Origin of the sequence: Micromonospora sp. NPDC048063, assembly GCF_043202855.1 — a bacterium.
GTDB lineage: Bacteria > Actinomycetota > Actinomycetes > Mycobacteriales > Micromonosporaceae > Micromonospora.
In genome coordinates this window covers 57,672-113,447 of sequence record NZ_JBIDBG010000019.1, presented here as the reverse complement: position 1 = coordinate 113,447, position 55,776 = coordinate 57,672, and the positions used below count along the sequence as shown (strand labels likewise).

36 protein-coding genes and 2 pseudogenes are annotated in these 55,776 nt (G+C 71.2%); 28 read left to right on the top strand and 10 right to left on the bottom strand.

What is annotated here, in order from left to right:
• Positions 1–299: hypothetical protein (locus tag ACGFZ2_RS29735; RefSeq protein ID WP_393459273.1), on the bottom strand; the 299-nt coding region annotated here is incomplete at its 3' end.
• Between the two features lie 57 nt (positions 300–356).
• Between ACGFZ2_RS29735 and ACGFZ2_RS29730 the strand changes: the two genes are divergently transcribed.
• Positions 357–6,950, top strand: a complete 6,594-nt coding sequence (locus ACGFZ2_RS29730; RefSeq protein ID WP_393459270.1) for a hypothetical protein — start codon at positions 357–359, stop codon at positions 6,948–6,950.
• Between the two features lie 66 nt (positions 6,951–7,016).
• Positions 7,017–7,100, top strand: a pseudogene (locus ACGFZ2_RS29725) (IS5/IS1182 family transposase); the annotation flags it as partial.
• Positions 7,101–7,189: 89 nt separating this feature from the next.
• Here ACGFZ2_RS29725 and ACGFZ2_RS29720 read toward each other — a convergent pair.
• A complete protein-coding gene (locus tag ACGFZ2_RS29720) occupies positions 7,190–7,414 on the bottom strand; it encodes a hypothetical protein (RefSeq protein WP_393459267.1) in 225 nt (74 codons plus the stop codon).
• Between the two features lie 208 nt (positions 7,415–7,622).
• On the opposite strand from ACGFZ2_RS29720, the gene ACGFZ2_RS29715 reads away from it, so the two are divergent.
• From ACGFZ2_RS29715 to ACGFZ2_RS29685, 7 genes and pseudogenes are all read left to right on the top strand, one after another.
• A complete protein-coding gene (locus ACGFZ2_RS29715; RefSeq protein WP_393459264.1) occupies positions 7,623–10,430 on the top strand; it encodes an ATP-binding protein in 2,808 nt (935 codons plus the stop codon).
• Between the two features lie 677 nt (positions 10,431–11,107).
• Positions 11,108–11,464 carry a DDE-type integrase/transposase/recombinase gene (locus tag ACGFZ2_RS29710; protein ID WP_393459261.1) on the top strand — a complete coding sequence of 119 codons (357 nt, stop codon included), beginning with the start codon at positions 11,108–11,110 and terminating at the stop codon, positions 11,462–11,464.
• Positions 11,465–11,583: 119 nt separating this feature from the next.
• On the top strand, positions 11,584–11,922 hold the full coding sequence (locus ACGFZ2_RS29705; RefSeq protein WP_350710012.1) for a WhiB family transcriptional regulator: 339 nt from the start codon (positions 11,584–11,586) through the stop codon (positions 11,920–11,922).
• On the top strand, positions 11,919–12,533 hold the full coding sequence (locus tag ACGFZ2_RS29700) for a GNAT family N-acetyltransferase (protein ID WP_393459276.1): 615 nt from the start codon (positions 11,919–11,921) through the stop codon (positions 12,531–12,533). Before ACGFZ2_RS29705 ends, ACGFZ2_RS29700 begins: the two co-directional genes overlap by 4 nt.
• Positions 12,527–12,847, top strand: coding sequence for a hypothetical protein (locus ACGFZ2_RS29695; protein ID WP_393459258.1), 321 nt, complete (start codon positions 12,527–12,529; stop codon positions 12,845–12,847). Before ACGFZ2_RS29700 ends, ACGFZ2_RS29695 begins: the two co-directional genes overlap by 7 nt.
• Before the next feature lie 98 nt (positions 12,848–12,945).
• Positions 12,946–14,412 (top strand): cell wall anchor protein, encoded by a 1,467-nt coding sequence (locus tag ACGFZ2_RS29690; RefSeq protein WP_393459255.1) that lies wholly within the window; start codon positions 12,946–12,948, stop codon positions 14,410–14,412.
• Between the two features lie 529 nt (positions 14,413–14,941).
• Positions 14,942–15,226, top strand: a pseudogene (locus tag ACGFZ2_RS29685) (transposase); the annotation flags it as partial.
• A gap of 26 nt (positions 15,227–15,252) precedes the next feature.
• Here the strand turns inward: ACGFZ2_RS29685 and ACGFZ2_RS29680 are convergent.
• Complete coding sequence (locus ACGFZ2_RS29680; protein ID WP_393271208.1) at positions 15,253–16,362, bottom strand: uroporphyrinogen-III synthase; 1,110 nt, start codon at positions 16,360–16,362, stop codon at positions 15,253–15,255.
• Between the two features lie 572 nt (positions 16,363–16,934).
• Between ACGFZ2_RS29680 and ACGFZ2_RS29675 the strand changes: the two genes are divergently transcribed.
• From ACGFZ2_RS29675 to ACGFZ2_RS29615, 13 genes are all read left to right on the top strand, one after another.
• Positions 16,935–18,236, top strand: coding sequence for an ABC transporter substrate-binding protein (locus tag ACGFZ2_RS29675; RefSeq protein ID WP_393271206.1), 1,302 nt, complete (start codon positions 16,935–16,937; stop codon positions 18,234–18,236).
• Positions 18,236–19,687 carry an ABC transporter permease subunit gene (locus ACGFZ2_RS29670; protein WP_393459252.1) on the top strand — a complete coding sequence of 484 codons (1,452 nt, stop codon included), beginning with the start codon at positions 18,236–18,238 and terminating at the stop codon, positions 19,685–19,687. The genes ACGFZ2_RS29675 and ACGFZ2_RS29670 overlap by 1 nt, the downstream gene beginning before the upstream one ends.
• The gene (locus tag ACGFZ2_RS29665; RefSeq protein WP_393271203.1) at positions 19,687–20,607 is read left to right on the top strand and encodes a carbohydrate ABC transporter permease; all 921 of its coding nucleotides are present in this window, start codon (positions 19,687–19,689) and stop codon (positions 20,605–20,607) included. Before ACGFZ2_RS29670 ends, ACGFZ2_RS29665 begins: the two co-directional genes overlap by 1 nt.
• 273 nt (positions 20,608–20,880) lie before the next feature.
• On the top strand, positions 20,881–21,132 hold the full coding sequence (locus ACGFZ2_RS29660) for a hypothetical protein (RefSeq protein WP_357702224.1): 252 nt from the start codon (positions 20,881–20,883) through the stop codon (positions 21,130–21,132).
• Between the two features lie 247 nt (positions 21,133–21,379).
• Positions 21,380–22,348: a winged helix-turn-helix domain-containing protein gene (locus ACGFZ2_RS29655; RefSeq protein ID WP_393459249.1), complete on the top strand. Its 969-nt coding sequence runs from the start codon at positions 21,380–21,382 to the stop codon at positions 22,346–22,348.
• A 41-nt stretch (positions 22,349–22,389) separates the two neighbouring features.
• A complete protein-coding gene (locus ACGFZ2_RS29650; RefSeq protein WP_393459246.1) occupies positions 22,390–23,634 on the top strand; it encodes a hypothetical protein in 1,245 nt (414 codons plus the stop codon).
• A 428-nt stretch (positions 23,635–24,062) separates the two neighbouring features.
• Entirely contained in the window at positions 24,063–25,700 is a 1,638-nt protein-coding gene (gene abc-f, locus ACGFZ2_RS29645; RefSeq protein WP_393459243.1) for a ribosomal protection-like ABC-F family protein, read from the top strand.
• A 75-nt stretch (positions 25,701–25,775) separates the two neighbouring features.
• Positions 25,776–27,389 carry an ABC-F family ATP-binding cassette domain-containing protein gene (locus tag ACGFZ2_RS29640; RefSeq protein WP_393459240.1) on the top strand — a complete coding sequence of 538 codons (1,614 nt, stop codon included), beginning with the start codon at positions 25,776–25,778 and terminating at the stop codon, positions 27,387–27,389.
• A 141-nt stretch (positions 27,390–27,530) separates the two neighbouring features.
• The gene (locus ACGFZ2_RS29635) at positions 27,531–28,418 is read left to right on the top strand and encodes an ABC transporter substrate-binding protein (protein ID WP_393459237.1); all 888 of its coding nucleotides are present in this window, start codon (positions 27,531–27,533) and stop codon (positions 28,416–28,418) included.
• Complete coding sequence (locus ACGFZ2_RS29630; protein WP_393459234.1) at positions 28,415–29,365, top strand: amino acid ABC transporter permease; 951 nt, start codon at positions 28,415–28,417, stop codon at positions 29,363–29,365. Before ACGFZ2_RS29635 ends, ACGFZ2_RS29630 begins: the two co-directional genes overlap by 4 nt.
• The gene (locus ACGFZ2_RS29625) at positions 29,362–30,126 is read left to right on the top strand and encodes an amino acid ABC transporter ATP-binding protein (RefSeq protein ID WP_393459232.1); all 765 of its coding nucleotides are present in this window, start codon (positions 29,362–29,364) and stop codon (positions 30,124–30,126) included. Before ACGFZ2_RS29630 ends, ACGFZ2_RS29625 begins: the two co-directional genes overlap by 4 nt.
• Entirely contained in the window at positions 30,126–31,748 is a 1,623-nt protein-coding gene (locus tag ACGFZ2_RS29620) for an amidohydrolase family protein (protein WP_393269072.1), read from the top strand. The genes ACGFZ2_RS29625 and ACGFZ2_RS29620 overlap by 1 nt, the downstream gene beginning before the upstream one ends.
• The gene (locus ACGFZ2_RS29615) at positions 31,745–32,527 is read left to right on the top strand and encodes a serine hydrolase (protein WP_393459229.1); all 783 of its coding nucleotides are present in this window, start codon (positions 31,745–31,747) and stop codon (positions 32,525–32,527) included. Before ACGFZ2_RS29620 ends, ACGFZ2_RS29615 begins: the two co-directional genes overlap by 4 nt.
• Here ACGFZ2_RS29615 and ACGFZ2_RS29610 read toward each other — a convergent pair.
• Positions 32,410–33,423 (bottom strand): LysR family transcriptional regulator, encoded by a 1,014-nt coding sequence (locus ACGFZ2_RS29610; RefSeq protein ID WP_393269078.1) that lies wholly within the window; start codon positions 33,421–33,423, stop codon positions 32,410–32,412. The two genes, ACGFZ2_RS29615 and ACGFZ2_RS29610, sit on opposite strands and share 118 nt — an antisense overlap.
• Before the next feature lie 450 nt (positions 33,424–33,873).
• On the opposite strand from ACGFZ2_RS29610, the gene ACGFZ2_RS29605 reads away from it, so the two are divergent.
• The 3 genes from ACGFZ2_RS29605 to ACGFZ2_RS29595 all read left to right on the top strand — a co-directional run bounded on the left by ACGFZ2_RS29605 (position 33,874) and on the right by ACGFZ2_RS29595 (position 38,764).
• On the top strand, positions 33,874–34,518 hold the full coding sequence (locus tag ACGFZ2_RS29605; RefSeq protein WP_393459226.1) for a hypothetical protein: 645 nt from the start codon (positions 33,874–33,876) through the stop codon (positions 34,516–34,518).
• A 264-nt stretch (positions 34,519–34,782) separates the two neighbouring features.
• The gene (locus tag ACGFZ2_RS29600) at positions 34,783–36,507 is read left to right on the top strand and encodes a class I adenylate-forming enzyme family protein (protein WP_393459223.1); all 1,725 of its coding nucleotides are present in this window, start codon (positions 34,783–34,785) and stop codon (positions 36,505–36,507) included.
• Positions 36,508–36,610: 103 nt separating this feature from the next.
• Positions 36,611–38,764, top strand: a complete 2,154-nt coding sequence (locus tag ACGFZ2_RS29595; RefSeq protein WP_393459220.1) for an MMPL family transporter — start codon at positions 36,611–36,613, stop codon at positions 38,762–38,764.
• 95 nt (positions 38,765–38,859) lie between these two features.
• Here ACGFZ2_RS29595 and ACGFZ2_RS29590 read toward each other — a convergent pair whose 3' ends face one another.
• Both ACGFZ2_RS29590 and ACGFZ2_RS29585 read right to left on the bottom strand, forming a co-directional pair.
• On the bottom strand, positions 38,860–41,238 hold the full coding sequence (locus ACGFZ2_RS29590) for a hypothetical protein (protein ID WP_393459217.1): 2,379 nt from the start codon (positions 41,236–41,238) through the stop codon (positions 38,860–38,862).
• A 23-nt stretch (positions 41,239–41,261) separates the two neighbouring features.
• A complete protein-coding gene (locus tag ACGFZ2_RS29585) occupies positions 41,262–42,905 on the bottom strand; it encodes a fatty acyl-AMP ligase (RefSeq protein ID WP_393459214.1) in 1,644 nt (547 codons plus the stop codon).
• 177 nt (positions 42,906–43,082) lie between these two features.
• Here ACGFZ2_RS29585 and ACGFZ2_RS29580 point away from each other — a divergent pair, with 177 nt between their 5' ends.
• The gene (locus ACGFZ2_RS29580; RefSeq protein WP_393459211.1) at positions 43,083–48,725 is read left to right on the top strand and encodes an SDR family NAD(P)-dependent oxidoreductase; all 5,643 of its coding nucleotides are present in this window, start codon (positions 43,083–43,085) and stop codon (positions 48,723–48,725) included.
• A 75-nt stretch (positions 48,726–48,800) separates the two neighbouring features.
• Here the strand turns inward: ACGFZ2_RS29580 and ACGFZ2_RS29575 are convergent, their stop codons facing one another.
• Genes ACGFZ2_RS29575 through ACGFZ2_RS29565 form a run of 3 tightly spaced genes read right to left on the bottom strand, consistent with a single transcriptional unit; the run spans position 48,801 to position 51,569 of the window.
• On the bottom strand, positions 48,801–49,271 hold the full coding sequence (locus ACGFZ2_RS29575) for a type II toxin-antitoxin system RatA family toxin (protein ID WP_393269103.1): 471 nt from the start codon (positions 49,269–49,271) through the stop codon (positions 48,801–48,803).
• A gap of 31 nt (positions 49,272–49,302) precedes the next feature.
• A complete protein-coding gene (locus ACGFZ2_RS29570; RefSeq protein ID WP_393459208.1) occupies positions 49,303–50,328 on the bottom strand; it encodes an SDR family oxidoreductase in 1,026 nt (341 codons plus the stop codon).
• Positions 50,325–51,569, bottom strand: coding sequence for an aspartate aminotransferase family protein (locus ACGFZ2_RS29565; RefSeq protein ID WP_393459205.1), 1,245 nt, complete (start codon positions 51,567–51,569; stop codon positions 50,325–50,327). Before ACGFZ2_RS29565 ends, ACGFZ2_RS29570 begins: the two co-directional genes overlap by 4 nt.
• A 121-nt stretch (positions 51,570–51,690) precedes the next feature.
• Here ACGFZ2_RS29565 and ACGFZ2_RS29560 point away from each other — a divergent pair, with 121 nt between their 5' ends.
• Together ACGFZ2_RS29560 and ACGFZ2_RS29555 are read left to right on the top strand one after the other, a co-directional pair.
• Positions 51,691–52,524, top strand: a complete 834-nt coding sequence (locus tag ACGFZ2_RS29560; RefSeq protein ID WP_393459202.1) for an enoyl-CoA hydratase-related protein — start codon at positions 51,691–51,693, stop codon at positions 52,522–52,524.
• Positions 52,525–52,540: 16 nt separating this feature from the next.
• Entirely contained in the window at positions 52,541–53,023 is a 483-nt protein-coding gene (locus ACGFZ2_RS29555) for an SRPBCC family protein (RefSeq protein WP_393459199.1), read from the top strand.
• A 184-nt stretch (positions 53,024–53,207) separates the two neighbouring features.
• Here ACGFZ2_RS29555 and ACGFZ2_RS29550 read toward each other — a convergent pair whose 3' ends face one another.
• Positions 53,208–55,409 (bottom strand): MMPL family transporter, encoded by a 2,202-nt coding sequence (locus tag ACGFZ2_RS29550; protein ID WP_393269113.1) that lies wholly within the window; start codon positions 55,407–55,409, stop codon positions 53,208–53,210.
• Positions 55,410–55,776: the final 367 nt, after the last annotated feature.

Below are 55,776 nucleotides of genomic sequence, written 5' to 3'. Positions count from 1 at the left end.
GGGCTGTGGGGGCTGGGGGTGAGCCGCGGGTCGAGGTGGTGTTCGATCCGGTGCCCCACAGGGATGTCCGGACGCGGGTGCGGCTCAGCGGCCGTGAAGGTAGTGCTCTGCAGGAGAGCGAGGATGTGTGGATCAGTGCTGATGAGTCGGCGGGTCGGCACACGCAGGAGCGTTGGTATGAGGGTCTTCCTCCTGACTGGTATGGGCATGAGCTCAAGCATTACGCTGGGATTCCGCACCCTGATTCGCCCAATGCTTCCCTGAAGAGGACCAGGCCGGTCGGTGATGCTCGTCTCCACGCGCCTGGGTTCACGGACTGGGAGATCAGCGAGTTTCTGGCGGTGAAGGAGTCGTTCGTGGCTCCCACGTTGGCGCGGCCGGTTGAGTCGTCCGGCTCGGAGTCGGAGTTTGAGTCTGAGTCTTTGGACCTGTCGCCCGGTTCGTTGCCTGGTCGGCCGGCGGCGATGGAATGGGGCCCCCAAGCCGGCTCCGTGGATGGCCCGGTCGACGCCGTGGATCTGGCCGGTGTGGACGGGGGTAGCGGCCCCGCGTCACCCGCGACGGGCAGCAGCATTGACGGCAAGGGCGGCGACGTGGAGGCGACGCCGGTCGGGAACCCGCCGGAGGTCGAACGGCTGACCCGGGAACTGGCCAGCATCCGGGACACGACCGCTGCCGTCGAGAGTGACCTCGCCGCAGCGCGGAGCGAGCTGTCCACCGCTCGGGAGGCCCTGGCGCGCCAGGTCGACGCCCGCGCGGCCGTGCCACCGGCGCGCGTGACGCAGACCCCGACCAGCGCCGATGAGACCCCGACCAACGGCGGTGAGACGCCTGCCAGCGGTAATGCCGCGCAAGCGGTGGAGCGTGCGGCGTGGGAGCGGCTCACCAGGGCCCAGGACCGGGTCGCTGAGCTGGAACGGCAGCGCGGAACAGTGGAACGGCGCGGGCACCAGTTGCTGGGGCGGGCCGTGCGGGTGGCTGACCGGAGGCGACAGGCGCTGGAGCAGGACGCCGCCACCCGGGAGGCGGACTGGCGGACGGCGGTACAGCAGTGGACGGACGGCCTACAGGGGTTGCGGGCCGGCGGGGCAGCGGCGGCGGACCGCGCGGCGGAGCGGATCCAGCAGCGGGACGCGGCGCGGGAGGCTGCCGAGCAGCTCGCGGCCCAGCGGGCCGATGAGCGGGAGGTGGCCCGGCAGGAGGCAGCTACCCGGGCGGCGCAGCGCCTGGTGGCGAGCCAGGAGGTACGCGAGCGGGCGGCGGCACGCGAACAGGCCCGGAGAGACGAGCAGGAGCGGTGGGACACGTGGCAGGGCGTACAGCGGGCGCTGGCGGTCCGGAAGGCAGTACGCGATGCCGCGCAGGCAGAGGCCGACCGGCAGGAGCAACGGCGCCAGGAGCAGGAGGCGCAGGCCGCGGCGGATGAGGCGCAGCGACAGCTGGCGGACCAGGACCCCGGGCAGCAGCACCTGGCGGCGGAGCGGGAGCAGCAACGGCGCGCGGCCGCCGCGGCAGCGCAATGGCGCGCCCGGGAGCGCGAGCTGGCCGCGGAGGCGGCGAAGGTCCGGCAGGACGAGCAGCGCGCCGACGACCAGTTGGCCGAGCAGGCGCAGCGGCGGTGGGAGGAGGGCCGGCAGGAAGCCGAACTGGCGGAGGCCGAACGGGTACGGGCGGACGAGGACGCGCGGCGGCAGGAGGACGAGCGGCAGCGGGCCGACCTGCGGGCGGTCGAGGAGGAACGCGAGCGCGTCGAGGCGGAGCGGCGGGACGCCGACAACGCGGAGCGGCAGGCGGAGACGTGGCGTCAGGCCGAGCTGGCGGACGCGGTCGACGCGGCGGCGCGTACGGCGGAACGGACCCGGTTGGAGCGGAACGTCGCACGCTCCCAGGGGCGGCTCGACCGCGCCCGGAATGCGGCGTCCGATGCGCGTACGGTCTGGGAGCGTGCGGTCGAGGAGCGGGATCAGGCCAACGCAACTGGGGCGGCGGCCAAGGGGAAGGCCAGGGAGCCCGAGCCGGCAACGCCGTGGTACTTCGCCGACGGTGCCCTCGGTGAGCTGACCGTCTCGGCGGTGCGGCACCTGACGCCGCAGCAGGTGACGGAGACCGTTGCGCAGTTGATGGACGACCTGCCGTCAGGGTGGTCGACCGGGGCAGCCGACGACATCGAGATGGGCACGACCGACCGGCTGGACCTGGGCACCGCCACCCAGGAGGCGGCCATCCGCGCGCGGGTGTCGGCGGCGCTGCACACGCTACTGACGGCACCGGACCAGCGGGACCCCCGTGCCGTCGAGGAACACCGTGAGCGCTGGGAGCAGGCGTTGTTCTCCGGAGAGACGCTCAGTGCGGGCGGCCGGCTGGTGTGGATCCGTCCCGTGCCGCACGATCCGCGACCGGCACCCGCCGGGAATGCCGGGGGCCCGCGGGTGTTCGGAGTCTCCTTCGGTTCGACCAAGGTCGGCAACGGCACGTCCGTGTCCAGCGGACGGAAGTCCGACGGTGGACTGGAGGAAACCTTCGACATCTCGACCGGGCGAGCGTCCAGGTTGATCGCGGGCATCCCCACGCTGTCGATCAAGGGCGATCGCCAACACGCGATGTCCCAGGAGACCCGGGTCATCTGGGGCCGGAAGATGTTCGTGACCGCCTCGACGTCGTTCACCAGCGGGGTGTCGTTCCAGGTCTTCGTGAACGGCGTCGAGTGGGGACGGCCGTCGGTGCCGGCCGAGAACGGCCTCCTCGACATCTCCCTGCCGACCCTGTACGCCAACGGCAGCGCCGCGCCGAACCGGGCAGCCCAGCTCGCGCCGTCGCCACCCGAGCCGCCGACGCGGTCGACGCCGCAGGCCCGCGACGTGCTCAACGCGATCGACCTGACCCCACTCGTGACCGGCTGGCACCAGGTATTGGCGGCCGCCCTGCCGGCCGACACCGCGGCTGGCGTCGCCGCGAAGGTCACCCGCCAACTGCTCAACGAGCGGACGACCCGCAACCGTAGCCGGTGGATGCTGTCGAACGGGGACATGACGGACACGATCGACGAGCGGCTCACGATCGGCAGGTTCCGCGGCTACGTCGCCACGACTGCGGTCATGCGGGAGTTGCAGCTGGTGGAGATCACCGAGGGCGTCACGATACGGGACGACCTCGGGGTGATCGCGACCTCCGGGGAGGAGGTGTCGGGTACGAGCGGCACCGGCCTCGCGGCGGACGCGGCGCTTCTCGGACTGACCCACGCGGCGACCGACCCGAGTGGCCGGGAGGAGGCCGCCGACAGGGTGACCGGCACCTTCTCGTTCGGCTTCGGCGGCGAGTCCGAACGCGAGTCCGCGCTGGAGGTGGGCGGCAAGGTCCTGAACCACACGGTGCTGAACCGTAAGGAAGACCAGGCTCGTTACCGGGTGGTGTTCGACGTCACGTTGACCACGTATGGCGATTCCTCGGTGATACCGGTGACCCGGCAGGTGGCCGGGGAGCTGGGCGTGCCGTTGAGCGAGGCGCAGCAGTTCGAGCGCAGCGTCTTCGGGGCGGTCTTCACCCCTGAATTCGGTGGGCCGGGCACCGGACGACCGCGGGCGCTGATCACGCCGGCCGTCGCGGCCCCCCCACCGGCTCCGGCGCCGGCAGGCAACATCGGCAACTGGTTGTCGCCGCCGCTGCCCTGGGCGCCGCAGGCGCGGCATTCCTACGTGCCCCCCGCTGGCCCGGCCCCCCGGGAGCCGCTGGCGCTGGCCATGCGGCGCGGCCAGGGTCTGGGGATCGCGGCGAACATGCCCGGGGCAGAACAGGTCGCCGACCTGGTGCAGTCGGTGCTGCGACAGAAGTCGGGTCGCGTTGATATCGGCGCCGTGGCGCGCCGCACCATCCTGGCGAAGGTGGGCCGGGCCGCGATGGAGGCCGATCCGACGCGGACGCAGGCCGGAAAGAAGTTCACCGTGCGGGTCGGCCGCGAGCGGTACCAGGTCATGGTGACCGAACACCGGAGGGAACTGCTGGACAGTCCGGAATACCCGATGACGGTCAATGCCCGCGCGTTGACCGGAGCCACCACGTCGGGTTCCCGGTCGACCGAGGGCAGCCTCAGCGGCCGGTGGGGTGGCCGGGTGTCGGGCAGCAGCCAGCAGTCCGACCAGAACGAGCAGGCGCCGGAGAACGGGACGGAACACCAGGGGAGGGTGTTCTTCCCGCGGCTCGGCGTCACGGCGGAGCACGCACGAGCAAGCGAGCACGAGCTCAGCCAGGTGGTACAGGAGTACCGCCGGACCGAGACCGTCGGAGACGTCGTCGACCATCGCTACCGCACGGTGTTCGAGGTCATGATCCGCGAGCAGACAGACAGCGGCTGGGGACCCCGCGAGACCTGGTTGATCGGTGCTGAAAGCGGCGGCGAGGTGGCGACCCACATCGCGGTACCGGTCGAGCATGTGCCGCGTGATCCGCGCACCGGCGAGGAGCGGGCCATTACGCCGGCGCAGCTCGACGGCGCGGGCGTTACCCGCCCGAACCCGCGACCCGAGGCCGCGTGGGCACCGGCTGACCAACCGCCGCACCTGCCGTTGGACGTCCAGGGCAGCGCCGGGTTGTATGCGGCCTTCCGGCACGTACCCGAGCTGCCAGCCACCGCGGCGCGGCTGTACCAGCAGTTGAACGGTCTCTCCAACGAGTGGTTCAACGAGCCGATGAACTGGCCCGACGCGATCTTCGATCTCGGTGCCAGCACGGAACTGGCCGGTGGGTTCCCGGAGGCGGTCGAGGAGCACGGGTGGGAGCTGCAACTGCCCGGCCACGACGGGTACCAGCAGGTCATCCGGATCCGGGAGCGGTTCTTCGCGGCGGGTCTGGCATACCAGTACAGCAGCGACGGCATCGACAGCGCGAACGGTGTCGAACTCGAGCAGTACCGGCAATCGGCGATCAGTCACGCCGCCGGGACGAGCAACGAGCTCAGCTTCGGCGGCAAGGCCGGTGTCGGGGGCCAGTATCTCAACCACGCAACGACCGCGAAGGAGGGCGACTCGGACAGCGGCGACTCGGACAAGGCCCACGAGCGCGGCCGTGTCGGCGGCGGCCTGTACGTCGAGGGTGGGGTTTCGTTCGGCGGCTCGGACGGCAAGGACTACGGCGCCATCGACATCACCCGGGCCACCTACAACGACGTCGTCCACGCCTATCACGGCCGGGTGGTCTTCGAGGTCACCGCCCTGCGCACCAAGGACGGCGAGACCACGGCCACCGCTCCCATCTATCTGGACGTCGACGACGCGGTGGATCTCCTGGCGACCGATCGTGCGGCCGAGGATCTGGGGCTGGACCGTCCCTGGACACCGGCGCCGGACTCGGCGTCCTCGCGCGAGATCATCGAACCTGAGCTGTTGCCCGCCGTGGGGCACCCCGAGCGGTTGCGGGCCAACGCCGTGCTGGACACGATCCTGCAACGGTTGCGGCAGCGTGGCCTGTTCGCCTCCGGCGAGGGTATCCCCGACCACCTGCGGCGCGCGCTGGTGAAGCGGTTCTCCTCCCGCAACCTGGAGCCGCAGTACCTTCCGCTGTCCGGCCAGGGCGTGTACGGCTGGTTCCCGGTGCCCACGCCTTACCACACCACGCAGTACCTGTGGGTGCGGGTCAGCGCCACCCCGTCTGCCGCGCCGTCCAGCGACCGCCCGCGAGAGCAGGTCAGCCTCACCCTGCGTGGCGAGACGCACGACGCCCAGTCCAACACGGACACCTCCGGATGGTCGTGGGGTGGGGAGGTAGCCTTCTCCGGCCGTGGCGCGTGGAACGATCAGGGCAGGGTCCTCGGCGGGCATGGTGACTACGGGCAGGAGACCTCGGAGTCCAGTGAACGCGGCATGCAGTCCGAGTCCAAGGACATCTTCCGGACCGGACCCAAGAAGTCGCATGAGTTCGAGTACCCGTTGGACTTCGCCATCGAGATGACGCTGACCACGGAGCTGCCCCAAGCGGTCACGTTCATGCTTGATTCAGCGCGCAACGTGCTGTTCGGTGGCGCCTGGCTCGCCGGCCTCTGGCAGCCGAACCTGGAACGGTCGGTCCGCGACCTCTGGCACAACCTCCCCGGGATCGGCTGGCAGGAGCAGATTCAGGTCGCTGGGGACGTCCGGCTCATCGTGCCGCGATACCTGACCCGGCCGACGGCCGAACAGCCGGGGAGTTGGCAGGGGCGGGGTCCGGCTCCGGCCCCGGCCCTGACCGGCGCCGGCCGGCCGGTACCTCGATGGGTGGAGTCCGGCCCCACCCCGCCTCGGTTGAACAACGACCTGATCAATGACCGCAACGTCCATCCGTGGCGGCTGAACCGGGCGGCCCGGGAATTCGAACGCTGGGCGGCGCTGACCACCCAACCGCCACGGCTGCGTCAGGGCCTGGACCTGAGCACCGACGGCGCCTGGAGAGTGCCTGGCGTGCACGATGGCAGCGATTTCGACCGCTTGATGGCGCACCACGCGTCCGAGATGATGCTGCGATCCCGCCTCGAGCCGCTGCTCGAACACCGCTACCAGGTTCCGGGCGCCGGCATCACTCTCGGGCTGAACATCCGGCGGGCAGAGATCTATGTCGACAAGGATGGCCGACCGCTGGCCTTCGAGCAGAAGGCCCGGCGATACCAGCAGAACGAGGCGGGCCCGATCAACAAGGGCGACTCGTCCTCGGGCTGGGAGTTCTCGTTCGGCCCGCAGGGGGGCGCTCCCGCCGGCATCAAGAAGCTCGGCTGGAACGGCGACGGCCTCGGTGTCGATCGCGAGGACGGCGAAGCCCACGCGGCCGAGATGAGCGAGGTCAACGAGCGCAACGTGGAGGCGAAGCGGACGTTCCATCAGTACCGCTATGACGTCACGGCTGTCATCTACGGTCCACACGGCATCCTGCTCGTGGACGTGGAGAGGGGCCTCTACGTCATGCGCGAGCAGGCGCCGACGTACCGGTGACCACCACCCGTCGCCCCGGCCGGTCGGGTGGATCCTTTAGAGGGCCTCTTTGATCGCGGCGTGGACGTGCAGCGGCGTGGATATCGGTCGGACTTGTCGGATGAGCGGTGGGCGTTGATCGAGCCGGTGCTGACCGCGTGGCGGGCGGCCCACGGCGCCCGCGTGGGTGTCGATGTGGAGGTGGTGCCCCGCCGCAGCCGCACCGGGTTTCACGTGCTGCATATCTTCCCTATGCAGGATCAGATGCCCTCTTGGGATCTCGTTTGCCCGCCGCAGCTCGGCGACTTCCTTGCGCAGCCGCCGGTTCTCCTCGGCCATCTCGCTGGTGGGCCGGTCGTGACGCTCACCGGCGTCGGGCTCGGCCTGACGGATCCACAGCTCCGCAACGCCTCGTGATGCACGCCCAGCTGCTCGGCCAGGCGCCGGATGACCGGCTTCGGGTCCGAATCGAGGTACAAGCGCACAACGCGCTGGCGTAGCTCATCGGGGTACTTCTTTGGTTGGCTCGGACGACTTCCTCCCCACGGCCATCAGATGATCAAAAAGCTCCATGAAGCGGGGGTGGCTCAGGTTCGGGTACGAACGGTGGCATGTTCGTGTCCGGCCGGATACCGCCTGCAACTGCAATGGTTGCGAACGGCCGCCCATAGCCGCTCTGCGTACGATGCCGTAATGAGTGGCGATGAGGTCATCGGGCGCGGGGCGGAGCTCGATGTTCTGCGCGGTGTTGTCCGTGACGCTGCCGAGGGTCGCGGCGGAGGGGTTTGGATCGAAGGCGAGCCCGGGATCGGCAAATCCGCGGTGCTCAACGCCGGGCTTGCGCATGCACGTTTCCTAGGCATGCGCGTCTTCCACGGGACGGCCGACAGCCTGACCCAGTTGTTTGCGCTGCAGGTGATAGCAGAGTGTCTTGACCTCGGTGGGCACACGGTTGACGAATATCGGTCGGAGATCGCGGAGCTGTTGGCAGGGCGCGGCTCCGGGACAGACGCGGTGCTGGCAGCGAGCGAGCGAGTGCTCGCGTTGATCGACCGTGAGGCCACTCACGCACCGGTGGTGCTGGCCATCGACGATCTCCAGTGGGCTGATGTCGCCAGCCTCGGGGTGTGGCGCAGATTGACGAGCATCGCTAGTCAGGCGCCCCTCGTGCTCATCAGCGCGTGCCGCCCCGTTCCCCGGCGTGAGGAGGTAGACCGCCTACGTGATGTCGTGATCGATCGGCTGGCCGCGCCGTTGATCCGACTCGACGAGCTGGCACCACCTGACGTGACCACGATGGTCACCGCGCTGCTGTCCGCGTCGCCGGGGCCGGAATTGACCGAGGCGCTGGCCAAGGCTGGGGGGAACCCGTTGTACGTGCGGGAGATGCTCAATGCCCTCGTTCGGGACGGGCAGGTGCATGTATCCCGCGATGTCGCTGAGCTCGACTCTCCGAAGGGCGAGCCGCCGGCGTCGGTGGCGGCCGCCATCAGCCGGAGACTGGACTTCCTTCCTCGGCCGACGCGAGCAATCTTGCGCAGCTGTGCCCTACTCGGAACCCATTTCTCGATGAACGACCTCGCGTTGGTGTCGAACCGCTCCGTCCCCGCCCTGGTCGATGCGGTGAGCGAAGCCGTGGAGGCTGGCGTGCTCGCCGACTCCAACGCCGGGCTGTCGTTTCGTCATCCGCTCATAGCCGAGGTGCTGAAGAAGGAAACGCCAGCGGCGGTTCGCGACGGTATGCACGGCCATGCGGCCAAGGTCCTCGCGGAAGCGGGCGCCCCATGGGATCGGGTCGCGAGACACCTCCTGGCCACGTCGGAAAGGCCCGAAGGATGGATGCTGGATTGGCTGGCCGACCTGCCCGCGGCCGCGTTGTACGCGGCACCCCTGATCGCCGCGGATCTCCTCCGGCGAGCGCTGACGGCTGTCCACCCTGGTGACCCGCGGCGTGATGTCTACCTCGCCCGGCTTACCACCGTGCTCCGGTTGCAGCATCGTCTGGACGACCTCGTGGCTCTGGGCACGGAGGCCCTTCGAACCGTGTCGGACCCAGCCCTTGTCGGGGAAGTGGCGTGGAACCTGGCGCGGGGATTCGGTATGTCCGGTCAATCTGAGCGGGACTGGTCCCTCATCTCGGAGGTGCTAGATCGACCTGACCTGGTGCCGCCGTGGCGCAGCCGACTGCGTGCCCTGCTCGCCTCCGATCTTCTCTTCAGCGACAAACGGGAGGACGGGAGGGTCCATGCCCAGTTGGCGATCAGCGAGGGGGAGGCCTGCGACGACCCAGTCTCGGTCGGGTGGGCGTTGGTGGCCCTGATGGTTGACGCGCCTGGCTACAGCGAGGCGCTGGAGCTCGCCGAGCGCGGTCTTTCCGTGGTTGTCGGGGGCGACATGGAGTCGATGGATGTTCGGCTTCTCCTCATGGTCAACCGGGTGGCGCTGCTCACCAACCTCTACCGGTACGGGGAGTTCGCCACGGCGCTGTCGGCCACGTCGGCGCTCGCCGAGAGCGCTGGTGCGACCACACGTCTCCTTCAAACGCAGCTTGTCGCGGCCGAGCAGTTTCTGCACACGGGTGATTGGGACCAGTCGCTCCTGTATGTGGACGCGATGGGCGACGTCGGGCACATTCAGAATCTGCTGCGGGTGCGTGGGGCGGCGGCATTGATCCATGCGCGGCGGGGGCAGCGAGAGGAGGCCGAGGCCTATCTGGCCTCGGTGGCGCACGTCCAGTACACGAGCGGAGTGCTGCGCCTGAACGCCCAGTCGTTGATCGAGGCGCAGGCACTGCTGGTTGAGGCCGACGGTGATCTCCCTGCGGCGGTGGCGCTGATGGCCCCGTGGCTGGAGGAGCAGTACTCCCAGCGCACCCAATACAGTCGTTGGGAGACACTGATGGAGTTCGTGCGGCTGGCCCTGGCCGCCGACCGCACCGATCTCGCCGCAGCGGCTGCCCGGGCCGCCGACCTGGATGCCAAAAGCAGCGAGGCGCCACAGGTTGTGGCGGCAGCAAACGTCTGCCAGGCACTTGTGTCGAATGATCCGCAGCCACTGCTGGCGGCGGCGGAGTATTTCGACAGCATCCATGCGCTGCCACGGGTGGCGTTCGCGCTGCAGGAGGCCGCCGTCCGGTTGGGGCACCGAGGCGACCTGTCGGAAGCCAGGTCCGCGTTCGCTCGGGCCGTGACGATCTACCAGGAGTTGGGCGCCTGGCCGGACCTACGTCGGCTGGAGTCCAGGCTGCGCCAGTTTGGCGTACGCCGGGGATCTCGATCGACTCACCGCAAGGTCACCACGGGTTGGGAGGCGCTGACGCCGGCCGAGCGCGAGGTGGCCCGCCGGCTGGTGCAGGGGTTGTCCAATCCGGAGATCGCCCAGCGGCTGGTGCTGTCGCGGCGCACCGTGGAGACGCACGTCGCCCACATCTTGAGGAAGCTCAACGTCCGCAACCGAGTGGAGATCGCACGCGAGGCCCAAAAGCAGCTCGCTCAGATCTAGTCGATGTTGGCTGTTCCAGACGCCGACAAGATGCAAACCCCAGCACGGCGAGCAACTTGACTCAGACCAGTCCGGATGAGAGGTGTCCGGCCCCAGCGCTGCACCGGTGACCAGCAGGCCACCAGCGCCGACCGGATGAGTGGATGGGCACCCGTGCGGTGGTAATGACGGCACCGATCGATTCGCGGCGCCGCAGCCTTCGGGGACTGAACCAGTCCACGGTCAGCACCGCTCCGATGCCAATACGAATTAGCATGGCGGGTTCGGCGGACTTCGACCGGTGTCTTGGCCGGCGGTGCCGGATGCCGGTGGTCAGCTGGCGTTGGGTGCGGGACGATGACAACGACCAGGCGCAGGCAGGCGCGAATCGGGGCATTTGTTCTCGGCGAATTCGAGGTCGCGGCGTGGGACGGAAGGGCCGCGAGGGAGGAAGGTTGTGCCGGTTGCCTCCGGCACAACCCGCCCGTTCCACCCGCCGCCGCAGCCCCTCTGGCAGTACGTCAACGAGGTTCACGACGTAGCTACGGATGCACCTGACTCCTGGTTCACAACGGGCGCGACGTGCCCTCGACGCGCCATCTCCTGGCCGCTACCACCAGGGATCGCCAATCAGCCGTCGTCGGCCGCCTCGAAGGCCAGGTCGAACAGGTCGTCGACGGGCGGCGGGTTCGTGAGATGTGCAGGCCGATCAGGGGTACGCCTCGGACAAACGCCCTGTCAAGCCGTCCCTGCCCAGGTCTTTCGTCGTCACTCGGTATTACGAGCGGCGATCTTGCGTCAAACACCGCGACCGGGCCGAACCGACTCTGGGTCGCCGATGCCACCGCATCCCGTGCGGTGAAGGCGTGTTCTGGTTGGCCGCGGTCCGCGACGCCTTCTCCCGCCGGATCGTCGGGTGGAAGACCTCCGACCGCTGCGACACCGACCTCATCCTCGCCGCCCTCGAATACGGGATCTGGTCCCGCGATGTCCGCGACGGCCAGTTCATCCACCACAGCGACCGCGGGTCGAACGGATTCAACGGGCCCGTGTGAGTGCGCTTCTGCGCGTCGATGTAGCCCCCGCGCGATGATCACCGCCTCCGTCGAACCCGGGGCGCTTCAAGGATCGATCTGAACTGACCCCCGGGCTGGTCCTGCCCGTATTGGGGAGTATGACGGCACTACAAATCACGAAGCCCCACCAGTCGTGGTGGGAGCAAGCCGAATGCAGGGGGCTGGACCCGTCGTGGTTCGAGTCCCGCCTGATGTGGCAGAAAGCCGTGCAACGCTGCATCGTCTGCCCCGTACGCGATCAATGCCTCGATGACGCCATTCACTTTGGTGACGTCGGCGTGGTCCGTGGCGCGTCCTGGTTCACCGGCAGCAGGCGTGGCCGGCAGGTCCTGTCGCTGGTCTGTGAGGCGTGCGGCAGCCGCCCGGTGGCCTTCACCCGGTCGACGGTCAGCCGCCACTGCCCGACCTGTCGGAGGTACCGGTGCCAGATGCGATGAGGGACGTCCTGGTCATGTGGACGCCTGAGCAGTTCGCCATCCGGGCGGACGAGGCCGTCGATGTTCTTGCCGAGGCGATGGGCTATGGCCCGGCGATGCGGGAAGGCAGCCGTCGGCAGTTGATCGAACACCTGACGATGCCCGGGTTCCGGGCGGTGGCCGTTCTGGGGCCGCTGGCCGACATCGTCGGGTTCGGCTACGGCTATCGGTGTCGGCCCGGCCAGTGGTGGCGGGACTGGGTGGCCGATGCGATGCCGGTCGTCGCCGATCGCAGGCGGTGGCTCGACGACGCCTTCGTCGTGTCGGAGCTTCAGGTCCGCCCGGCCTGCCAGGGCAGAGGGCTGGGTGAGGCAATGCTGCGGGGCATGCTGTCATCGGCCGGGTCGCGGACGGTGGTGCTGTCGACGGCGGAGACGACCGAGGGGCGGTCGCGGGCGTGGCGGCTGTATCGGCGGATGGGATTCCGTGACCTGCGCCGCGGGCTGCGCTATCCCGGCGACCCGCTACCGTACGCCGTCCTCGGCCGCGATCTGCCGTGGCGGGACGGTTCGGTGGGGGCGCACGGGGGATCGCGGTGCGTGGCCGGCAGTGAGGAGGTGACGCAATGCTGAGGTACCGGACCGTGCTGCTCGCCGAAGCTCTGTTCGCGTCGGCGCTACAGCCGTCGCGGCATCCCGATCGCCAGCAGGTGCGCCGGGCAATCGCTGGCGAGCTCGTGCGCCGCCGGGTCGCCGGCTGCGTAGCCGAGGTCGCGTACGAGTTCGGTGAGCATCCGGAAGAAGCCGCAGAGCGCATGCGGTGGGCGCTGCGGACAGTTGCCGACTGCGGTGATTGGGGTTACGCGCGGCTGGCGGTGCTCCGCGGCCGTGTACCGCGCGGTCGATCATCGACAGAAACCCTTCGTATCAATTTCGCCAGCGATTGATCCACGCAGGCTCCTCACGACGTGCAGACAGGGACGTGAAGAGTGCGGCGCCGCCGCCGAGGCGCCGAAACCCCGAAACCATCCCTTCCATCTGTGGAGTGACTGACGTGAACAGACCCCTCCGAAGGCTGCTCTCCCTGGCGGGCAGCATCCTGCTCGGCATGCTCGCGGTGCTGGTGGCGGCGAGCCCCGCCGCAGCGCACCGCACCGGGGTCAGCGGGACGGCGGTGTGCCAGCCGGACGGCACCTATGAGATCACCTGGCAGGTGAACAACGGCAGCTGGGAGAACAGATACGCCAAGATCACCAAGCTCGTCGCGCGACCGCAGACACCGATCGCCGGGATCAAGGTGGGCAACGCGATCAGCGCCGACACCGACGGCAACGGCCCGAAAGGCGTCGTGACCGGTGTGCAGCGGGTGCCGGGCACGACGACGAGTGCCACCCTGACGGTGTCGGCAACCTGGTTCGAGCGCAACGGCGACCGGACCGGCATCTCCAGCACCGACTCCGGCCGCGCCGCCGGCCTCAAGGGGACATGCAGAAAGACACCGCAATGCGTCGACATGGCACAGGCCACGTACACGCACACGTTCGACGGTGCGAAGGGCCGCGCAACGGTCGAGCTCGCCGGTGACCTGCCCCTGTGCCAGGACCAGAAGCAGGAGTTCCTCCTGGTCTCCTACTTCGCGCCGAGCGCCAAGCCGAGTTGGCCGCAATACGCGCACGACCACGACGTCGCGGTGATCGACGCCAGGCATCGTAAGGTTGAGCTGAAGGTCGACGTGCCGAAGTGCTACACCCAAGTCGATCTCGTCTGGGGTGGCAAGAGCGAGCTGATCACGCCGATGGTGGAGAAGGGCAAGCGCTACGGCGACAAGAAACTGGGCAGCAAGGGCAAGCCCGGCAGCCACTCCGCCGGCCCACTCGGCGCCTACAACGGCGGTGCCGCGTCCTGCGCACAACCGAAGGCCACCTTCGCGCCGGCCTGCGACGGGTCCGTCACCGTCCATCTCAGCGGCGGCCGCTATCCCGTGACGTTCCGAGTCACCGCGACCGGTGTGAACCGCGCCGTCAACGTGCCCGCAGGAAAGTCGGTGGAACTGCCGATGCCAGCGGGCGCCGGCCAGATCGTCGTCGCCGAGCGGGGCAAGGAAGTCGCTCGTTATCTCTGGTCGCGGCCCTCGACCTGCGGGCTGCCCACGATGTCCACCGAGTCGACCTGCACCGAACTGAAGGTGACCATCACCCATCCCGGCCAGGGGATGCCACCGATCGAGGCGGTCGCGACCTACGGAACGCAGGAGAAGAAGGTCACGGCCTCCGACGGAGGATCGCAGACGATCGTCTTCGCCTCCGGACGAGAACGCGCCGTCAATGTGCAGTTTCCCGGCTACGACTACAAGCTGATCGGCGAGTACGAGGACCCAGGCACCTGCGAAAAGCTGGCGACAACAGGTGCGATGACCGCCCGGATCAGCCTCATCGGAATCCTGATGATCTCCGTCGGCGCGGCCCTGATCGTCTTCGTGCGTCGCAGAAGGACATCGGCGGACGAGCTCTAGTCAGTACGTGCCCACCACGTCGCCGGGTAGCCGGTGATGGTTGTGGACCATCGCCTTGGGAACGAGCGCCCCCACCGATAACTGGTGAGGTGAGCCTGGCGCGGACCAACTGTTCCTTGAGCCACCCCTGGTGGGCGGCGGAGGCCACGTCGGGACTGGCCGGCACCTACCCCGGTGCCGGCCAGTCCCGACGGTGCGCGATGACCAACCGCCCCCATCCGCGGTCACCCGCCTACGGTGGTAGCCCAACCGATATGTCGGCTGGTACATGGGCCGCTCGCGCAGGTACTCCCGTCGGATCCTCGGCTATGCGATGGGCGCCCACCACACGCCGGTCTGGTCGTCGCAGCGCTGAACATGGCCGCCATCGCCCGAGGCGGCAACGCCGACGGAGTGATCTTCCACAGCGACCGTGGCAGCGAGGGCGGATTCAACTGGTGGTCAGTGGTTGGCCGGGGTGAGCCGGCCCTCGAAGGCGATCTGGAAGGCGTCCGCCACGGCCCGACGCATCCGCGCTCTCGACGCCGAACTCGCCGCCCTTGCCGGCGCATCACCGCTACCGGCCTCATCAGGCAACACCACCCGACACCGACTCGACCGCGGCGGCGACCGACGCCTCAACCGTGCCCTCTACACCGTCGCCCTGGTCCGCATGGGCCACGACCCCCGCACCCGCGCCTACGTCACCCGCCGCACCGTCGAAGGACGCACCAAACGCGCGGTCATGCGCAACCTCAAGCGCTACATCTGCCCGCAACTCTCCAAAACCCTGGCCGGCACACGCCCAGCCACCAGCACCACTTGGCAGTTATAGAAGCGTCTCGGTGTGCCGGTGAGCGCTCAGGCCCCCAGCCGGTAGCCACGCTTCATCACGGTCTGGATCAGGTCGACGCCGTCCAGCGGGGTGTGGTCGAAGGCTCGCCGCAGCCGCGACACCGCCATCTCGACGGCGTGGTCGTCGACGTCGGCCCAGCTCGGCGCGGCCGCCCGGATCTCGGCCGGGGACAGCACCCGGCCGGGACGGCGGGCCAGCGCCCGTAGCACCGAGATCGGGCCGGGCTGGACCGGAATCACCTGGTGGCCGATCACCATCGCCTGGCTGCGGATCTCCACCCGGTGGCCCTGCACGTCGAGCTGGAGCGACCGTCCCGGGAGTTGGTTCGCCAGGACCTTGACCAGGTCCGGCAGGGCGGGACTGTTCGCCACGTACGCGCTGAGGCCGAACGCCCGCAGTGGCTCCGCCGCCAGGTGACCCAGACAGGCGGGCACGATGTCGGCGGTCAGCGCGTTGAGCACCTCGCCGAGTACGCCGTCGGCCTCGGCCTGGCGCAGCAGGTTCTCGGTGGCGGTCGCCCCGGTCAGCGCGACGGCGTCGACCTGCCGCCGGATGATGACTCCGCACAGCCGGCGCAGGATGTCGATCCGCAGCGGCGGGAGAAACCGGTTGGTGACGACCTCGACCACGGTCGCCCCGTTGCGGCGTAGGGCCTCGCAGTACTCCCGGTGTGGCTCCGACTCGATCTGCGCCACCACCCGGCGGCCGATCATCGGCTGGGCGAGGAGATAGCGGAACAGGTCTTCGGTGGTCGTGGAGGCGGTTGCCCATATCTGGCTCAGGCCGAGATCCCGCAGCGTGTCGGCGGCGTGTCCGTCGCGGGCCAGCAGGCGGGCGTGCGTCAGCCGGTCGATGAGCGCGTCGAGGTGGCCGGTCTGCTGGACCACGCGCAGCCAGGCCCGCAGGCCCAGGCCCGACGACACGATGACCTCGTGCACCGGTCCTGTGACGCAGGAGCGGGTGGCGACGGCAACGGCCTCCGCCACCGGTTGGGCCACCGAGCGGACCGCCTGGACGTTGATCGTCCGTGCCGAGGTGGCCTCCAGCAGGGTGGCGAGGTCGTGTCGACGACGCTCCGACAGGACGGCGACCGTGTACCCCGCCAGGTCCTCCACACTGTCCTCCTGTCACGCCGCTCAACCTCAAACAGGTGCACGGTTCCGGACGGCGGTTGGATCACTTCGGTGCGACTCTTTCGTCGGGAAGAAGTGTCGCGTTAACAGGGCAGACATAGCAGTGGTGGCCAATCTCAACACCGTGACGGTTCGTTCACCGACCCGGTGCTACCGGAATTTGGGACGGCGCGCCGATCCGGACGGTGTTTCACCAGCTCAGAGTGGATCGGCGAAGAGTTACCGGCGAGTCGGGGCCGGATCCGACAAGTTGATCTTGTGAGGTGTTCGTCGGTCCCGTCACGTAGCACCCAGTTGACTTCCGGGAAACGCGGTGGTGATGAAGACTCGGCGCAATCACCGATCGGTTGATCGGGTGCGATCGATAAGGCCGACCCGGATGGGGACGGATGAGGCGGGCCGACCGCCAATCCGGAACCTGGGTCGGCGACCGTCGCCCGTCGACCGCGGTTGAGCTGCCACTCAACCGCGGTCGACTCCGAACGCGGGGCGGGCGGCGGGTCGTCGCCCGCTCCGGTCCAGTCCCGATCCGCAGACCAGATTCAGGAGGGTCCATGATACGACGATGGGTACCGCTCGCCGTGGCGACGGCGGTCCTTGCCACCGCCGCAGGGTGCGGTGGCGATGCCGGCCCGACGTCCGGCGCGCCGGACGCGAACCTTGCCGGCAAGACGGTCGAGGTGGCGGCCACGTGGTCCGGTGCCGAGCAGGCGAACTTCCAGGCGGTGCTGGACGCCTTCGCCGCGAAGACCGGCGCGACGGTGAAGTACACCTCCGGCGGCAACGATCTGCCGGTGCTGCTCAACAGCCGGATCGCCGGGGGTTCGCCGCCGGATGTGGCGCTGATCTCGCAGCCCGGGGTCGTGGCCGAGTTCGTGAAGCGGGGCGCGATCAAGCCGCTGACCGGTGACGCGGCCGCCGCGATCAAGGCCAACTACAGCTCTGCCTGGCAGGAACTGGGCACCGTGAACGGGCAGCTCTACGGCGTCTACTTCAAGGTGGCCAACAAGTCGGTGATCTGGTATCGGGTCGATAGCTTCACCGACGCCGGGGTGCAGCCGCCGAAGACCTGGGACGAGCTCAAGACGGTCTCCGCCGCGCTCGCCGACTCCGGGGTGACGCCCATGGTGGCCGCCGGTGGCGACGGGTGGGTGCTGACCGACTGGTTCGAGAACACCTACCTCCGGGTCGCCGGCCCGGAAATGTACGACAAGCTGGCCAAGCACGAGATCCCCTGGACCGATCCCAGCGTGGTCAAGACGCTGACCCTGCTGGCCGACTACTGGCGTACGCCGCGCTTCCTGGCCGGCAACCCGACGCAGACCACCTTCACGCAGGCGATCGCCGACGTGTTCGGCAAGTCGCCGAAGGGAGCGATGCTGTTCGAGGGTGACTTCGTCGCCTCAGAGATCAACAAGCTGGGTGAATTGAAGGTCGGCGAGTCGGCGAAGTTCTTCAACTGGCCGTCGGTCGACGGCTCGAAGCCGGCGGTGGTGACGGCGGGCGACCAGGCGGTCGCCTTCAAGGACACGCCGGAGGCGAACGCACTGATGGCCTTCCTCGCCTCGCCCGAGGCAGCGAAGATCATGGCGGCCAAGGGCGGGTTCATCTCGGCGAACTCGGGACTGGACGTCGCGACGTACGCGGACGACACCACCCGGGAACTCGCCGAAGCGGTGGTGAAGGCCGAATCGCTGCGCTTCGACCTGTCGGACCTCACGCCGCAGACGTTCGGCGGTGGGACCAGCGCCCACCTGTGGGTGCTGCTGCAGGACTTCCTGGCCAAGCCGATCGCCCCTGAGGCGTTGGCCCAGCAGCTCGAGGCCGCCGCGAAGAAGGACTTCGGAGGCAACTGATGACGATCACGCCCGACCCGGCCCAGGGCATCCGTCCGTCCCCTGCCCGAACAACGATCGGCCGGGCGAGCGTGGCCGATGGCCCCGGCGGCTCACGGCACGCCGCCGGCGGCCCGGGCCACCGGGACGCCCCCGGCGGCCCACGGACCACCGCCGGGACCGCGGCCCGCCGACGGTCGCGGGAGACCCGCCTGATGGTCGCGCTCTTCCTCGGCCCCGCCCTGGTGCTGCTGCTGGTGCTGGTCTGCTATCCCATCGTCTACACGCTGTGGCTCAGCTTTCGCAGCGGTGACGGATCGAGGTTCGTCGGCCTCGACAACTACGTCACCATGTTCACCTCGCCGAACACCCGGCGAGCCATCCTGAACAACCTCGTCTGGGTGATCGTGGCGCCGGCCGTGGCCACCACCCTCGGGCTGATCTTCGCGGTGTTGACCGAGCGGCTGCGCCGGTCGGCCGTGCTCAAGGCAGTCCTGTTCATGCCGATGGCCATCTCGTTCCTGGCCGCCGGCGTCACCTTCCGGCTGGTCTACGACGAGAACCCGGACCGCGGCGTGCTCAACGCGGTCGCGGTGTCGGTGCACGACGCCTTCGAGTCCCCGTCGCGCTACCACGGCGTGGATGCCCGAGAGCAGGGCGAGCTGGCGCCGATCAACGGCGGCTTCGAGTCCAGAGGGCCGGCGACCCCGGGTGAACCCGTCCACCTCGCCCTCGTGGGCCTGCCGCCGGACCGGATCCCGACCGACGCCAAGCCGGCCACGGCACCCACCGGCGGCCCCGGACTGCAGGGGGTGGTGTGGCTCGACTTCACCCGCGGCGGCGGCGGCCAGGCGGGGATTGTCGACGCCGGCGAGGTGGGGCTGCCCCAGATGACCGTCGAGGCGGTGGCCGACGGGGGCAGGGTGGTCGCCACCACCCGGACCGACGCCGCCGGGCGGTTCGCCTTCCCCGAACTCACCTCCGGCCCATACGTCATCCGGCTGCCCGCCGACAACTTCACCGAGCCGTTCAACGGCGTCACCTGGCTCGGGCCTTCACTCATCACTCCCGCCGTCATCGGGGCGTACATCTGGATCTGGGCCGGCTTCGCCATGGTGCTGGTGTCGGCCGGGCTGGCCGCCCTGCCTCGGGAAGCACTCGAAGCGGCCCGGATGGACGGCGCGAGCGAGTGGCAGACATTCCGGCACGTGACCGTGCCGCTGGTCCGGCCGGTGCTCGTCGTGGTCCTGGTCACCCTGACAATCAACGTCCTGAAGATCTTCGACCTCGTCTACGTGCTCGCACCCGAGTCGTCCCAGGACGACGCGACCGTGGTCGCCCTGGAGATGTACCGGGTGTCCTTCGGCGGCGGCCTCGACTACGGGCTCGGCAGCGCCCTCGCGGTCCTGCTGTTCGCCCTGGTGCTCCCCGCGATGCTGTTCAACATCCGGCGCCTGAGGAGGGATAGCTGATGAGCCACGCCACCATCGACGCCGTACCGGAACTGATACCCGCCGGTACCGCGCGGGGCGGCCGGCCGCGACCGGGACCGTGGACCCGGTTCATGATGCGGTTCGGCAAGGCACTGCTGCGACTGCTGGTGGTCCTGATCGGCGTCTTCTGGCTGCTGCCGACCTTCGGTCTGGCCGTGGCGAGCCTGCGTAGCAGCGCCGACAACAGCGCCACCGGCTGGTGGACGGTCTTCACCGCGCCGGCCCAACTGACCCTCGACAACTACGCCCAGGTGCTGCAGAACGAGCGGATCGTCGAATCGCTGTGGAACACGGTGCTGATCACCGTGCCGTCGACCCTGCTCGTGGTGCTGCTCGGCGCACTCGGCGCGTACGCCCTGGCCTGGATGGACTTCCCCGGCCGAGACTGGCTGTTCGCGCTGGTCGTCGCGTTGATCGTCGTGCCGATCCAGGTGGCGATCGTGCCGGACGCACGGATCTTCCGGACCCTCGGCATCTACGGCGAGATCCCAGCGGTGGTTGCCTTCCACGTGGCCTTCGGGTTGCCGTTCGCGATCTTCCTGCTGCGGAACTTCTTCCTGAACATCCCGCGCGACCTGCTGGAGGCGGCCCGCATCGACGGCGCCCGGGAAATGCTCATCTTCGCCCGCGTGGTGCTGCCGATCGGCTGGCCGGCCATCGCCTCGCTGGCGATCTTCCAGTTCCTGTGGGTCTGGAACGACCTGCTGGTCGCGCTCGTCTTCGCCACCTCCGACAATGCCCCGATCACCTACGCCCTGCGGGAGCAGATGCGGTCGTTCTCGTCCAACCTCGACACGATCGGTCCCGGCGCGTTCCTGTCCATGCTCGTGCCGCTGGCGGTCTTCTTCGCCTTCCAGCGCTACTTCGTGCAGGGCGTCCTCGCCGGGTCAGGTAAGTAGCGAAAGGTGAATCACGGGGTGCGCGCCGGGCACGACGCAGGGGCGCGCACCCCAGCACCCGGGACCCGGAACCCGGAACCGGGGTGGGGCCGGACTCCGCTGACCCCACCCCGGGCACCGCCGTTCGGCGAATTCGTCGGCTGCCCGAGGCACGTCGGTCGCCCGAGGCGATCGGCCAGCCCCGCATCTCGTGCGTGCGACCTCGGTGGTGGTGCGCCTGGTGCCGGATCTGCCTCGCGGGCATGGCCGCCACCTACCGGAAAGGAGCCGGTGATGAGCCCGTCGGAACTGCTCAGTACCAGGGCGGAGGCACTCTTCGCCTCCACGCTCCAACCGTCGAAGGATCCGACGCCCGAACAGATCCGGCAGGCGGTGTTGTACAGCGTCAGCCGGCACCGGGCGGCCGGTTGCGCGGCACTCGTCGCGCAGGAGTACGGCGACCATCCGGTCGAGGCGGTCAGTCGCATGCGCTGGGCCGTGGCCGCCGTCCGAGCGGCGTACCAACTGGTCGGGCCGTCGGCCTGACCGCCGGCGTCCGGCGTCCGCGAGTACGGAGCGAGGTTCAGGCTGGTCGGTGGGGTAGTGGCGGCCGGCCATCCAGATGGTGAGGCCCTTCATGGTGGTTGATCAGTGCATGGTCGGCCGGTCGGCCTGCTGCCTTCCGGCTGAGGACGTTTCTCCGGCGGCAGGCTCTGCGCTGTCGGCGATCTCTCGATGCCGTCAAGGACGGCGCCCGCGGACCAGCACGGGTCGCCGTCAGCTGTCCATACCCGTGCTGGATGTCCCGCTGTGCTACGCCGGGCTGGAGTTGCAGACGTCCACCGGCCTGGTCCGACTGCACGCTGAGTCGAGCGCGGTCATGCTCAGTGGCCAGCAGGTCGCCGTGCTGGCCGTCCTGATCACGGCGCGGGGGACGCCCCTCAGCCGGGAGGCGATCTGGGCCGCCATGCCGCGCGGGTATCGGCCGCCGACAGCTGCCCAGATCGGCGTGGTGATCGCCAACATCCGTAGGAAGATCGGTGCCGCACGCATTCTCACCGGGGCGGACGGCTGGTGGGTGCGGGATCCGATCGCGCCGGAACCGGTCGACGGCACCGACGTGCTGTCGTTCGGCAGCCTGCGACTCGATGCCGAGCATCGGTACGTGTTCGACGGGCCGGCTCGGTTCGTCCGGCTCGGCCCGCAGGAGTTCGCCGTGCTGCGGGTGCTCGTCGAGGCGCGGGGAGTGCCGCGCAGCAGGAGTGGGATCTGGTCGTCGTTGCCGCCGCACGACCGGCCGGCCACGATCGCCGCGGTGGGCGTGCTCATCCACCACCTCCGGGAACGCCTCGGGCCGGACCGGATCATCACAGGCGGGGGCGGCTGGCGGCTGGCCGGCCCGGCGGGGCCCCGGCCGCGAGCGGCGGAGTGGGCAGGCGTGCGATTGGAACGCACGACCAGCGAAACCTGGCTGGCCGGGCAGAACGCGCCCGTCAAGCTGAGCCCCCAGCAGGCCGAGGCGTTGCAGGTGCTGATCGATGCGCAGGGCGAACCTCGTAGCGGCGCACAGGTCCGGGACGGGATGAGCGTCAGAGCGCGCCCGAAGAACGCCCTGGCGGTGGGCAGCGTCATCTCACGCCTGCGGCGCAAGATCGGCCGGGACCGGCTGGCCACTGGCAGGGCCGGCTGGTGGTTGACCGATCCGGCCCTCGCCCAGGTAGGGGGTGAGCGGAGGATACCGATGCGAGCCCATTGCGGATAGTGTCCTCGGCCGTACTGTCCGCTCGCCTGAAGGGTTCTGCTATGGCCTCTGGTCATCGATGGCTGGTGCGAACTGCCGCCGCCGCGCTGCTCCTGCTTGCCGGGATGGCTACCCCCGCCGGTCCCGCCTCGGCGGCGGACCCGGGCGCGAAGTTCACGCTCGATCTGCCCGGTACGACGATTCCGCTGGGGGTCGAAAAGAAACGGGTCCACCTGCGGCTCACCAATCTGACCGACCAGACCCCGAGAGAGATCATTTTCTACGTCCGCCCCTCCGAGTTGGACTGGTCGTACAAGGCCGCGCTCATATGGCCGGAGGGCGGTGGCTCCGGTGAGTGTGACGGCGACCACTCGGGCTGGTACTGCCGTATCGAATCGAGCCTGTTTCCGGAGCTGATGCCGGCACCCGGTGGGACGGTTGATCTGCCCATCGATATTCAGGTCTACGAAAAAAAGAAGCCCTACGAAGGCAGGTTCCACGTCGAGGCTGGCATGGCCTGGGGCGACGACAAGATGCAACTCAGTGCCAGCAAATGGTTCACGCTCAAGTTGGTCGACGATTCCGAAGCCGACCTGTCGGTGGTGGCGCCGGACGTGAAGCAGTCGGTGCGGGTCGGCGCGGACGGCCGGCTCGAATCCACCGGGACGTTGAACCCGGGCGAGACGGGCGCGGTGCGGTACCGGGTCGTCAACCAGGGCCGGAAGGCAGTCAGCGGCGTCAAGGCCACGCTGCACCTGCCCAAGGGCGTGACGTTCACCCGACCGCCGAAGGAGTGTGCGGTCCGCGACGACGGGCGGTCAGCGGTTTGCACCTACGACACGCTCGCGCTCGTACCGGTCGGCCAGGACACCGACCCGAATGACAACATCTACTCCGCCGTCGAGTTGCACAATCTGGTGACGGCGTCGGCCTCCATCACGGCACCCGTCACGTTGGCGGGCGGGACCGTGCAGGTCGAGGGCTTGACCGAGCGAACGGATGCCCGCTCCGGCCCGGAGCATGCCGAACTTCCGGCGAACGCCGTCGCCGTACGGGCAGCCGATGTGGACGGCAGCGACAACGAGGACGGGTTCGCCGTCGTGGTCGCCGCGAGCGGCAGTGGCGGGGACGGCGGCGATGACGGCGGCAGCGGTGGCGGCGGGGGTGATCTGCCGATCACCGGGCCGCAGTCCGGGCTGATCGCCGGAGCCGGTCTCGCCATGGTGGCGGGTGGCGGCATCATGTTGCTCCTCGCCCGGCGCCGCCGCGCGGTCCCGATGCGCGGCGACGAGACGCCCGCTGTCTGACGTGTCATCCACCGGCCCGCGAGGGCCGTTCAGGTAGAAGGGCGGGATGGGAAACCATCCCGCCCTTCGCTTTCCGGCAGCACGTCGGGTACGAGCACCACCCATCTGAGGCACCGCTACCACTCCGTCGTCTCGTGGACGCGCTCAAGCGGTGGCCTCGTGGATCATCGGCCCAAGCCCAGGCGTTCTCCTACGAGGCGGTTGCCGTGCCGGTGCCACTCAGGAAGTTGTTAAGCTGGTGCTGCGCGGCGGAGACCGCGACGAGAGTGCGAGGGAGCGGACTGTGGTGACGGGGGACGACGACATCTCGGGGTGAGCGGCCCCGGCCGCCTGCCGGCCTGCGCCGGTGCGGCGTGTCTCGTCGTAGACCTGTCTGCCTGACCGGGGTGCCTGTCGCGTCCCCGGCTCTCTTCCGAGGGTGTCTCCCGATGTCTGACGTCTGCATTGTTTGTACGAACCTGTCCTTTTCCTGGCCGGACGACACTCCGGTCTTCCAGGACCTGTCCTTCACCGTGCCGCCCGGCCGTACGGGCCTGGTCGCGCCGAACGGCGCCGGCAAGACGACCCTGCTCCGGCTGATCGCGGGCGACCTCACCCCGACCGGCGGCGGCGTGACGGTCGAGGGTGTGCTCGGCTACCTGCCGCAGGACCTGCCCCTGGCCGGTGACCTGACCGTCGCGGAGGTGCTCGGGGTCGACGCGACCCTCGCGGCACTGCGCGCCATCGAGGCGGGTGACGCGGCGGAGGAGCACTTCACGGCCGTCGGGGACGACTGGGACGTGGAGGAGCGCAGCCGCACCGAACTCGACCGGCTGGGCCTCGGTGACGTGGGGTTGGACCGGCGCCTGCGCACTCTCAGCGGCGGGCAGGTGGTGTCGCTCGGCCTGGCGGCGCAACTGCTCAGGCGCCCGGACGTGCTGCTGCTGGACGAGCCGACCAACAACCTCGACATCGACGCGCGGCACCGGCTGTACGAGGTGCTGGAGGGCTGGTCCGGGTGTCTGCTGGTGGTCAGCCACGACCGGGTCCTGTTGGACCGGATGGACCGCGTCGCCGAGCTCGACCGTGGTGAGGTGCGCCTGTTCGGCGGGAACTTCACCGCGTACGAGGAGGCGTCGCGCGTGGCACGCGAGGCGGCGGAGCGGACCGTGCGCAGCGCCGAGCAGGACGTGAAGCGGGAGAAGCGGGAGATGCAGCAGGCCCGGGAGCGGGCCGACCGCCGGGCCAGCAACGCCGCCCGCAACCTCGGCAACGCCGGCCTGGCCCGCATCGTCGCCGGTGGGCTCAAGCGCAGCGCCCAGGAGTCGGCCGGCCGGGCACAGCAGGCGCACGCCAACCGGGTCAGCGAGGCCCAGACCCGGCTCGACGAGGCCAGCCGGACGCTGCGCGACGACCAGGCCCTGACCCTGGACCTGCCCGACACCACCGTTCCCGCCGGCCGCACCGTGTTCGCCGGCGAGCGCATGCAGGTCCACCACGGCGACCGGGCCGTCTTCGCCGGCGACGGCGCCGACCTGACCATCCGGGGACCGGAGCGGATCGCGCTGACCGGCCCCAACGGCGCCGGGAAGTCCACCCTGCTGCGTCTGTTGCAGGGTGACCTCCACCCGGACGCCGGGCAGGTGCACCGCGCCGCCGGCCGCGTCGCGTACCTGTCGCAACGCCTGGACCTGCTGGATCTCGACCGGACGGTCGCGGAGAACTTCGCCGCGTACGCCCCTGACCGGCCGCAGGCCGAACGGATGAACCTGCTCGCCCGGTTCCTGTTCCGCGGCGCCCGAGCCCACCTCCCCGCCGGCGTGCTCTCCGGCGGCGAACGGCTGCGCGCCACCCTCGCCTGCGTCCTCTACGCCCAGCCGGCACCCCACCTGCTGCTGCTCGACGAACCCACCAACAACCTCGACCTGGTCAGCGTGGGCCAACTGGGGAGCGCCCTCACCGCCTACCGGGGTGCGTTCGTGGTGGTCAGCCACGACGAACGGTTCCTCACCGACATCGGTGTGCAGCGGTGGCTCCGCCTCGATGACGGTCACCTGCGCGAGATTCCCGCACCCGACCGCGCCTGACCGCCGACTCCGCCCTGCTCCGGGCCACGGGCCGTGCCGGCCCGTGGCCCGGGGGCACCCCGAAGGTGACCCTCCATGCCCGAAGCACTGCTCGCTCACGACCTCGTCCATACCCGCGGCAGCCGTCGCGTGCTGGACGGGGTCTCCCTCACCGCGGCCCCTGGCCGCCGGATCGGCCTGATCGGCGAGAACGGCACCGGCAAGTCCACCCTGCTCCGCCTGCTCGCCGGTGCGGACGAACCGGACGCCGGCACCGTCGTTCGGCCACCGGACCTCGGCTACCTGCCGCAGGAAGCCCCCTACGACCCGGCCGCGACCGTGGGGGACGTGCGCGACGACGCCCTGCGCGAGGCCCGTGCCGTCCTCACCGACCTCGATCGGCTCGCCGACCGGCTCGCCGGCACCGCCGACGACACACCCGACCACGAACGGCTGCTCGCCGATTACGGCGATCTGCTCGACCGCGCCCAGGACATCGACGCCTGGGGCGCCGAGCGACGTGCCGGCATGGTCCTCGCGGCACTCGGTCTCGGCGATGTGGCACCGGAGCGGGCGCTCGCCGCGCTCTCCGGCGGCCAGCGTGGCCGGCTCGCACTCGCCGCCCTGCTCATCCGCCTGCCCTCGGCGTTGCTGCTCGACGAACCCACCAACCACCTCGACGACGCCGCGGCGGCCTTTCTCGAGCAGCAGTTGCGCGACCTGCCCGGAGCCGTCGTCGTAGCCAGCCACGACCGGGCCTTCCTCGACGCGGTCTGCACCGACCTGATCGATCTCGACCCCGCTGTCGCCGGCCCGGTCCGCTTCGGCGGCACCTACCGCGACTATCTGGCTCACCAGCGCAACGAGCGGGAGCGCTGGCAGCGACGCCACACCGAACAGCAGGAGAAACTGGCCGAGCTACGCCGGCAGCTCGCGGTGACCGCGCACGAGGTCGCGCCGGGCCGGGACCGGCGCGACAACGAGAAGATGGGATACGGCCACACCGCCGGCAGGGTGCAGAACCAGATTGCCCGACGGGTACGGGCCGCCGGCCGTCGGCTCGACGACCTCGAACGTACCGCCGTCGCGTCACCACCCGAACCGCTGCGGTTCCGCGCCACCGCGCTCGCCACCGCCACCGCCGACGGGACCCTCGTCAGCCTGTGTCACGTGCGGATACCCGGTCGACTCACCCTCGACCGTCTCGACCTCGCCGCCACCGACCGGCTGCTGGTCACCGGCGCCAACGGTGCGGGCAAGTCCACGCTCCTCGCCGTCCTCGCCGGCCGACTGGACTCGGCCGGTGACGTCCGGCGCCGCCCCGACCTGCGCATCGGCGTACTGACCCAGGACACGGTGTTCGACCGGCCCGAGCGCACCGCCGAGGAGATCTACGCCGACGTCCTGGGCCAGGTACGCGCCGACGACGTACCGCTGGACGACCTCGGTCTACTCACCGCCCACGACGCGCGCCGGCCGGTCGGCGAGCTGTCGGTCGGCCAGCGACGCCGGCTCGCCCTGGCCCTGTTGGTGGCCGACCCACCCGACCTGCTGCTGCTCGACGAGCCCACCAACCACCTCTCGCCCCGACTCTGTGACGAGCTGGAGGACGCCCTCGGCGGCAGCCCCGGCGCCGTCGTGGTCGCCAGCCACGACCGGTGGTTGCGCTCCAGGTGGCACGGACGCGAGATCCAACTCCGCGGCACCTGAACGGGTGCCTGCCACGGCCTGCACGGCGAACGCGGGGTGAGCATCGAATAATTCGATGCTCACCCCGCAAAGCATTCGGGCTGTTCATGCTGGCTGATCCCCGATAGGGTCCCCGCCATCGTCTCAGGCAGGAGGTTTCCGGTGGTCAGGAAGCGTGCGCTTCGCGTTGTCGTCGGTCTCGCCGCACTCTCACTCGCCGTCGCCGGCTGCGGACGGTCGACCAGCGGCCAGACGCCGCAGGCCGGTGGTTCCGCCTCGGTCGCCGCCGACGCCAAGGCTGCCGACCTGGTCCCGGCCACCCTCAAGGAGAAGGGTGTGCTCCGGGTCGCCACGGCCGAGGGCTACCCGCCGATGGAGATGTACAAGGAGGGGACCCAGGAGTTGACCGGCGTCGACCCGGACCTGGCGGCGGCGATCGCCGGGCGGCTCGGCCTGAAGCTGGAGATGACCAACGCCAGCTTTCCCGGCCTGATCCCGGGCCTGCAGGCCGACCGCTGGGACCTGGCGATGTCCTCGATGAGCGACACCGAGGAGCGCCGTAAGGCCGTCGACTTCGTCGACTACTTCCAGGCCGGCGGCGCGATCATGGTGGCGAAGGGCAACCCGGCCGGGGTGAAGGATCTGGCGGACCTGTGCGGCCGGGCCGTGGTGCTCGCCAAGGGCAGCTCCAACCTCGCCATCGGGGAGAAGCAGAACGCCTCGTGCGCCAAGAAGATGACCATCTCGCAGAGCGAGGACGCCCCGACCGGCCTGCTGCAGATCGACGCCGGGCGCGCGGTGGCCACCATCGTCGACTACCCGGTGGCCAAGATGCTCGCCGGACAGAGCGGCAAGTACGAGGTCCTGGAGGCCCAGTACGAGGCCGGCCCGTGGGGCATCGCGATCGACAAGAAGGACAGCCAGCTGCGGGACGCCGTCCAGCGGGCCCTCCAGGAGCTGATCGAGACGGGCGACTACGCCAAGATCCTCGAGAAGTGGGGCGTGCAGGGCAGCGGTGTGCAGACCGCGACGGTCAACGACCAGAAATGAGCACACCGGTGGATGCGACCGTCAAGGGCCCGGCTTCGGCCGGGCCCGCCGGCCCGGAGGTGAACCGGATCAGCCACCCGCTGCGACCGGGGCGCTGGCTGGCCGCCGGGGCGACCGTCCTGATCCTGGCCTGGCTGGCCTGGACCATCGCGATCAACCCGAACCTGCACTGGGACATCGTCGTCGAGTACCAGTTCGACTCGGTCATCCTGGAAGGGCTCTGGGTCACCGTCCAGCTCACGGCCGCCTCCATGGCGATCGGCGTGGTGCTCGGCGTCATCGTGGCGCTGATGCAGGTCTCCGACAGCCGTACCCTGCGCGCCGGCGCCATGGCATACGTCTGGTTCTTCCGCGGCACGCCGCTGCTGGTGCAGCTGATCTTCTGGTTCAACATCGCGCTGATCTTCCCCGAGATCGGGCTGGGCGTGCCGTTCGGCGGCCCGAAGTTGGTGACCTGGGAGACGAACACCCTGGTCACCGGATTCGTCGCGGCGCTGCTCGGGCTGAGCATCAACGAGGGCGCCTACATGAGCGAGATCGTCCGGGCCGGCCTGCGCTCGGTCGACCCCGGCCAGCAGGAGGCCGCGGCGGCGTTGGGCATGTCGCGCATGAAGATCATGAAGCGGGTGGTGCTGCCCCAGGCGATGCGGATCATCGTCCCGCCGACCGGCAACCAGTTCATCTCCATGCTGAAGACCACCTCGCTTGTCTCGGTGATCGCCGGCGCCGACCTGCTCACCGTCGCCCAGCGGCTCTACCTGACCAACTTCGAGGTGATCGCCCTGCTGATCGTCGCGTCCATCTGGTACCTGGTCCTGACCACCGTCGCCAGCATCGGCCAGTACTACCTGGAGCGCCGGTTCAGCCGCGGCTTCGGCGCGACCGCTCCGGGCACCCTGCGCGGGCGGATCACCCGCAACCTGCGCTTCACGGGGAGCGCGCGATGACCCCGCCGATGGTGCAGTGCCGGTCCCTGCGCAAGAGCTTCGGCCGCCTGGAGGTGCTGCGCGGCATCGACCTGACCATCGAACGCGGCCGGGTGGTCTGTGTGGTCGGTCCGTCCGGATCCGGCAAATCCACCCTGCTGCGCTGCCTCAACCACCTCGAGGAGCCGCAGGCGGGTCGGGTCTACGTCGACGGCGAGCTGATCGGGTACGAGGAGCACGGTGGCCGGCTGCGACCGCTGCCGGACGCGCGACTGCGCCGGCAGCGCGAGTCGATCGGCATGGTCTTCCAGCGCTTCCACCTGTTCCCGCACCGCACGGCCCTCGAGAACGTGATGGAGGGCCTGGTCGCGGTGAAGGGCGTCCGGGCGGCCGACGCGCGACGGCGCGCCGCCGACCTGCTCGACCGGGTCGGCCTGGCCGACCGCGCCCACCACTACCCGGCACAGCTCTCCGGCGGCCAGCAGCAGCGGGTGGCCATCGCGCGGTCCCTGGCCATGTCGCCGAAGCTGATGCTCTTCGACGAGCCCACCTCGGCGCTCGACCCGGAACTGGTCGGCGAGGTGCTGGAGGTGATGAAGGACCTCGCGGCGAGCGGGATGACCATGATCGTGGTGACCCACGAGATGGGCTTCGCCCGGGAGGTCGGCGACCACCTCGTCTTCATGGACGAGGGCCTGATCGTCGAGCAGGGGCCACCCCGCGAGGTGCTCGCCGCGGCGCGGCACGACCGTACCCGCGCCTTCCTGTCCAAGGTGCTGTGATGACGCGGTTGGACCTGCTGGTCACCGGTGGGGACGTGATCGACGGCAGCGGCTCGCCGGCCCGCCCCGCCGACGTGGGCGTCCGGGACGGACGAATCGTGCTGCTGCCGCCGGGGGGTCGCGCGCCCGCCAGCGAGGTCATCGACGCGACCGGGCTGGCCGTCACCCCGGGCTTCATCGACGTGCACACCCACTCCGACCTGCTCGCCGGCGACGACGCGCAGCGGGAGGTGCTGCGCCGGGCGCCACTGCTCCAGGGGGTCACCACGGAGATCTGCGGCAACTGCGGGATCAGCCCCTTCCCGGTCCCACCCGAACGCGCTGGCCCGGTGCGGGAGCTGCTCGCCGCGACCTTCGGTCCGCCCGCGTCGGCGTACGCGTCGTTCGCCGAGTTCGCCGACGCGCAGGGCGTGGCCCGGCGCAACCACCTCGCTGCCCTCGTCGGACACGGAACGTTACGCGCCGCGGTGGTCGGCTTCGCCCAACGGCGGGCCACGCCCGACGAGACCCGGCGCATGTGCCAGTTGCTCGACGAGGCGCTCGCCGCGGGCGCGGCCGGGTTGTCGACCGGCCTGATCTACTCCCCGGGCGTCAACGCCGGCACCGACGAGGTCATCGCGCTGGCCCGGGTCGCGGCCGCGCACGGCAAGCCGTACGTGACGCATCTCCGTGACGAGATGTCCCAGGTCGAGTCGGCCCTCGAGGAGGCCGTCGAGATCGCCACCGCGGCCGGGGCGGCGCTGCAGGTCTCGCACCACAAGACGGCCGGGCGGCGCGCCTGGGGCGCCACCGTCCGCACCCTCGCCCGACTCGAACGGGCGCGCGCCGAGGGACTCGACGTCACCTGCGACGTCTACCCGTACACCGCGGGCAGCACAGCCCTGCACGCGATGCTGCCGCCGTGGCTGATCGCCGACGGGGTGCCCGCGATGCTCACCGCCGTCGCCGATCCGACGGTCCGCGACCGGATCCGGACCGACCTGGTCGCCGGGGTGCCGGGCTGGGAGAACACCGTGGGTAACGGCGGCTGGGACCTGATCCGGGTCGCGTCCGCCGCGCGCAACACCGACGCCCAGGGGCACACGATCGCCGAGCTGGCCGCCGCGCGTGGCGTCGACCCGGTCGACTACGCCTGCGACCTGCTGGCCGCCGAACGCGGCGACGTCACCATCCTCAGCCACTCGATGCACGAGGACGACGTACGCCGGGTGCTGGCCAGCCGGCTGACGATGCTCTGCTCGGACGGCGTACCGAAGGGGGGCCGCCCGCACCCCCGGTGGGCGGGCAGCTTCGCCCGGGTCCTCGGCCACTACGTTCGTGACGTGGGACTGCTGGAGCTGGCGGAGGCGGTGCACAAGATGACGGCGATGCCCGCCCGCCGCTTCGGCCTACCAGACCGCGGGCTGCTCGCCGACGGGTACGCCGCGGACCTGGTGGTCCTCGACCCGCAGCGGGTCGCCGACGGCGCCACGTACGACGATCCGCTGGCGCCTCCGCACGGCGTGCGGTGCGTGGTGGTCGGTGGCCGGATCGTGGTGGACGGCGGCGAGGTCACCGACGCGCGGCCGGGCCGGGTGCTGGCCGTGCCGGGCCGGCGGCCCGCCCGGCCGGGGCCGCGATGAGGCCGGCGGTGCGGGTCGGGGCGATGGTGCGCCGGCTGGACGACGGCCGCACGGTCTCGGCCGACCCCGACCTTGCCCTGCCGCTGGCCAGCGTCGGCAAGGTGCTGCTCCTCGCCGAGGTGGCCCGGCGGCTCGCCGACGCCACGCTCGCGCCGGACCAGCCGGTGGAGCTGCTCGACGCCGACCGGGAGGTCGGCGGCACCGGACTGCTCGGCCGGCTGTCCCCTCGGCGATGGACGGTCGCCGACCTGGCCACGGCGGTCGCCGCGGTCAGCGACAACGCCGCCACCAACGCCCTGCTGCGGCTGGTGACCCTCGATACCGTGCAGGAGCTGGCCCGCCGTGCCGGGCTGCGGGACACCACCGTGCACGACCGGATCCGGGCCGAGCGCGGCCCCGACGTGCCGCGGACCTTCGCCACCGGCACCGCCCACGAGCTCTGCGCCTTTCTCGCGGACGTGGCGACGGGGACCTGGCAGAGCCCGCAGGCGTGTCGGCTGCTGCGCGGCTGGCTCGCCGGCAACACCGACCGCACGATGGTCGCCGACTCCGTCGACCACGACCCGTGGTCGAGTGACGGCGTCCGGGTGGAGAACAAGACCGGCACCGACACCGGGGTACGCGCCGACACCGGGATCGTGTCCGGCCGGCACACCGTCGTCTACGCCGTGATCGCCGCGTTCGAGCCCGGGGCCGAGCGAGAGGCCCTGGCCGAGCTGCGGCGCTGGGGCGCGGCGGTCGACCGGCTCGCCGGGGCCCACCGCTCGGACAGCTCCTGACTGAGCGTCGCCGCCGCGCCGGCCAGTCGCTCGACGAAGCTGCCGACCACCGGATTGGGGTTGCCGGGGCGCAGCGCCACGCCGATCTCCCGGTGCAGATTCGCGTGGGCGAGCTGCCGCACCGCCACCCCGCCGGGATCGCCCAGGCCGAGCGACGGCACGAGCGCCACCCCGACACCGGCCCGCACCAGGCCCAGCACCACCTCGTAGTGGTCGCTGCGGCAGCGGACCCGCGGCGGGAAGCCCTCGGCCCGCGCCGCCAGCTCGAGCACCGAGACCTCACCCTGCACGCCGAGGGTGGTGATCCACGGTTCGGCGGCAAGGTCTGCGAGCCGCAGCCGCCGCCGCCCGGCGAGCGGGTGGTCGGCGGGGAGCACCACCAGTTGCGGGTCCACCATCAGCGGCTGGACCTTCGTGTGCGGCGACTTCTGCGCCGGGCTCAGCGGATGGTCGAAGACCACCACCAGGTCCAGCTCACCCTGGTGCAGCCGGGGCAGCAGTTCGTGCGGCTGCCCCAGGATCAGCGCCAGCTCCACCTGCGGATGGTCGCGGGTGTAGCTCGACAGGGCGCGCGGCAGCAGCTCGGTGCCGGCGGTGGCGAAGAATCCGATCCGCAGCAGTCCCTGGCGGCCCTTGCCGTGGGTGGCCAGTTCGTCCCGGGCGGCCGACATCAGATCGGCGATCTGCTGGGCGTAGTCCGCCAGGCGCTGGCCCGCGGCGGTCAGCCGCAGGCTGCGCGGCCCCCGCTCCACCAGCGCCACCCCGGCCTCCTGCTCGAGGGTGGCGAGCTGGTGGGAGACCGCGGACGGGCTCAGCCGAAGCTGCTCCGCGGCGGCGACGATGGTGCCGTGGCGGGCGATCTCGAGGACGACCTGCAGGCGTGCGGTGTTGAACATCGGCGGGCTGCCTTCCCCTGCTCTAGGGCGCTCGGTCAGCCGTCGACCGCCGCCCGGCCCACACTCTCGCACGCCGTCCACACCCGCTCCACGCCGACCGACGGCACCGCCAACCCGCCGAGACCACAGATCAGTCAAGTGCGGCTGTCGTTGATGTGGACGAGGGACAATGGTTGGTGCAACTGGGCGGATCGTGGTGGCAGCATCAATGGTCATCCGTCGGCGAGCACCCAGGGGCGGTAACAGGTGGTGCCGACCTGATCCAGAAGACGTGGGTGTCGGGCAGTGACTGGTACGCGTGGAGCGGCCGGGGACCCGTCGGCGCACCAGCCTGCTGAGAACCGACGGTGACCGGCCCGGCCGCCGCGGCACCACCGCGGCAGCCGGGCCGAACCGCGGGTAGCCGCGTGCCGGCAGCCCAGCCCAAGCCGCCCCTGGGAGGATGGACCGGTGGACGGTGATCTGTCTGTGGCGGTCGCAGGCCTTCAGAAGGCGTTCGCCCGGTACCCGCGCAGGGCGACGCTCGAAGGCTGCCCACATTGCCGAGGGCCGGTGCCGGTCGACGATCACGATCTGTTCTCTTTGACCATCAGCCTCGGCAACACGGTCGGCAGCCGTGACGACCTGAAGAGTCTGCTGCCCCTGCTGCTGGAGCGCATGGCCAGCTCCACAGAACTCGACCCGGCGATCGTGTTGGGCAAGCTGCCTCGCGAGCAGTGGCGCACCTGGCCCGAAGCCGAGCAGGGCGCTGTCGACGGCTACCTGGATGCGGTGTGGCGGTCGTTGCTGGCGACGTACCCGTCGCAGGTCGGTGCGTTTCCCGACCCGGCTACCTTCCTGGCCACGGTCGTGGCCGGCGGGGAGAGCGTCGAGCGCTTCCTCGATGTCTGGGACGTCACGCTCAGTTCGGCGGCGGATCGCCACCTGGCTGTCACGGTGAACGGACTCGACTTCGCGGACCGGAGGTCGGCGGCGCTTGCCGCCTGGCTGCGCCGCGAGTCGGTCCGCGACCGGCTGTTTCGGGCGTTCGAGCGTGACCACGCCACGTCCTGGGGTGACGACCTGGCGCGGGCCCACGACCTCGTCCGTATGTAACGACACCCCATTTCAGATCCAGGTCCAGCGCGGGTGCCGGTGCTCGCGTCCCGCCAGGTCGCCGACGGGGCATTATGGCCGGTCGTCGGTCTGTCCACACTGGTCGGACGGCTCGGGGGCCGGATGCGTTCGGGGTCGGATTTCCGTCCACCCAGATCTGGTCTACGGCGGACAATGTCGATATCGTTACCGGCCAATTGGACGGCCGATGATCATTCGTCGTCAGCTGACCTCCCCAAGCCCCGAGAACAGGAGGACGCGCTCGTGGCCTCACCCGCCGATTCAACGGTCGCCGGCGACGACGTCGAGCCGCAGCGGCCCATTCCGCGGTTCCTCACCGAGTTCACGCCCACCCGGTGGCGCCGTCGGCTGAGCCCCTTTTCGCGCGTACCGAAGCACTCCAAGATGGGCGAGACCTGGCACGTGGCGGCGAAGACCGCCCCGGACGAGCTGGTCATCGTCGACCGCCCGCCGGACATCGACCCCGACGGAGCCGAGACCCGCACCTACACCCAGTGGGCGGAACTCGTCGATCGCGCCGCGGCCTGGCTGCACAAGGCGGGCGTGCGCCCGTGGGACCGGGTGGCGATCCTCAAGCAGAACCACCTGGACATCGTCATTCTCGGCTGCGCCATCGCCCGGATCGGCGCCATTCCCTGCATGTTCTCCGGCTCCTACGGGCCGGAGGCGATGATCCCGATGCTGGAGCGGCTGGAACGGCCGTTCCTGTTGACCGACCAGAAGCACCTCGACAAGTGCGGCATCACCCCGGAGGTGGTGGCGGAGCTCACCGTACGGACGATCAGCGTCGACGCGGTCGCGGACCGGCCGGACGTGCTGCACCTGGACGACTTCAAGGACGCGCCGCCGGTCCAGCCGAACATGCGCGAGTTCAAGGAGCCGGTGGTCATCACCCACACCTCCGGCACCACCGGCATACCAAAGCTGGTCATGCACTCCGCCGAGTCCATCTACGCGATGGCGATCGTGGAGACCGAGCGGTGGCCCAGGTTCGGGCTCCGGCGCAGCGACACGGTGGCGTTCTGCGACCCCTACACGCACGAGCGGCTCACCACCATGCAGCTGGCGATGGCCGCGGTCGGCCCGCGGGTGCTCTACCTGTCCGACCCGCTCTCGCCGAGGATCCGGGAGCTGCTGGCCGAGCACAAGCCGACGCTGGTGGAGGCGCTGCCGAACATCTACCTCGCCTGGGAGCCGCTGGCCCGCGACCCCGCCGGCCTGTTCAGCAACGTGCGCGAGTACGTCAACTCGTTCGACGCCATCCACACCCGTACGATCCGCACCTTCATGGCCGCCACCAAGCGCCGGTTCCCGATCTGGGTCCAGTCGTGGAGCCAGAGCGAGAACGGCGCGCTGTGCATCCGGCCGTTCTTCCGCTTCGTCGTACGCCGCAAGGGGCACCGGCCGCCGCCGACGCAGCTGATCGGCTGGCCCATCCCGTTCCACGCCAAGATGCGGGCGGTGGACCCGGAGACCGGCAAGGAGGTCCCGCGCGGCCAGGTCGGCCTGATCGAGATCGACCAGCCGGGACGGTGCCTCGCCTACGTCGGCGAGCAGGACCGGCACGACCTGAAGTGCAACGGCAGGTGGTGGAACACCGGCGACCTCGCGGTCATCAACAAGTGGGGCGCCGTGCGGATCGTGGACCGGGAGATCGACCGGATCCCCGGCGGCAGCGCGATCGAGTTCGAGGACCTCATCCTCGACCGGATCGACTACACCACCGAGGTCATCGTCCTCCCGGTCGCCGGTGACCTGCCGGTGCCCGTGGTCAGCACTGCGGACGACGTTCCGCTGGACAAGGGCGACTGGGAGCGGGCGGTCGCGGACCTGAGCCCGATGGCCCCGCCGATCCAGATAAAGTGGGACGAGTTCCCGCGAACCGGCACGTGGAAGATCCGCCGGGTCGCGCTCCGGGAGAAGCTGCTCTCCGATGCCCAGGCGATCGGCATCGGGCGCTGGACCTGATCATCACCATCCTGTGATCACATCGACGCGGCGCCGGTCCTGACTGTGCCGGCGCCGCGTCGTCGTTCTCCTGAGCACCGCGGTCGAGCGAAGGGTTGCTGCCATGTTGGATCTCCTCGGCCGGCTCGCGCACCGGGCGCGCTGGTGGGTGATCGCCGGCGCCGCGGTGTTCCTGGTCGCCGCGGGCACCTGGGGCGCCGGCGCGTTCGGCGACCTGGCCGTCGGCGGATTCACCTACGCGGCGAGCGAGAGCTCCCGCGCCGACGAGGTCGAACGCAAGGCGCTCGGACGCAACGACGCGGACGTCGTCGTGCTGTTCGGCAGCGACCGCTGGACGGTGGAGGACCCCGCGTACGCCGACGCCGCCCGGCGCGTGCTGGACAGGCTGCCGGCCGACCGGGTCGAGGGCGTGACCGACTACTGGCGGGCCAAGGTTCCCGCGCTGGTCAGCACCGACCGGCACGAGACGTTCGCGGCGGTGCAGATCGCCGGTGCCACCGAGAACGACCGCCTCACCAACTACCTCGCCATCAAGGACGGCCTGACCAGCCCGGATCTCGACGTCACCGTCGGGGGGCCGCTGGCGCTGATCGACGACGTCAACAGCCAGAGCAAGGCGGACCTGACCCGCGCCGAGGCGCTGGCGTTGCCGATCCTGTTCCTGCTGCTGGTGCTCATCTTCCGTAACCTGCTGGCGGCGCTGCTGCCGGTCGCCGTCGGGGTGCTGGCGATCGTGGGCTCGTTGGCCGGCCTGCGGCTGCTGGCGCAGTTCACCGACATCTCGATCTTCGCGGTCAACGTGGTCACGCTGCTCGGCCTCGGGCTGGCCGTGGACTACAGCCTGTTCATGGTCAGCCGGTTCCGGGAGGAACTCGGCGCGGGCCACCCCGTCCCGGCGGCGTTGCGGCGGACCATGGTCACCGCGGGCCGGACCATCGTCGTCTCCGCGGTGACCGTCGCGCTCGCGCTCGCCAGCCTGGCCGTCTTCCCGCAGGTGTTCCTCCGGTCCATCGCCGTCGGTGGGGTCGCCGCAGTGCTGCTCGCGGGGTTCTTCGCGATGACCGTGATGGCGGCGATGCTGGCCCTGTTCGGGCCGCGGCTGCGGGAGCGGCGCCGCAGGCCGGTCGACACCGACCCGAACTCCGGCGCGTGGGCGCGGATCGCGCGGACGGTGATGCGCCGACCCGTACTGGTCGGTGGCGCGGTCATCGCCGTGCTGGTGGTTCTCGGTCTGCCGTTCCTGCGCATCTCCTACGGCTGGCTGGACACCCGGGTGCTGCCCGCCTCGGCGGAGAGCCGGCAGGTCCAGGACGCCATCGAGCGGTCGTTCCCGGACAGCGTCACCCGGCCGGTCGAGGCCATCGTCACCCTGGACGGCCCGGTCACCGGTCCTCCCGCCCGGGAGGAGATCGCCGCGTACGTGGAGCGGGTGGCCGCACTGCCGGGCGTACGGCAGGCGGACGTCAGCGGGCTGGCCGGCGACACCGCGCGGGTCACCGTCCGGTTCGACGCGGAACCGATCTCCGAGCAGGGACGGGAGCTGGTCGACGCGGTGCGCGGCGTCGAACCGCCGCCCTCCGGCACGGTACTGGTCGGCGGCGACGCCGCCGGGTTCGCCGACCTGATGGACATGCTCGCGCAGCGGCTGCCGTGGATGGCGCTGCTCGTCGTGGCCACCACGTTCGTGCTGTTGTTCCTGTCCTTCGGCTCGCTGGTGCTGCCGGTCAAGGCGATCCTGATGAACGTGCTGAGCCTGACCGCGGCGTTCGGCGCGGTGGTGTGGGTCTTCCAGGACGGCCACCTCGCCGGGCTGCTGCGGTTCACCTCCACCGGCAACATCGACGTGGTGCAACCCATCCTGATCTTCGCCGTCGCGTTCGGGCTGTCGATGGACTACGAGGTGTTCCTGCTCTCGCGCATCCGCGAGCACTACGACCTCAGCGGTGACAACACCGAGGCGGTCGCGGTCGGGTTGCAGCGGTCCGGCCGGATCATCACCAGCGCGGCCCTGCTGCTGGTGGTGGTGATCGTGTCGTTCGCGACCGCGAGCGTGCTGGTCGTGAAGATCATCGGCATCGGGCTCGCCCTCGCCGTCGTCGTCGACGCCACCATCGTCCGGGCGCTGTTGATGCCGGCCACGATGCGGCTGCTCGGCCGGCTCAACTGGTGGGTGCCCGGGCCGCTGCGACCCCTCTACAGCCGGTGGGGGATCCGCGGGGAGAGCAGCCACCTGGACGCGGAGCGTACAGCCGCGTAGAGCCGCGCCGCCGCGCGGGGAAGTCCCCGCCGTGCCCGCCAGTCGTGCGGCCCGCCCGTGGCCTGGGGCTGCCCCCCAGGCCACGGGCGGGCGGGTTAGTAGATCAACGCCCGGCCGAGGCCCATGTCGGTGAGGCGGGTGGAGTGCACGATGCTCGTGACCTCGACAGCCTTCTGGATGCGTTCCTCCGGCGTGGTGTCGACCAGCCGTCGCCCGTCCCACACCTCGTAGTCACCGATGCTGTCCAGGTGCGGGGCGATGCCCTCCTGGAACCAGTTCTCCCAGCGGGTCAGCTGGTCGGACACCGGCAACTGCTCCCACAGCCGCATGCCGTCGCGGATGAGCTCGACGAGGCGTTCCTTCTCGTCGGGGTGCCGCTGCACGTGCTCGCGGATGATCGACGTGCCGACGGCCAGGTGGCGCACCTCGTCGATGGCGGCACCCTTCTCCATGTCCGCCATCCGCGGGTCCAGCGGTCGCCACTTGCGCTCGCTGAGCTCGAACGACGGGGCGAGGAAGCCCTCGACCAGGATCGTCAGCAGCACCACGCCGCCGACGAAGTCCTGCTGCTCGCGCACGATCGGCATGCCGTACTCCTCCAACGGATCGAGGATGGTCGCCTTGTCGTGCGCGGTCTGCTCGGCGATGACGGCGGCGACGTCCCGCTCGTCGATGCCGAGGTTCCGCAGGTGGTTCCGGAAGATCATCGCGTGCCGGGTCTCGTCCACCAGCTGGGTGGCGTAGAACTCCGCCGTCGCGGAGTCCGGCGCGCACGCCACGATGTGACCGATCGCGCGGGCCGCCCGTTCCTCGGCCAGCGCCCGGAAGGCGACCTCCTGGATCAGCGCGTCGCGGAGCGGGCCCGGCTCGTGGAGGAAGTCCGGGGTCACCAGCTCCGGCGGGTAGCCCACGATGTTGCCGCGCAGCGTGCGCTGCGGGACGTTGGCGAACCAGTACCGCAGGTCGCAGTCGCGTGCGGTCAGCCGGATGCCCTCCGCGCCGTCGAAGAGGGAGGACGCCTGGTCCCAGTCGGCGGCGTCGTCCGCCGTCATCCCCGACCGCTCGTCGGTGCGGGGGGCCGCGGGCTGCGGGCTGTACGTGACCACCGGCTGCGGGCGCGGGCCGGGCAGGGTGACCGGTGCCGTGGCCTCGGCGGGCCGGGTGGAGGCCGGGTCCTGGACCGGCTGGACCGCGAGGCTGGGCGCGGGTGCGCCGACCGGTGGGGCCACGGACGACTGCGCCGCCTGCGGGCCCGGTGGCTGCGCGGCCGGCACCGCCGGTGCCTGCACGGACGGCTGCGCCGCTGATGGCTGCGCGGCCGGTGCCGGGGCGCTGTCGTTCATGATGAACGGGCGGGTGCCGTCGAGGTAGTCGACCAGCGGCGCCGCGACGCTGGCCCGCGACGGCGGGTGGAACGCGACGCACTGGCAGGCCGCGACCAGGTAGGCCACCTCGGGGGAGCGGATGAACGACATGCCCCCGAGCATTTCGACGGCCTGGCGGGCGGCGTCGGTGATGGCGTCCTGCGTGCCGTAGCGGGCCATCAGGACGCGGGCCAGCGCGTCGTTGTCCGTCTCGCCGGCCTGCATGGCGCGGGCCGCGCCCTCCAGCAGCTGCGTCGCCGTCTCCAGCCGGGTGCCCAGCGCGGCGCGGTCGGTGACCGCGCCGCGCCCGGCGGCCAACGCGCGTTCGACGAGCGCGCTGGCCATGCCCAGGTACGACGCGGTGATGAGCAGCTCGAACCAGATGAACCCGACTGTCTGCAGGTCGTCGAGCATCCCGTCCGGGCCGTTCTCGGTCGGGATGACCAGTTCCTCCTCGATGAACACGTCGGTCAGCCGGACCTCGTCGCTCTCCGCGCCGGCGAGCACGCTGCTGCCCCAGAACGGGTGCCGGGTGATGCCGCGCAGCGTGGCCGGCATGAGCAGGAAGGCCGTCTGCTGGCCGCCGCCCGGTGCGGGCACCGCCACGCTGGCCGTCAGCAGGTCCATCGAGTGGCTCAGGCTGCACGGCTTCTTCGACCCGTTGATCCGGTAGCCGCCGTCCACCGGCGTCGCCGTCATCGTGGGGGAGAGGATCCCCTGGGCCGGGCGGCCCTCGGCGAAGCCCGAGGAGACCAGCAGGTTGCGGCTGGTGATCGCCTCCAGCAGGGCCCACTCCATGCCCGAGTTCTTGATGCTCTCGGCGAAGGTGAACAGCGTCGCCACGGAGAAGTGGTGCATCGTGGTCGCGACCGCCAGCGACGGCGCGTGGGCGCCGATCGCGCGGGTGACCCGTACCGCGTCCAACGGGGACGCGCCGAGCCCGCCGTAGTCCTTCGGGATCACCAGGCTCGGGCCGCCGCTGGCCCGGAACACCGGCAGCGTGCCGCCGCCGGAGGCTTCCCGCTGCTCGAACGGGACCTCGGACAACCCGTCGAGCAGCCCCGGCAGGTACGACTCGCAGAGGGCACGGGCCTGGTCAAGGGATCGCACAGAATTCCTCCGGAGGCGGACGGTCAACGAGGGATGAGCGAGCGGGCCGCCGCGCGGCGCAGCTTGCCCGACGGGGTCTTCGGAAGGCTGCCCGGCGGCAGCACCACGACCTCCGCCGGACGGGCGTCGACGTCGGCGAGGACCCGGTTGGCGATCGCGTCGGAGAGCGCCTTCTCGGCGGCCGGGTCACCGACCAGGCGTGACTCGACCAGCACCGCGAACGACTCCCGCGCCACCCCGTCGCCGGCCATCAGCCGTACCGCCGCGACGTTGCCGTCGCGGACGCCGTCGACGCCGGCGGCCGCGCGCTCGATGTCGGTGGGATAGATGTTGCGACCGCCCATGATGACGACGTCCTTGCGGCGGCCGCAGACCACGATCTGACCGTCGACCAGGTAGCCCTCGTCGCCGATGTCCAACCAGCCGTCGTCGTCCAGGGCCGGTGCCGGACCGTCCTCGGTGAGGTAGCTCCGGGTCACCGAGTCACCGCGCAGCTGCAACCGGCCGACCTCACGGTCGCCCAGCTCGGCGCCAGAGTCGTCGACGACCCGCACGCTCACGCTAGGGTGGGCGGCGCCGAGCATGGGCAGCCGGCGCACGGCGGTCGGGTGGTCGTCGCCCGCCGGTACCGCCCGCCGGTTCTTCTCCAGCTCCAAGGCGTCGACGGTGTCGAGGAGCATCGGATCCGACAGCGCCGACAGCGAGATGACCAGGGCGCTCTCCGCCGCGCCGTAGCAGCAGTTCACCGCCTCCGGCCGCAGGCCGAACCGGGCGCCGGCCGCGACGAACGCCTCCACCGTCGACGGGTCGATCGGCTCCGCGCCGTTGCACAGGGCCTTCAACCGGGACAGGTCGAGCGAACCGGCGTCGGCGCGGGCGAGCTGCCGGGTCAGGATCGCGTACGCGAAGTTCGGCGCGGCGGTGATCGTGCCGCCGTACCGGCTCATCAGCTCCGCCCACACCATCGGGCGACCGAGGAACTCCGCGGGCGTGACCATGACCAGGTCGATGCCGGTGAACATGGGCAGCAGCAGGCAGCCGACCATGCCCATGTCGTGGAAGAGCGGCAGCCAGCTCACCAGCACGTCGTCGTCGCCGCACTCGAGGTGGGCCGCGGTGTCGACGAGGTTGGCGTGGATGTTGCGGTGGGTGATCCGCACCGCCTTCGGCTCGGCGGTCGAGCCGCTGGTCAACTGGAGCAGCGCGGTGTCGTCCTCGGCGGCGGGCACGACGGTGAACTCCCGGTCGCTGTCCAGGTCGCCGATCATCCGGTGGGGGACGCCCTGCTCGCGCAGCACGCCGGCCATCGCCTCGAACGGGGCGCCCACCAGCACCAGACGGGCGTCGATCATGCGCAGGACACGCAGCGTGTCGTCGCGCCAGACGGCCAGGTCGGTCCGCGGGGTCGGCTGGTGCAGCATGGTCACGCTGCCGCCGGCCAGCCACGTGCCCTGGGCGACCCGCGCGACCTCCCCCGGGTCACCGGCCAGGACCGCGACGGCCTGGCGGGGGGCCAGCCCGCCCGCGACCAGTGCCGCCGCCGTACGCCGGGCCGCCTCGTGCAACTGCCCCCAGCCGCGCCGCACCGGGTTCGCGGGGGCGCCGGTGACCATGCCGCCCGACGACCGCCCGGCGGTGCCGACGACGGCATCGACGAAACGGCTCACCTCGATCTCGCCTGAATCATGCGGGACAGCGTAGACAGGGCGATCGACAAAGACCATAGATCCTTTGTGGAGTCCGTACGGGCGATTGTGTTGGGCGCCGTGACCGATAGAGGATGACCGCTGCCCGGTGGGTGACCGCGGCACCGACGTTGATGATCGCGGAAGGCGGCCGCCTGAATGGGTGACTCCAGGACGCAGTGGTGGTTGGATGTCGTACGTACCGAGGCGGCCGAGGTGCTCGGTCGGCCGCGTGGTGACGTCACTGCCGACGGTGCCTTCGCCGACCTCGGCTTCGACTCACTGACCGCGCTCGAACTGGCCGACCGGCTGTCCGAGGCGAGTGGGCTCCAACTCTCCGGCACCCTCGCCTTCGACTACCCCAACCCGTCGGCCCTGGCCGGGTACCTGGCCGAACAGGTCGGCGGCCCGGACGCGGACCCGCAGCCGGGGCACCGCGTCGCCACGCCGGCGGCCGGCGAGCCGGACGGCGCGCCGTCGGGTGCGCCCGAGCCGATCGCCATCGTGGCGATGGCCTGCCGTGTCCCCGGTGGAGCGGCCACCCCCGAGGACTTCTGGACCTTCCTGGCCGACGGCCGCGACGGCATCGGGCCGTTCCCGACCGACCGGGGCTGGGACCCGCAGGTGTTCCATCCCGACCCCGACCGTCCCGGCTCCACCTACGCCCGCCACGGGGGGTTCCTCTACGACGCCGGCGACTTCGACGCCGGGTTCTTCGGCCTGTCGCCCCGCGAGGCGTTGGCCACCGACCCACAGCAGCGGCTGATGCTGGAGATCTCCTGGGAGGCGCTGGAACGCGCCGGCATCGACCCGCGCACGCTGCGCGGAAGCCGCACCGGCGTGTACACCGGCGTCATCGCCGGCGACTACGCCCCGCGCCTCGGCGCCATCCCGCCGGAGGTCGCCGGCTTCCTGATGGCCGGCAACGCGTCCAGCATCGTCTCCGGCCGCGTGTCGTACACGTTGGGCCTGGAGGGACCCTCGCTGTCGGTCGACACCGCCTGCTCGTCGTCGCTGGTCGCGCTGCACCTGGCGGCCCGCTCGCTGCGTACCGGCGAGTGTGACCTCGCACTGGCCGGCGGGGTCACCGTGATCGGGACGCCGTTGGTGTTCACCGAGTTCAGCCGCCAGGGCGGGCTCTCCCCGGACGGGCGGTGCCGGTCGTTCGCCGCGGCCGCCGACGGCACCGGCTGGGCCGAGGGCGCCGGTGTGCTGGTCCTCGAACGGCTCGCCGACGCACGCCGGCACGGCCGGCGCGTCCTGGCGGTTTTGCGCGGCAGCGCGGTCAACTCCGACGGGGCGTCCAACGGCCTCACCGCGCCCAACGGTCCGTCCCAGCAACGCCTGATCGCCGACGCGCTCGCCGATGCGGGCCTCGACGCACCCGACGTGGACGTGGTGGAGGCACACGGCACCGGCACCCGGCTGGGCGACCCGATCGAGGCCCAGGCGCTGACCGCCGCGTACGGCTCCGGCCGGCAGCGTCCGCTGTGGCTCGGGTCGGTCAAGTCGAACATCGGACACACCCAGGCGGCGGCCGGCGTGGCCGGGGTCATCAAGATGGTGCTGGCGCTGCGGCACGGCCGGCTGCCCCGCACGCTGCACGTCGACGAACCCACCCCGTACGTGGACTGGTCCGCCGGCCCGCTGCGGCTGCTGACCGACGAGCAGCCCTGGCCGGCCGGCGCCCGGCCGCGTCGCGCGGCGGTGTCGTCGTTCGGGATCAGCGGCACCAACGCGCACGTCATCGTCGAGGAGGCGCCGCAGGACGAGCCCGTCGCCCCGACCGACAGCGCGGCCGTGCCGGTGCCGCTGGTGCTCTCCGCGCGGACCGTCCCCGCGCTGCGCGAACATGCCCGCCGCCTCGACGCCTTCCTCGACGCCCACCCCGACCTGCCGGTCCGCGCGGCGGCGGTCGCGGCAGCCCGGCGTACGGCGTTCGAACAGCGCGCCGTCGTCCTCGACCGCGACGCCCTCGCGGCGCTCGCCGCCGGGCAGGACGCCCCGGCCGTGGTCACCGGCACGGCGAGCGAGGGCGGGCTCGCCCTGGTCTTCCCCGGACAGGGATCGCAGCGACCCGGGATGGGGCGGGAACTCGCCGCGGCCGAACCGCGGTTCGCCGCCGCCCTGGACGAGGTCTGCGCCGCACTGGACCGGCACCTGGACCGTCCCGTCCGCGCGGTCATCGACGGCGACCCGGACCTGCTGGACCAGACCGAGTACACCCAGCCGGCGCTGTTCGCCGTGGAGGTGGCGCTGTACCGGCTGCTGCGACACTGGGGCCTCCGGCCGGACTTCGTCCTCGGCCACTCGATCGGGGAAATCACCGCCGCCCACGTGGCTGGCGCGCTGTCGCTGGACGACGCCGCCCGCCTCGTCGTCGCCCGCGGACGGCTGATGCAGGCGTTGCCCGCCGGCGGCGCGATGGCCGCGATCCAGGCCACCCCGCAGGAGGTCGAGCCGCTGATCGCCGACCCCGCGGCGCAGGTCGGGCTCGCCGCCGTCAACGGCCCGACGTCGGTCGTCGTCGCCGGCCCGCAGGACGCGGTGCAGACCGTGGCCGACGCGTTCGCCGCACGAGGCCGCAGGACCACCCGGCTACGCGTCAGCCACGCGTTCCACTCCCCGTTGATGGAGCCGATGCTCGCGGACCTCGCCAAGCTGGAGGCGGACCTCACCCACCGGGCGCCGGAGATCCCGCTGGTCTCCAACGAGACGGGCCTGCCGGTGGACATGATCACACCGGGGCACTGGAGTCGGCACGCGCGGCAACCGGTGCGGTTCGCGCAGGCCGTACGCCGGCTACGCGAGCAGGGGGTGAGCCGGTTCCTGGAGGTCGGGCCCGGCGGCGTGCTGTCGGCCATGGTCCTCGACTCCGTCGGCGACCTGGACGCCGACACGGGTGACCCGACGATCGCCGTGCCGCTGCTGCGCGGCGGGCGCGACGAACGGGACTCCGCCTGGGGCGCGGTGGCCCGCCTGTTCGCCCACGGCGTGGACGTCGACTGGCCCGCGCTGGTCGGCGGGGACGTCCCGCCCGCGGAGCTGCCCACCTATCCGTTCCAGCACCGGCGGTACTGGTTGACCCCACCGGCCCGGCCGCTGCTCGGGGAGCCGGTCGAGACGCTGGACGCCGGAGTGCTGCTGACCGGCGAACTGTCGATCGCCGCCCAGCCGTGGCTCGCCCAGCACCGCGTGGGCGGGACGGTCGTCGTACCGGGCGCGCTGCTGGCGGAGCTGGCGGCGCGCGCGGGCGCGCACGCCGGCTGCCCCGAGGTGGTGGAGCTCCTCCTGCAGGCGCCGCTGGTGCTCCCCGAGGCCGGCGCCGTCCAGACCCGGGTGGTCGTCGCCGGGACGGACGGCGACCCGACCCGCCCGCTGACCATCCACGCGCGCCCACCCGGCGGAACGTGGACGCCGCACGCGACGGGAACCGTCGCCCCGGTGCGGACCAGCGACGCCACCCGGTTGAGGCTGTGGCCGCCGCCGGGCGCGGCGCCGTTGGACACGGACGGCTTCTACGACCGCCTGCGCGCCGGTGGCTACGACTACGGCCCGGTGTTCCAGGGCGTCGGCCGGGCGTGGCAGCGGGGCGACGAGATCTTCGCCGACGTGACGCTGCCCGCCGACGCCGCCGGCGCGACCGAGGGTTTCCTGCTGCACCCGGCGCTGCTCGACGCTTCGCTGCACGCCCTCGGCCTGATCGGCGACGCCGGCGCGGACGACGGGATCGCGCTGCCGTTCTCCTGGACGGGCCTGCAGGTGCACGCCCGAGGCGCCACGGCGCTGCGGGTCCGGCTGACCCGCGTCGGCGACGGTGTCGACGTCGTCCTCGCCGACCCGTCCGGTGCGCCGGTCGCCTCGGTCCGGCACGTCGCGCTACGGCCGATCACCCCCGACCGGCTCACCCTAGGGCCGTCCGGGTCGGGCGGCGGGTACGAGCTGCGCTGGGTGCCGGCCGCGCCGGTCCGGTCCGACCAGCCGGTGGTCTGGCTCGACGAGTTGGCGGCCGGCGACCAGGTTCCCGACCTCGTCTTCACCGAACTGCCGCCGGGCGGTGACGACCCGCACCCCACCGTCGCCGCCGCGCTCGACCTGGCGCACCGCTGGCTGGCCGACCCGCGGTACGGCGCCGCCCGGTTGGCGGTGGTGACCCGGCGGGCCGTCGGCGACCAGTCCCGGGACCTCGCGCAGGCGGCGGCGTGGGGGCTGCTGCGGTCGGCGCAGTCCGAGCACCCCGGCCGGTTCGCGCTGATCGACCTGGACGACGACCCGGCGTCGCGGCAGGCGCTCGCCGCGGCCGGCGCCGCCGGAGAACCGCAGGTCGCCGTCCGCGCCGGTGGACTGCTGGTGCCTCGGCTGCACCCGTCGGCCACCGACAGCCTCGTCCCGCAGACCGGGGCCCCCACTGATCCCGGGGCCGTCACCCACGTCGGACCACGGCCGTGGGCCCCGCAGGGCACCGTCCTCGTCACCGGCGCGACCGGCGCCATCGGCCGTCTCGTGGCACGGCACCTGGTGGAGCGGCGCGGGGTGCGGCACCTGGTGCTCACGTCCCGGCGTGGAGCCGACGCCCCCGGCGCCGCCGACCTGGTCGGCGAGCTGACCGCGCTCGGCGCGGAGTCGGTGCGCGTCGTCGCCTGCGACGTCGCCGACCCGGCGGCCCTGACCGCCCTGCTGAGGTCCGTCCCCGCCGAGCATCCGCTCACCGCCGTGCTGCACCTGGCCGGTGTGCTGGACGACGGGGTCGTCGAGTCGCAGACCCCGCAGCGGGTGGCCGGAGTGCTGCGGCCGAAGGCGGACGGCGCACGGCAGCTGCACGAGCAGACCCGCGAGTGCGACCTGGCCGCGTTCGTGCTCTTCTCCTCCGCCGCCGGCCTGCTCGGCTCGCCCGGGCAGTCGGGTTACGCCGCCGCCAACGCCTACCTCGACGCCCTCGCCGAGCAGCGGCGCGCGCAGGGGCTGCCGGGGCAGTCGCTGGCGTGGGGCCTGTGGGAGCTGCCGGACGGGATGGCCGAGCAGGTCAGTGACACGGGCCTGCGTCGCATGCGCGGGATCGGGCTGACGCCGTTGCCGCCGGGGCGCGGACTGGCCCTGCTGGAACGGGCGCTCGACTCGGACGCGGCGACGCCGGTCCTCGTCGACGTGGACAGCGCCCTGCTCGACGGGCACGACCGGCGGTCGGTGCCGCCGGTGCTGCACGACCTGATGGCCACGGACCGCCCGGCCGGCGCGGACGTCGCCGGCCTGGGGGCGCCGGCCACCGCGTCGGTCGACCCGGTAACCGGCGGCGCGCCCGGCCCGACCGGCGGCACCCGGGCGGGAGGCACGGACCTCGCCAGGACCCTGCCCGGGCTCGCTCCCGCCGACCAGGACCGGGTGCTGCGGGAGATGGTGCTCGCCGAGGCCGCCAGGGTGCTCGGCCACACCTCCGCCGCCGACCTGGACGGCACCCGGAGCCTGCCCGAGCTCGGATTCGACTCGCTGACGGCGGTCGAGCTGCGCAACCGGCTCGCCACCGCGACCGGGCTGACCCTGCCGGCGACCATGGTGTTGGACTACCCGAACGTGCGGGAACTGGTCGGCTACCTACGCGGTGAGCTGTTGCCCGAGCAGGCGTCCACCGCGCTCGGGGTGCTGGAGGAGTTGACCCGGCTGGAGTCCAGCCTGGCCAACCTGACGATGGACGGTGTGGCGCGCAGGCGGCTCGCCGACGCCCTGAACCAGTTGCTGTCGCTGGTCGACACCGAGTCGGACAAGGTCGACGCGGCGAAGGACGACTTCTTCGACCTGCTCGACTAGGAGCCCGCCCCGGCCCGTCGGGAAAGCGGGCCGTCCTCCAGCCGATCGGGCGGCTGGAGGACGGCCCGCGGCCGCTCAGCCGAGCGGGGCGGCCTCCACCACGGTGACCTCGATGTCGGAGCCGAACAGCCCGCGCAGGATGTCCCGGATCGAGTCGCGCATCGCCGCGCACGCCACCGGGTCGATCAGGCTCGCCAGGGAGGCGATGCCCAGGTCGAATCGGCTGTCGAACTCGACCCGCACCCCCTCGTCGGCCTCGACGACCAGCCACGAGCCGGTGAACGTCGCGAAGTCGCCCTTGGTCTGTTCGAAGTCGATGCGGCGGTTGACCGGGTCGATCTGGTCGCGTTCGGTCCAGACGAGGATGCCCCGGCGGAAGTTCACCTCCCACGTCGACTCCACCTCGGTCGGGCTGACCTCGGTCACCCCGACCGTCCGTACGGTGTCGGTGAACTCCGGATACGCGGCGAAGTCGGCCAACCGGTCGAACGACTCCTTGGCGTCTGCCCTGGGCAGCAGAGCGTGCACGATGACGGAGCACTCCATCGCGGGTGGCCTCCTCAGCTCGGGTTGACGATCACTGCTGCAACCCCCGGATCAGGTGACGCAGGCTGACCCGCCACGCGTCCTCGGCCTGCGCCGGGGTCATCGCGTCCGGTCCGCCGGGAATCGTGCCGAACGATGTCGGCAGCAGTTCGGGGATGATGACCAGCCCGCAGACGGCCACCACGCCGTCCAGCCGAGCCAGGTCCTCGGGAGGAAGGACGTCCGCGAACGCCGGCCGGACCAGCCGATCCACGATGGACGGATCCGCGATCCGGCCGTCGGGTATGTCCATGCCGCACTCGCGGGCGGTTTCCGTCACCAGTTCGAGGTAACGCTCCACCGGGATGCCGGCGGGTCCGGCGGTCAGCCAGTAGTCGCCCTTGCGCAGGTCGGCGTCGAGCACCGCGCGGATTCCCTGCGCGACCATGTCCTGGGGGACGAGGTCGAAGAACGTGCCGGGATGCGCCGGGATGAACGGCAGCTTGCCGGTCACCAGGTACTCGGCGAGCTGGTGCACTCCCTGGGGCTGGCGGATGACGCCGGTACGGGAGTCGCCGATGACGATCGCCGGCCGGACGATCACCGCGTCGATGCCGCTGTCGCGGACCATCTGCTCGCCGAGGTACTTCGACGTGACGTACTCGTCGGTCCGCGCGGCCACCTTCTCGGTGCCCAGCCTGCCGCCGCCACCGGCGCGGCCGTACCGGGACACGTAGGCGGTGCTGACGTGGACCAGGGTCGCGTCCGCATCGGCGGCGAACTCGACGACCCGGCCGAGGCCCTCGATGTTGAGCCGGTCCACCTCCGCCTGGTCGGCGGAGAAGTTGACGATGGCGGCGGAGTGGACCACCGCGTCGACCTCGGCGCACAGCTCGCGGTAGGCGCGGCGGTCGAGCCCGAGCGAGGGGGCGTGCAGGTCCAGCCGGACCACCCGGTTCGAGCCGCCCGGCAGGCGTCGGTAGGCGGCGGCGATCACGTCGTACCCGGAGAGTTCCGCCAGTACGGCGGTGCCCACGACGCCGCTGGCCCCGGTGACCAGGACGGTACGTCGCGTCATGCGGGGGAGTCGCTTCCGGTGGCGGGGAAACGCGCGGCCAGGGCGGCGCAGGCCCGCTCGAATGAGGCGACCAGCCGCTCCTCCTCGTCGGGGGTCATCGTGGCGGGTGGGGTGAGCCGCAGCACCGGGTGCGCGTTCATCGAGTGGTTGACGACCACGTCGTTGTCGAGCAGGTCCATCAGGAACTCCGCGGCGTGCATTCCGGAGCGGAACTCCACTCCGATGAGCAGCCCGGCGCCGCGTACGTCGGCCACGAGGTGCCCGATCGACCGCACCGTCTCGGTGATCGCCGCAAGTAGCCGCTCGCCCAGGTCGGCCGCCCGCTCCACCAGCTTCTCCTCCCTGATCACCTCGACCGTCGCGCGGACGGCGGCCATGGCGAGGGGGTTCGCGGAGAACGTGGACGTGTGCAGGTAGGGGTCCTTGTCGAACGGGGCGAACGCCTCCTCGGTCGCCAGGGTCGCCGCGACCGGCACCAGCCCGCCGCTGAGCGCCTTGCCGACCAGCAGGACGTCCGGCCGTACGCCGTCGCGGTCCGCCGCCCACCAGGTCCCGAGCCGCCCCAGCCCGGTCATCACCTCGTCCAGGACGAGCATCGCCCCCCGATCGCGGCACAGCGCCTCGACGGCCTTGAGATAGCCGGGCTGGGGGATGATCACCCCGCCCTCGCTCTGCACCGGTTCGACGACCACGCAGACGTCACGGTCGACGACGGCGGCCAGTTCGTCCAGGTCGCCGAACCTGACGTGGGTGACCTCGGGCAGCAGCGGGCGGAACGGGTCCTGATAGAGCGACCGCGCGGTGAGCGACAGCGCGCCGACCGTCTTGCCGTGGTATCCGCTGTGCATGGAGACCAGCCGGTGCCGCCCGTTCGCCCGGGCGATCTTGATCGCGGTCTCCACCGCCTCCGCGCCCGAGTTGGAGAAGTGCACCTTGACCAGGCCCTCCGGCGCCACCGAGGTCAACGCCTCGGCGGCCCGGGCGGCGGGCTCGTTCAGCAGCACCCGGGTGGACAACGCCTGCCGTTCGAGCTGGTCGCGCACCGCCGCGAGTACGACCGGATTGCCGGCACCGACGAAGAACACGCCGTAGCCGGCGCAGTTCAGCAGTTGGCGACCGTCCGCGGTGTGCACCACGGTGCCCGTGGCGCCGACCTCCAGTGGTGTGTGGAGCATGGCGGCGACCCGCCCCAGCCCCTCGCCGAGATGGCGGCGGTAGATATCGAAGACACTGGAGGACACGGCGGAAGTCTGCCCGAACGGCAGCAACCGATCAATGGTCTACTCAGGACTGTCGTCGGTGGCCGAACAGCCGACCCGTCGAGCATTGCCGCGAGCGTTGACCTTGCTCTAGGGTGCCGGCGTGGACACGTACAGCGAGATCATCTACTCCCTCTCGGACCGGATCGCCACGGTCTCGCTCAACCGTCCCGAGGAGCGCAACGGCTACACCCTGCGGATGGCCGACGAACTCGCGCACGCGTTCGACCGCGCCGACCGCGACGACGACGTCCGGGTCGTCGTCCTCACCGGTACGGGTGAGCACTTCTGCGCCGGGTTGGACATGTCCGTGACGGAGTTCGACACCCCCGACGACCCCGAGGCCGAGTGGGCGGAACCGGCGGGGCGGTGCTCGATGCGGATCTTCGCGATGAACAAGCCGGTCATCGCCGCGATCCGGGGCGCGGCCGTCGGCGCGGGAGCCACCATCATCCTGCCGGCCGACTACCGGCTCGCCGCCACCGACGCGCGATTCGGGTACGTCTTCAGCCGGCGGGGCATCTACGCCGAAGGCGCGTCCACCTGGTTCCTCCCGCGGCTGGTCGGGATGGGCTGCGCGCTCGACTGGATGATCAGCGGGCGGGCGTTCGACGCCGCCGAGGCGCTCTCGGCCGGCCTGGTGCACAGCGTCCACGAGCCGGAGCACCTGCTCGACAAGGCGTACCAGCTCGCGCGGACCATCATCGCCAGCACCGCGCCGGTGTCCGTGGCGGTCATCCGGCAGATGCTGTACCGGACCAGCGCGCTGGACTCGCCGTACCCGGCGCACCGGCTGGACTCCCGACTCTCCGCAGAGGCTCTGACGAGCGCGGACGCGAGGGAGGGCTTCGACTCCTTCCGGCAGCGACGCGCTCCGGCCTTCCCGGGGCGGGTCAGCAGCGACCTGCCCGACCACCTCCCGTGGAGGAACGAATGACGTCTATGGTTGCGGCATGACCGCGCAGGCAGCCGGGCACTGTCCAGAAGTCGCCGAACAGATCACCGTCACGGCACCGGCGGGGACGGTCTACGCGGCCGTCGCCGACGTACGGCGGATGGCCAGGTGGAGCCCGGAGTGCGTCGCGGTCTGGGTCACCCGGCGCGACAGCGGGCAGCCGCGACGGTTCGTCGGCTGGAACCGTCGCGGCCCGTTGCTGTGGTTCACCACCTGCCGGGTTGTCACCGCGACGCCGGGCAGCGAGTTCGCCTTCGACGTCACCACCTTCGGCCAGCCGGTGGCCCGCTGGGGCTACCGGTTCAGCGAGACCGACGGCGGCACCGAGGTGACCGAGTACTGGCAGGACCGGCGCAACGGGACGGCCCGCGTTCTCGGCCGGATCTTCACCGGCAGGGCGTCGGGCGACCGCCCGACCGTGAACCGGAACGGCATGCGGGAGACCCTGCGCCGGTTGAAGCGGGAGCTGGAAGCGGCCTGACCCCGCGGCGGCCGACCGCGTCACGCCGCCCAGGCAACCGGCCGCGCCGGCGACCCCGGATCCGACCTCGGGCCCGCCGCCCGGCGTGCCGGCCCTCGGGACCGGAGGTTCGGTCACGCGCCTGACCCGACGGCGAACCCGGCCTTGACCCGAGGACGGGTAGGGCCGGGTTCGGCGGGCGGGGTCATGCCCCCGTCGTCGCCAGCGTGCGCTCCTGCTGCGGGGCCGCGGGCAGGTCGTGCGACACGCGCGGGAGCCATTCCAGCCACCGGGGCAGCCACCAGTTCTTCTCGCCGAGCAGGGCCATGACCGCCGGCAGCAGTACCGCGCGGACGATCGTCGCGTCGAGCAGCACGGCTGCGGCGAGCCCGACGCCGAGCTGCTTGGGAGCGGCCATCGGCAGCGTGGCGAATAGCGCGAACACGGCCACCATCACCGTCGCCGCGCTGGTGATGACCCCGGCCGTGCGGGTGATCCCCTCGGTGACCGCCAGCCGGGTCGGTAGTCCTCGGTCGTGGCCCTCCCGGATCCGGCTGACGACGAAGACGTGGTAGTCCATCGACAGCCCGAACAGGATGACGAACAGGAACAGCGGCATCCAGTTGGTGATGCCGTCGGCGGCGCGGAAGTCGAGCAGCGACTCGAAGTGACCGTACTGGAAGACGTAGACCAGCATGCCGTAGGCCGCGGCGACGGACAGCAGGTTGAGCAGCACGCCGGTGACGGCCACGACGACGGACCGGAACGACACCAGCAGGAGCAGGAAGGCCAGGCCGAGAACGAACCCGAAGACCAGCGGCAGGGACTTCGCGAGCTGGTCGTTGAAATCCTGGGAGGTGGCGGTGGCGCCGGTGACGCCGACCCAGGCGTCGGGCAGCCGGCCGAGCGTCGCCGGCAGCACGGTTCCGCGCAGGGTCGCCAGGGCCTCCTCGGAGGTGCGGTCCCCGCCGGAGCCGGACAGCCCGACGCTGACGACGGCGACCGTGCCGGCGGGGTTGACCTCGACCGTGATCGGCTCGTGCAACCGGCCGGTCGCCAACGCCTGCTCCTTGAACGCCGCCATCGCACCGTTCCAGGCGGGCCCCGTGACCTGCGGGGCCTTGACCACGATCTCGGCCGGGGCGGCGCCGCCTGGGAACGCCGTCTGGATCGCCACGAACGCCTGCGCGATCGGCGCGCTCGGAGACAGGTCCTCGACACCCTCCCCCTTCGTACGCAGGTCCAGTGCGGGTGCGGCGAGCGCGCCGAGAGCCACGGCGGCGAGCACCGCCGAGACCAGCGGGCGGCGCAGGACGAGCCGCAGAACCGTGCCCCACACCCGGCCGTCGGAACGGGTGCGGTACAGGACGGGGATCCGGCCCGAATCGACGCGGTCGCCGAGCGCGGACAGCAGCGCCGGCAGGACCGTCAGCGAGCCGAGCACCGCGGTCGCGATGACGAGGATGGTGCCGACGGCAAAGCTGACGAAGGTGGTGTCACGGGTGAGGAACATGCCGGCCATGGCGACGATGACGGTCAGCCCGGAGATCCAGACCGACCGGCCGGAGGTCTGCGCGGCGATGACCAGCGCGCGCTGCGGATCCGCGCCGTTGCGGCGTTCGTCGCGCTCCCGGCGGATGTAGAACAGGCAGTAGTCGACGCCGACGGCCAGCCCGACGAGCAGCATGACGTGCATGGTGGTGTCGACGGTCGGCGCCAGGTGGCTGGTGAAGCCGAGCAGGCCGATCGCGGCGACGACGGCGGTGATGGCGAGCCCGACCGGCAGCAACGCGGCGGCGACCGCGCCGAAGGCGACGAACAGGATGCCGAGGGTGACCGGGATGGAGAGCATCGACAGCCTGGTCAGGCCGGCGTCGAGGTCGTCGCCGACGAGTTTGTCGCTGCTGGCGTCGCCGGCCTGCGCGATGTACAGCTGCGGGTGCGCCCGCTGGACGGCGGCGACGGCGTCGAGGACCGGCCCGACCCGGTCCTTGGCAGTCCGCGGGTCGCCGTGCATGGCGAAGGTGAGCAGCGCCGACTTCCCGTCCCCGGAGATCACCGGCGGCTCCATCGCGTCGGTGGCGCCGGTGGCCTGCACGGCGGCGGTGACCTCGGCGATGGCGGCCCGCCCCTCCGGACCGTCCACCGTCGATGTGCGCGAGCTGACGATCACCATCTCGCCGGCCTGCTCTGTGGGGAAGCCGGCCTGTTCGACGATACGGTCGGCGTGGCCGGACTCGCCGAGGCCGAAGTCGCTGTCGGTCGCCTTGACGATGCCGACCTGCCCACTCAGGACGGTGACGCCGATGACGAAGACCAGCCAGCCGAGTATGGCGAGCGTACGGTGACGGGCACTCCACACCGCGACGTGCGCCGCGACGCCGGTGACGTCTTCCCTGGATCTCATGGCTCGAACGGTATGGAGCGCGACGGGGCGGGTCGATCCCGTGAGCCTCCTGGTGGGGGTGGGGACAGCCCTACCTTGACGACCGGGGCGGGGCGGATGGACGTACCGGCCGGCTGGCACCTGCGAGTTCGCGCGCCCAAGGCAAGATCGCATTGCGTCGCCCTCGCCCTACGACGTGGGCAAGAAGATCAACGGTTCGTCATCACCGACACTTCGGGCCTGCTGGGGGTACGTCGCCGTCGCTCCGGCTGACGCTTGATCCAGCCCGCCCACTCGGGCTGCGCCGCGTGTTCGGAGGCCCGCCAGGCCGCATGTGCCAGGTGGTCCTCGACGAGCACCAACGCGTCACCGGGCAGCGGCCGGGGCG

Excerpts from the sequence above, each read along its gene's own strand:
- ACGFZ2_RS29555 (WP_393459199.1), top strand. The coding sequence starts at position 52,541 with ATGACCGCGCAGGCAGCCGGGCACTGTCCAGAAGTCGCCGAACAGATC.
- ACGFZ2_RS29665 (WP_393271203.1), top strand. The coding sequence starts at position 19,687 with ATGAGCCACGCCACCATCGACGCCGTACCGGAACTGATACCCGCCGGT.
- ACGFZ2_RS29610 (WP_393269078.1), bottom strand. The coding sequence starts at position 33,423 with ATGTTCAACACCGCACGCCTGCAGGTCGTCCTCGAGATCGCCCGCCAC.
- ACGFZ2_RS29615 (WP_393459229.1), top strand. The coding sequence starts at position 31,745 with ATGAGGCCGGCGGTGCGGGTCGGGGCGATGGTGCGCCGGCTGGACGAC.
- ACGFZ2_RS29650 (WP_393459246.1), top strand. The coding sequence starts at position 22,390 with ATGGCCTCTGGTCATCGATGGCTGGTGCGAACTGCCGCCGCCGCGCTG.
- ACGFZ2_RS29630 (WP_393459234.1), top strand. The coding sequence starts at position 28,415 with ATGAGCACACCGGTGGATGCGACCGTCAAGGGCCCGGCTTCGGCCGGG.
- abc-f (WP_393459243.1), top strand. The coding sequence starts at position 24,063 with ATGTCTGACGTCTGCATTGTTTGTACGAACCTGTCCTTTTCCTGGCCG.
- ACGFZ2_RS29670 (WP_393459252.1), top strand. The coding sequence starts at position 18,236 with ATGACGATCACGCCCGACCCGGCCCAGGGCATCCGTCCGTCCCCTGCC.
- ACGFZ2_RS29570 (WP_393459208.1), bottom strand. The coding sequence starts at position 50,328 with ATGACGCGACGTACCGTCCTGGTCACCGGGGCCAGCGGCGTCGTGGGC.
- ACGFZ2_RS29660 (WP_357702224.1), top strand. The coding sequence starts at position 20,881 with ATGAGCCCGTCGGAACTGCTCAGTACCAGGGCGGAGGCACTCTTCGCC.
- ACGFZ2_RS29705 (WP_350710012.1), top strand. The coding sequence starts at position 11,584 with ATGACGGCACTACAAATCACGAAGCCCCACCAGTCGTGGTGGGAGCAA.
- ACGFZ2_RS29575 (WP_393269103.1), bottom strand. The coding sequence starts at position 49,271 with ATGGAGTGCTCCGTCATCGTGCACGCTCTGCTGCCCAGGGCAGACGCC.
- ACGFZ2_RS29675 (WP_393271206.1), top strand. The coding sequence starts at position 16,935 with ATGATACGACGATGGGTACCGCTCGCCGTGGCGACGGCGGTCCTTGCC.
- ACGFZ2_RS29550 (WP_393269113.1), bottom strand. The coding sequence starts at position 55,409 with ATGAGATCCAGGGAAGACGTCACCGGCGTCGCGGCGCACGTCGCGGTG.
- ACGFZ2_RS29620 (WP_393269072.1), top strand. The coding sequence starts at position 30,126 with ATGACGCGGTTGGACCTGCTGGTCACCGGTGGGGACGTGATCGACGGC.
- ACGFZ2_RS29625 (WP_393459232.1), top strand. The coding sequence starts at position 29,362 with ATGACCCCGCCGATGGTGCAGTGCCGGTCCCTGCGCAAGAGCTTCGGC.
- ACGFZ2_RS29640 (WP_393459240.1), top strand. The coding sequence starts at position 25,776 with ATGCCCGAAGCACTGCTCGCTCACGACCTCGTCCATACCCGCGGCAGC.
- ACGFZ2_RS29695 (WP_393459258.1), top strand. The coding sequence starts at position 12,527 with ATGCTGAGGTACCGGACCGTGCTGCTCGCCGAAGCTCTGTTCGCGTCG.
- ACGFZ2_RS29700 (WP_393459276.1), top strand. The coding sequence starts at position 11,919 with ATGAGGGACGTCCTGGTCATGTGGACGCCTGAGCAGTTCGCCATCCGG.
- ACGFZ2_RS29595 (WP_393459220.1), top strand. The coding sequence starts at position 36,611 with ATGTTGGATCTCCTCGGCCGGCTCGCGCACCGGGCGCGCTGGTGGGTG.
- ACGFZ2_RS29715 (WP_393459264.1), top strand. The coding sequence starts at position 7,623 with ATGAGTGGCGATGAGGTCATCGGGCGCGGGGCGGAGCTCGATGTTCTG.
- ACGFZ2_RS29580 (WP_393459211.1), top strand. The coding sequence starts at position 43,083 with ATGGGTGACTCCAGGACGCAGTGGTGGTTGGATGTCGTACGTACCGAG.